Annotated in this window: 61 protein-coding genes (2 of these 61 cut by a window edge); 36 read left to right on the top strand and 25 right to left on the bottom strand. The window is 54.9% G+C overall.

Annotated elements, in window-relative coordinates:
• On the bottom strand, positions 1–1,038 hold the 5' end (the start) of the coding sequence (locus ACUVOF_RS02470; protein ID WP_447042856.1) for an efflux RND transporter permease subunit. Its footprint begins 2,016 nt before the window's first position; the window shows 1,038 of its 3,054 coding nt (coding positions 1–1,038); it begins with the start codon at positions 1,036–1,038; the stop codon falls past the left edge of the window.
• Positions 1,035–2,189, bottom strand: coding sequence for an efflux RND transporter periplasmic adaptor subunit (locus tag ACUVOF_RS02475; protein WP_447042857.1), 1,155 nt, complete (start codon positions 2,187–2,189; stop codon positions 1,035–1,037). The genes ACUVOF_RS02470 and ACUVOF_RS02475 overlap by 4 nt, the downstream gene beginning before the upstream one ends.
• Before the next feature lie 212 nt (positions 2,190–2,401).
• Here ACUVOF_RS02475 and ACUVOF_RS02480 point away from each other — a divergent pair, with 212 nt between their 5' ends.
• The 7 genes from ACUVOF_RS02480 (at position 2,402) to ACUVOF_RS02510 (ending at position 7,924) form a co-directional block, all read left to right on the top strand.
• A complete protein-coding gene (locus tag ACUVOF_RS02480) occupies positions 2,402–3,217 on the top strand; it encodes a MipA/OmpV family protein (protein WP_447042858.1) in 816 nt (271 codons plus the stop codon).
• Complete coding sequence (locus ACUVOF_RS02485) at positions 3,217–3,903, top strand: response regulator transcription factor (protein ID WP_447042859.1); 687 nt, start codon at positions 3,217–3,219, stop codon at positions 3,901–3,903. The genes ACUVOF_RS02480 and ACUVOF_RS02485 overlap by 1 nt, the downstream gene beginning before the upstream one ends.
• Positions 3,872–5,320 carry an ATP-binding protein gene (locus ACUVOF_RS02490; protein WP_447042860.1) on the top strand — a complete coding sequence of 483 codons (1,449 nt, stop codon included), beginning with the start codon at positions 3,872–3,874 and terminating at the stop codon, positions 5,318–5,320. The genes ACUVOF_RS02485 and ACUVOF_RS02490 overlap by 32 nt, the downstream gene beginning before the upstream one ends.
• 12 nt (positions 5,321–5,332) lie before the next feature.
• Positions 5,333–5,467 carry a hypothetical protein gene (locus ACUVOF_RS02495; protein ID WP_447042861.1) on the top strand — a complete coding sequence of 45 codons (135 nt, stop codon included), beginning with the start codon at positions 5,333–5,335 and terminating at the stop codon, positions 5,465–5,467.
• A gap of 324 nt (positions 5,468–5,791) precedes the next feature.
• Entirely contained in the window at positions 5,792–6,217 is a 426-nt protein-coding gene (locus tag ACUVOF_RS02500; RefSeq protein WP_447042862.1) for a Rid family hydrolase, read from the top strand.
• A 130-nt stretch (positions 6,218–6,347) separates the two neighbouring features.
• Positions 6,348–7,499 carry an alpha/beta hydrolase gene (locus ACUVOF_RS02505; RefSeq protein ID WP_447042863.1) on the top strand — a complete coding sequence of 384 codons (1,152 nt, stop codon included), beginning with the start codon at positions 6,348–6,350 and terminating at the stop codon, positions 7,497–7,499.
• A 44-nt stretch (positions 7,500–7,543) separates the two neighbouring features.
• A complete protein-coding gene (locus ACUVOF_RS02510) occupies positions 7,544–7,924 on the top strand; it encodes a hypothetical protein (protein WP_447042864.1) in 381 nt (126 codons plus the stop codon).
• Between the two features lie 519 nt (positions 7,925–8,443).
• On the opposite strand, the gene ACUVOF_RS02515 is transcribed toward ACUVOF_RS02510, so the two are convergent.
• Positions 8,444–8,803, bottom strand: coding sequence for a winged helix-turn-helix transcriptional regulator (locus ACUVOF_RS02515; protein ID WP_447042865.1), 360 nt, complete (start codon positions 8,801–8,803; stop codon positions 8,444–8,446).
• Positions 8,804–9,017: 214 nt separating this feature from the next.
• Between ACUVOF_RS02515 and ACUVOF_RS02520 the strand changes: the two genes are divergently transcribed.
• Together ACUVOF_RS02520 and ACUVOF_RS02525 are read left to right on the top strand one after the other, a co-directional pair.
• The gene (locus ACUVOF_RS02520) at positions 9,018–9,647 is read left to right on the top strand and encodes an NADPH-dependent F420 reductase (RefSeq protein WP_447042866.1); all 630 of its coding nucleotides are present in this window, start codon (positions 9,018–9,020) and stop codon (positions 9,645–9,647) included.
• A gap of 37 nt (positions 9,648–9,684) precedes the next feature.
• A complete protein-coding gene (locus ACUVOF_RS02525; RefSeq protein ID WP_447042867.1) occupies positions 9,685–10,785 on the top strand; it encodes an alkene reductase in 1,101 nt (366 codons plus the stop codon).
• Positions 10,786–11,054: 269 nt separating this feature from the next.
• Here the strand turns inward: ACUVOF_RS02525 and ACUVOF_RS02530 are convergent, their stop codons facing one another.
• The 3 genes from ACUVOF_RS02530 to pip all read right to left on the bottom strand — a co-directional run bounded on the left by ACUVOF_RS02530 (position 11,055) and on the right by pip (position 12,946).
• Positions 11,055–11,231: a hypothetical protein gene (locus tag ACUVOF_RS02530; RefSeq protein WP_447042868.1), complete on the bottom strand. Its 177-nt coding sequence runs from the start codon at positions 11,229–11,231 to the stop codon at positions 11,055–11,057.
• Positions 11,232–11,382: 151 nt separating this feature from the next.
• The gene (locus ACUVOF_RS02535; protein ID WP_447042869.1) at positions 11,383–11,559 is read right to left on the bottom strand and encodes a hypothetical protein; all 177 of its coding nucleotides are present in this window, start codon (positions 11,557–11,559) and stop codon (positions 11,383–11,385) included.
• A 409-nt stretch (positions 11,560–11,968) separates the two neighbouring features.
• Positions 11,969–12,946 carry a prolyl aminopeptidase gene (gene pip, locus ACUVOF_RS02540; RefSeq protein ID WP_447042870.1) on the bottom strand — a complete coding sequence of 326 codons (978 nt, stop codon included), beginning with the start codon at positions 12,944–12,946 and terminating at the stop codon, positions 11,969–11,971.
• Between the two features lie 19 nt (positions 12,947–12,965).
• Between pip and ACUVOF_RS02545 the strand changes: the two genes are divergently transcribed.
• The gene (locus tag ACUVOF_RS02545; RefSeq protein WP_447042871.1) at positions 12,966–14,231 is read left to right on the top strand and encodes an AAA family ATPase; all 1,266 of its coding nucleotides are present in this window, start codon (positions 12,966–12,968) and stop codon (positions 14,229–14,231) included.
• 40 nt (positions 14,232–14,271) lie between these two features.
• Here the strand turns inward: ACUVOF_RS02545 and ACUVOF_RS02550 are convergent, their stop codons facing one another.
• Genes ACUVOF_RS02550 through ACUVOF_RS02565 form a run of 4 tightly spaced genes read right to left on the bottom strand, consistent with a single transcriptional unit; the run spans position 14,272 to position 18,276 of the window.
• Positions 14,272–15,447, bottom strand: a complete 1,176-nt coding sequence (locus ACUVOF_RS02550; RefSeq protein ID WP_447042872.1) for a mandelate racemase/muconate lactonizing enzyme family protein — start codon at positions 15,445–15,447, stop codon at positions 14,272–14,274.
• A 17-nt stretch (positions 15,448–15,464) separates the two neighbouring features.
• Positions 15,465–16,736: a TRAP transporter large permease gene (locus ACUVOF_RS02555; RefSeq protein WP_447042873.1), complete on the bottom strand. Its 1,272-nt coding sequence runs from the start codon at positions 16,734–16,736 to the stop codon at positions 15,465–15,467.
• Positions 16,733–17,311 carry a TRAP transporter small permease gene (locus tag ACUVOF_RS02560; RefSeq protein ID WP_447042874.1) on the bottom strand — a complete coding sequence of 193 codons (579 nt, stop codon included), beginning with the start codon at positions 17,309–17,311 and terminating at the stop codon, positions 16,733–16,735. The genes ACUVOF_RS02555 and ACUVOF_RS02560 overlap by 4 nt, the downstream gene beginning before the upstream one ends.
• Entirely contained in the window at positions 17,311–18,276 is a 966-nt protein-coding gene (locus ACUVOF_RS02565) for a sialic acid TRAP transporter substrate-binding protein SiaP (protein WP_447042875.1), read from the bottom strand. Before ACUVOF_RS02565 ends, ACUVOF_RS02560 begins: the two co-directional genes overlap by 1 nt.
• A gap of 145 nt (positions 18,277–18,421) precedes the next feature.
• Here ACUVOF_RS02565 and ACUVOF_RS02570 point away from each other — a divergent pair, with 145 nt between their 5' ends.
• The 9 genes from ACUVOF_RS02570 to ACUVOF_RS02610 all read left to right on the top strand — a co-directional run bounded on the left by ACUVOF_RS02570 (position 18,422) and on the right by ACUVOF_RS02610 (position 28,206).
• Complete coding sequence (locus ACUVOF_RS02570) at positions 18,422–19,117, top strand: FadR/GntR family transcriptional regulator (RefSeq protein ID WP_447042876.1); 696 nt, start codon at positions 18,422–18,424, stop codon at positions 19,115–19,117.
• Between the two features lie 283 nt (positions 19,118–19,400).
• On the top strand, positions 19,401–19,829 hold the full coding sequence (locus tag ACUVOF_RS02575; protein ID WP_447042877.1) for a DUF2231 domain-containing protein: 429 nt from the start codon (positions 19,401–19,403) through the stop codon (positions 19,827–19,829).
• Positions 19,826–21,118: a PQQ-dependent sugar dehydrogenase gene (locus ACUVOF_RS02580; protein ID WP_447042878.1), complete on the top strand. Its 1,293-nt coding sequence runs from the start codon at positions 19,826–19,828 to the stop codon at positions 21,116–21,118. The genes ACUVOF_RS02575 and ACUVOF_RS02580 overlap by 4 nt, the downstream gene beginning before the upstream one ends.
• A gap of 79 nt (positions 21,119–21,197) precedes the next feature.
• A complete protein-coding gene (locus ACUVOF_RS02585) occupies positions 21,198–21,743 on the top strand; it encodes a hypothetical protein (protein ID WP_447042879.1) in 546 nt (181 codons plus the stop codon).
• A 336-nt stretch (positions 21,744–22,079) separates the two neighbouring features.
• A complete protein-coding gene (gene fhuE, locus ACUVOF_RS02590; RefSeq protein WP_447042880.1) occupies positions 22,080–24,251 on the top strand; it encodes a ferric-rhodotorulic acid/ferric-coprogen receptor FhuE in 2,172 nt (723 codons plus the stop codon).
• Between the two features lie 86 nt (positions 24,252–24,337).
• Positions 24,338–25,324 (top strand): iron-siderophore ABC transporter substrate-binding protein, encoded by a 987-nt coding sequence (locus ACUVOF_RS02595; RefSeq protein ID WP_447042881.1) that lies wholly within the window; start codon positions 24,338–24,340, stop codon positions 25,322–25,324.
• Positions 25,284–26,360 (top strand): FecCD family ABC transporter permease, encoded by a 1,077-nt coding sequence (locus ACUVOF_RS02600; RefSeq protein ID WP_447042882.1) that lies wholly within the window; start codon positions 25,284–25,286, stop codon positions 26,358–26,360. The genes ACUVOF_RS02595 and ACUVOF_RS02600 overlap by 41 nt, the downstream gene beginning before the upstream one ends.
• The gene (locus ACUVOF_RS02605) at positions 26,357–27,400 is read left to right on the top strand and encodes a FecCD family ABC transporter permease (protein ID WP_447042883.1); all 1,044 of its coding nucleotides are present in this window, start codon (positions 26,357–26,359) and stop codon (positions 27,398–27,400) included. Before ACUVOF_RS02600 ends, ACUVOF_RS02605 begins: the two co-directional genes overlap by 4 nt.
• Complete coding sequence (locus ACUVOF_RS02610) at positions 27,397–28,206, top strand: ABC transporter ATP-binding protein (protein ID WP_447042884.1); 810 nt, start codon at positions 27,397–27,399, stop codon at positions 28,204–28,206. The genes ACUVOF_RS02605 and ACUVOF_RS02610 overlap by 4 nt, the downstream gene beginning before the upstream one ends.
• 4 nt (positions 28,207–28,210) lie before the next feature.
• On the opposite strand, the gene ACUVOF_RS02615 is transcribed toward ACUVOF_RS02610, so the two are convergent.
• A complete protein-coding gene (locus tag ACUVOF_RS02615; protein WP_447042885.1) occupies positions 28,211–29,407 on the bottom strand; it encodes a Bcr/CflA family efflux MFS transporter in 1,197 nt (398 codons plus the stop codon).
• Positions 29,408–29,653: 246 nt separating this feature from the next.
• On the opposite strand from ACUVOF_RS02615, the gene ACUVOF_RS02620 reads away from it, so the two are divergent.
• The 6 genes from ACUVOF_RS02620 to ACUVOF_RS02645 all read left to right on the top strand — a co-directional run bounded on the left by ACUVOF_RS02620 (position 29,654) and on the right by ACUVOF_RS02645 (position 33,599).
• Entirely contained in the window at positions 29,654–30,163 is a 510-nt protein-coding gene (locus tag ACUVOF_RS02620) for a cupin domain-containing protein (RefSeq protein WP_447042886.1), read from the top strand.
• 145 nt (positions 30,164–30,308) lie between these two features.
• Positions 30,309–30,740 carry a TetR family transcriptional regulator C-terminal domain-containing protein gene (locus ACUVOF_RS02625; protein WP_447042887.1) on the top strand — a complete coding sequence of 144 codons (432 nt, stop codon included), beginning with the start codon at positions 30,309–30,311 and terminating at the stop codon, positions 30,738–30,740.
• Entirely contained in the window at positions 30,737–31,414 is a 678-nt protein-coding gene (locus ACUVOF_RS02630; RefSeq protein WP_447042888.1) for a type 1 glutamine amidotransferase domain-containing protein, read from the top strand. The genes ACUVOF_RS02625 and ACUVOF_RS02630 overlap by 4 nt, the downstream gene beginning before the upstream one ends.
• A 21-nt stretch (positions 31,415–31,435) precedes the next feature.
• Positions 31,436–31,732, top strand: coding sequence for a DUF1330 domain-containing protein (locus ACUVOF_RS02635; RefSeq protein WP_113268730.1), 297 nt, complete (start codon positions 31,436–31,438; stop codon positions 31,730–31,732).
• A gap of 336 nt (positions 31,733–32,068) precedes the next feature.
• The gene (locus ACUVOF_RS02640) at positions 32,069–32,332 is read left to right on the top strand and encodes a helix-turn-helix transcriptional regulator (RefSeq protein WP_447042889.1); all 264 of its coding nucleotides are present in this window, start codon (positions 32,069–32,071) and stop codon (positions 32,330–32,332) included.
• Complete coding sequence (locus tag ACUVOF_RS02645; RefSeq protein WP_447042890.1) at positions 32,322–33,599, top strand: HipA domain-containing protein; 1,278 nt, start codon at positions 32,322–32,324, stop codon at positions 33,597–33,599. Before ACUVOF_RS02640 ends, ACUVOF_RS02645 begins: the two co-directional genes overlap by 11 nt.
• Positions 33,600–33,652: 53 nt before the next feature.
• Here ACUVOF_RS02645 and rhuM read toward each other — a convergent pair whose 3' ends face one another.
• The 3 genes from rhuM to ACUVOF_RS02660 all read right to left on the bottom strand — a co-directional run bounded on the left by rhuM (position 33,653) and on the right by ACUVOF_RS02660 (position 37,095).
• A complete protein-coding gene (rhuM, locus tag ACUVOF_RS02650) occupies positions 33,653–34,651 on the bottom strand; it encodes a RhuM family protein (RefSeq protein ID WP_447042891.1) in 999 nt (332 codons plus the stop codon).
• 534 nt (positions 34,652–35,185) lie between these two features.
• On the bottom strand, positions 35,186–36,109 hold the full coding sequence (locus ACUVOF_RS02655) for a bifunctional helix-turn-helix transcriptional regulator/GNAT family N-acetyltransferase (protein WP_447042892.1): 924 nt from the start codon (positions 36,107–36,109) through the stop codon (positions 35,186–35,188).
• Between the two features lie 176 nt (positions 36,110–36,285).
• Positions 36,286–37,095: a sulfite exporter TauE/SafE family protein gene (locus tag ACUVOF_RS02660; RefSeq protein WP_447042893.1), complete on the bottom strand. Its 810-nt coding sequence runs from the start codon at positions 37,093–37,095 to the stop codon at positions 36,286–36,288.
• 107 nt (positions 37,096–37,202) lie between these two features.
• Between ACUVOF_RS02660 and ACUVOF_RS02665 the strand changes: the two genes are divergently transcribed.
• A complete protein-coding gene (locus tag ACUVOF_RS02665) occupies positions 37,203–37,985 on the top strand; it encodes an AraC family transcriptional regulator (RefSeq protein WP_447042894.1) in 783 nt (260 codons plus the stop codon).
• A gap of 146 nt (positions 37,986–38,131) precedes the next feature.
• On the opposite strand, the gene ACUVOF_RS02670 is transcribed toward ACUVOF_RS02665, so the two are convergent.
• Entirely contained in the window at positions 38,132–38,329 is a 198-nt protein-coding gene (locus ACUVOF_RS02670; RefSeq protein ID WP_447042895.1) for a hypothetical protein, read from the bottom strand.
• A gap of 429 nt (positions 38,330–38,758) precedes the next feature.
• Between ACUVOF_RS02670 and ACUVOF_RS02675 the strand changes: the two genes are divergently transcribed.
• From ACUVOF_RS02675 to ACUVOF_RS02685, 3 genes are all read left to right on the top strand, one after another.
• Positions 38,759–39,889, top strand: coding sequence for an endonuclease/exonuclease/phosphatase family protein (locus ACUVOF_RS02675; protein WP_447042896.1), 1,131 nt, complete (start codon positions 38,759–38,761; stop codon positions 39,887–39,889).
• A 303-nt stretch (positions 39,890–40,192) separates the two neighbouring features.
• Positions 40,193–40,510 (top strand): helix-turn-helix domain-containing protein, encoded by a 318-nt coding sequence (locus ACUVOF_RS02680; RefSeq protein ID WP_447042897.1) that lies wholly within the window; start codon positions 40,193–40,195, stop codon positions 40,508–40,510.
• Positions 40,503–41,762, top strand: coding sequence for a type II toxin-antitoxin system HipA family toxin (locus ACUVOF_RS02685; protein ID WP_447042898.1), 1,260 nt, complete (start codon positions 40,503–40,505; stop codon positions 41,760–41,762). Before ACUVOF_RS02680 ends, ACUVOF_RS02685 begins: the two co-directional genes overlap by 8 nt.
• A 95-nt stretch (positions 41,763–41,857) precedes the next feature.
• On the opposite strand, the gene ACUVOF_RS02690 is transcribed toward ACUVOF_RS02685, so the two are convergent.
• From ACUVOF_RS02690 to ACUVOF_RS02700, 3 genes are all read right to left on the bottom strand, one after another.
• Positions 41,858–44,086: a pyrroloquinoline quinone-dependent dehydrogenase gene (locus ACUVOF_RS02690; RefSeq protein WP_447042899.1), complete on the bottom strand. Its 2,229-nt coding sequence runs from the start codon at positions 44,084–44,086 to the stop codon at positions 41,858–41,860.
• Positions 43,990–44,352 carry a glucose dehydrogenase gene (locus tag ACUVOF_RS02695; protein WP_447042900.1) on the bottom strand — a complete coding sequence of 121 codons (363 nt, stop codon included), beginning with the start codon at positions 44,350–44,352 and terminating at the stop codon, positions 43,990–43,992. Before ACUVOF_RS02695 ends, ACUVOF_RS02690 begins: the two co-directional genes overlap by 97 nt.
• Positions 44,353–44,578: 226 nt before the next feature.
• Positions 44,579–44,767 carry a type IV toxin-antitoxin system AbiEi family antitoxin domain-containing protein gene (locus ACUVOF_RS02700; RefSeq protein WP_447043223.1) on the bottom strand — a complete coding sequence of 63 codons (189 nt, stop codon included), beginning with the start codon at positions 44,765–44,767 and terminating at the stop codon, positions 44,579–44,581.
• A gap of 95 nt (positions 44,768–44,862) precedes the next feature.
• Between ACUVOF_RS02700 and ACUVOF_RS02705 the strand changes: the two genes are divergently transcribed.
• Positions 44,863–45,237, top strand: coding sequence for a GFA family protein (locus tag ACUVOF_RS02705; protein WP_447042901.1), 375 nt, complete (start codon positions 44,863–44,865; stop codon positions 45,235–45,237).
• Between the two features lie 159 nt (positions 45,238–45,396).
• Here the strand turns inward: ACUVOF_RS02705 and ACUVOF_RS02710 are convergent, their stop codons facing one another.
• The 3 genes from ACUVOF_RS02710 to ACUVOF_RS02720 all read right to left on the bottom strand — a co-directional run bounded on the left by ACUVOF_RS02710 (position 45,397) and on the right by ACUVOF_RS02720 (position 47,544).
• Complete coding sequence (locus tag ACUVOF_RS02710) at positions 45,397–45,813, bottom strand: PIN domain-containing protein (RefSeq protein WP_447042902.1); 417 nt, start codon at positions 45,811–45,813, stop codon at positions 45,397–45,399.
• Positions 45,810–46,064, bottom strand: coding sequence for a FitA-like ribbon-helix-helix domain-containing protein (locus ACUVOF_RS02715; RefSeq protein ID WP_447042903.1), 255 nt, complete (start codon positions 46,062–46,064; stop codon positions 45,810–45,812). The genes ACUVOF_RS02710 and ACUVOF_RS02715 overlap by 4 nt, the downstream gene beginning before the upstream one ends.
• Positions 46,065–46,638: 574 nt before the next feature.
• Positions 46,639–47,544 (bottom strand): LysR family transcriptional regulator, encoded by a 906-nt coding sequence (locus ACUVOF_RS02720; protein ID WP_447042904.1) that lies wholly within the window; start codon positions 47,542–47,544, stop codon positions 46,639–46,641.
• A 111-nt stretch (positions 47,545–47,655) separates the two neighbouring features.
• Here ACUVOF_RS02720 and ACUVOF_RS02725 point away from each other — a divergent pair, with 111 nt between their 5' ends.
• From ACUVOF_RS02725 to ACUVOF_RS02740, 4 genes are all read left to right on the top strand, one after another.
• The gene (locus ACUVOF_RS02725) at positions 47,656–48,252 is read left to right on the top strand and encodes a flavodoxin family protein (RefSeq protein ID WP_447042905.1); all 597 of its coding nucleotides are present in this window, start codon (positions 47,656–47,658) and stop codon (positions 48,250–48,252) included.
• Positions 48,253–48,325: 73 nt separating this feature from the next.
• Positions 48,326–48,856, top strand: a complete 531-nt coding sequence (locus ACUVOF_RS02730) for an aldo/keto reductase (protein ID WP_447042906.1) — start codon at positions 48,326–48,328, stop codon at positions 48,854–48,856.
• Positions 48,817–49,392: an aldo/keto reductase gene (locus tag ACUVOF_RS02735; protein ID WP_447042907.1), complete on the top strand. Its 576-nt coding sequence runs from the start codon at positions 48,817–48,819 to the stop codon at positions 49,390–49,392. The genes ACUVOF_RS02730 and ACUVOF_RS02735 overlap by 40 nt, the downstream gene beginning before the upstream one ends.
• Before the next feature lie 83 nt (positions 49,393–49,475).
• Complete coding sequence (locus ACUVOF_RS02740; RefSeq protein ID WP_447042908.1) at positions 49,476–49,763, top strand: DUF1330 domain-containing protein; 288 nt, start codon at positions 49,476–49,478, stop codon at positions 49,761–49,763.
• Between the two features lie 484 nt (positions 49,764–50,247).
• Here the strand turns inward: ACUVOF_RS02740 and ACUVOF_RS02745 are convergent, their stop codons facing one another.
• Together ACUVOF_RS02745 and ACUVOF_RS02750 are read right to left on the bottom strand one after the other, a co-directional pair.
• Entirely contained in the window at positions 50,248–51,165 is a 918-nt protein-coding gene (locus ACUVOF_RS02745; RefSeq protein WP_447042909.1) for a nucleotidyl transferase AbiEii/AbiGii toxin family protein, read from the bottom strand.
• Positions 51,155–51,976 carry a type IV toxin-antitoxin system AbiEi family antitoxin domain-containing protein gene (locus ACUVOF_RS02750; protein ID WP_447042910.1) on the bottom strand — a complete coding sequence of 274 codons (822 nt, stop codon included), beginning with the start codon at positions 51,974–51,976 and terminating at the stop codon, positions 51,155–51,157. The genes ACUVOF_RS02745 and ACUVOF_RS02750 overlap by 11 nt, the downstream gene beginning before the upstream one ends.
• Positions 51,977–52,281: 305 nt before the next feature.
• On the opposite strand from ACUVOF_RS02750, the gene ACUVOF_RS02755 reads away from it, so the two are divergent.
• Entirely contained in the window at positions 52,282–52,656 is a 375-nt protein-coding gene (locus ACUVOF_RS02755; RefSeq protein ID WP_447042911.1) for a GFA family protein, read from the top strand.
• Between the two features lie 40 nt (positions 52,657–52,696).
• Here ACUVOF_RS02755 and ACUVOF_RS02760 read toward each other — a convergent pair whose 3' ends face one another.
• Positions 52,697–52,837 (bottom strand): hypothetical protein, encoded by a 141-nt coding sequence (locus tag ACUVOF_RS02760; protein ID WP_447042912.1) that lies wholly within the window; start codon positions 52,835–52,837, stop codon positions 52,697–52,699.
• Positions 52,838–52,874: 37 nt separating this feature from the next.
• The gene (locus tag ACUVOF_RS02765) at positions 52,875–53,813 is read right to left on the bottom strand and encodes an aromatic alcohol reductase (protein ID WP_447042913.1); all 939 of its coding nucleotides are present in this window, start codon (positions 53,811–53,813) and stop codon (positions 52,875–52,877) included.
• Between the two features lie 359 nt (positions 53,814–54,172).
• Here ACUVOF_RS02765 and ACUVOF_RS02770 point away from each other — a divergent pair, with 359 nt between their 5' ends.
• Positions 54,173–54,709, top strand: the 5' portion of a protein-coding gene (locus ACUVOF_RS02770) for an aldo/keto reductase (RefSeq protein ID WP_447042914.1). 312 nt of this gene lie beyond the right edge of the window; only the first 537 of its 849 coding nucleotides appear in the window; it begins with the start codon at positions 54,173–54,175; the stop codon falls past the right edge of the window.

Raw genomic sequence — 54,709 nt, forward strand, 5'->3', positions numbered from 1 at the left:
CACCGCCAGCGCCATGCCCTCGAATAACATATGCATGGAGCCCTGGTAGTTCTCCAGCACCGGCCCGACGAAATTAAAGGCTTCTTCGACCTCTATATGAGGATATTGCGCCTGCAATTCTGCGAGCGCAGACTGCACGCCCTCGGCCACATCCACCTCGCCGTATCCCTCGGCACGGGTCATCTCGAAGCCGACGACGGGCACGCCATCCAAGAGTGCAATTGAGCGCCGCTCGGCCACGGTATCGGTAACCGTCGCCACCTCATCAAGGCGAATACGGCGGCCATCGCTGAGTGCCAGCTCCATCCTCGCCAGCTCGGCTGCGGATTCAGCGTTGGCGATGATGCGCACGGCCTGTTCGGCTCCGCCGACATCCACGCGGCCACCGGGGGCCTCCAACTGCGCCTGACGCAACTGGCGGGAGATATCCAACGCTGTCGTGTTCATCGCCAGCAGGCGATCCGGATCCAATGCCACGCGGACTTCGCGATCGACCCCGCCGATGCGCCGAACCGAACCAACACCGGGCACCGCCAAGACGGCCTTTGTCATTTTGTCATCGACGAACCAGGAGAGTGCCTCATCGTCTAGATCGGAGGAGGTCACCGTGTAACGTACAATCGGCTCACTGGAAAACTCACCCTTCCGAATCACTGGATCACGCAGGTCGGCGGGTAGATCCGAGCGGATGCGAGCAACCGCGTCGCGCACGTCCTCAATAGCCTCTTGCACGGGCTTTTCCAGCCTGAATTCGATAGCAATCTCGGCATTGCCATCCGTCAGCGTTGTAGTGATGTTTTTGACGCCGGAGACGGTAGCGATGGAGTCCTCAATCTTGCGGGCAACCTCGTTCTCCATTAAGGCGGGGGCCGCCCCCGGCAACGAGGCGGAGACCTCCACGAGGGGCAGTTGCACATCCGGCAAGTCCTGAATAAATAAGCCTCGGAAGGAGATGAGCCCCCAGAAGGTCAATAGGATGAAGAGCAGAACAACCGGAATAGGATTGCGAATCGCCCAGGATGAGGTATTAAGCGTCATACCCCCTCCTCGACGTCGGTATCGTCCGTGTGGGGTGAATGCCCCGGCTCTCCATCAATCACCTGCACCTGATCACCATTGCCGAGAAAAGCACCGCCAGAGGCGACCACTCGGGCATCGGGTTCAAGCCCGGCGAGAATTTCGATGCGATCCTCCGTGTGCTGGCCCAGTGCAACTTTCTGCTCCGTTATTTGGCCATCATCGCTGACGCGATGGACGTAGCCGAAGCCATCGCGAAGCTGCACCGCGGCGCGGGGTAGCGTCATCACTTGGCGGCTGCCCAGTTCAAATTCGCCCCGCGCAAACATTCCCGCCCGAGCGACGTCGCTTACGGGAAGATCGACGTAGACCAGGCCATTGCGGGTAGCGGGATCCACGCGCGGCGCGATCGTGCGCAAACGCCCGTCGAGTTCGTAGCCGCCTGACAGAGAGACCCTGGCAGCCTGGCCGGGTTGCAGCTTATTCAGCTCAGAGGCGGCGACCTCGGCCCGCCACTCCAGCCGACCGTGGCGCGTCAGTCGGAACAGTTCCTGATCAGCACCGGTGATAGCGCCAACAGTGGCCGTGCGGGAGGTAATCAAACCGTCGTCCGGGGCGACCACCTGCGTCTGAGCCAAGCGTAGCGCTTGGGCTTCATTCTGCGCTTGCGCAACGCCTAGCCGCGCCCTGGCGGTGAGTTCGGCGGTTTCGTATTGCTGAATCTGCTGCTCTGAAAGCGATCCCGTGGTTTGCAAACTTCGGGCACGCTGGGCGTTGGCATTCGCTTCCGCAAGCGTTGCCTCGGCTTCCGCCACGGCAGCGCGGCTCCTCGCCAGCTCTGCGCGCACCGTCGTGTCGTTATAAACGGCCAGCACCTGCCCTTCCGTGACCTCATCACCCACGTCTACCTTGACGTCTACCAACCGCAGGCCACCGATTTCGGTACCGATAATGATCTCCTGCCACGCAGCGATATCCCCATTGGCCGCAATCGTCGTCGGAAGCGTCTGAGGTTCTAATGTCGTCACGTTGACGGAAAGTGAGGGCTGCGCCGTCAGTTCGGCGACGGCATCGCTTTCCGACGACACCGCCTGCATACATGCCAGCGCGGCAGCGCTAGCGATCACGACAATCATAATGCCGAGATACATCTTTCTGGTCGGAGATGGCATAATTCAGGCCTGTTTCAAATTGTTCAGTTCGTTGATGAAAAACGACATCAAGCATTTCTGTTGAACAACTATCGGCCTGCCTTCCTTTCTCATTTCTTACTGAGGTAACGTTTTAAATAAATCCGGCACCAGTAAGAAACGCGTAAGATAGCGCTCCTGATGATGGCACTTTCGTACCGCTCTCACTTACATACCCTGCTAGGAGTGCAACCATGAGTTCTCATCAGTCACTATTGCTGAACGACCGCCTCACCACTATAAGATTGGCGACAGCCGCATTTATCGGTGGTCTTGTTATTGCTTCTCCGTTGGCGTTCGCCGACGAAGAGAGCTCAGACGAAACCACTTGGGGATTGGGCGTAGGCGCCATAAGCGAACAGGATCCCTATGCCGGTATCGACAGGGAAAACACCCCATTTCCCTTGCTCCTGATCGAGAACCGGTACATTAGTGTCTTCGGTCCGGAAATCGAATTCAAACTGCCGAGTCTTGTCATCAGCGACTCTCAACAGCTCAATTTCGGTATCGTCGCCCAGTACGATGGTGGCGGCTACGAGCAAGGCGACGCCCCGATTCTCAACGGCATGAGTGAGCGCGAGGGCGGCTTCTGGGCGGGGGCCAACGTGGAGTGGGAAAACGAGCTGTTCGAGGTCAGCGCCGAATGGCTCACCGACGTCTCCGGCAACAGCGACGGGCAGCGCTTCGATCTTGGCCTGGAGAGAACGTGGGAATTCGGCGAACATGTAATGCTAACCCCACACGTGGGGGCGTCCTGGCAGGACGACAAGAACGTCGATTACTACTTCGGCGTTCGCGATAGTGAGGTTCGCTTCGATCGCCCTGCCTATTCAGGGGAATCGGCTGTCAATATCGAGGCGGGGGTGCGCGGCGTGTACCAGTTTGACCAGCATCACTCTGTGCTGATAGGTGTTGAGGTCACGAGCCTGGCGGACGAAATCAAAGATAGCCCGCTGGTGGATCGTTCGACCCAAAACGCCGTGTTAGTTGGCTATCTTTATACATTCTGATGAGCCGAATACTGCTGATCGAGGACCACGACCGGCTAGCGCATTTAATGTGCAAAGGGTTGGTGGCCGCTGGTATCGCCGTTGATGTAGTCGACCGCATTGATTCGGCTTGGGCTGCCGTTCAGCAGATGCCCTACCAGGCACTGGTACTCGATCGTGGCTTACCGGATGGTGATGGGCTGCTATTGCTCAAGAAGTTGCGCAACGCGGGCCTTAGCGTGCCCTGCCTGGTGTTAACGGCTCGCGATGCGCTGCATGACCGGCTAGAAGGCCTCGAAGCAGGTGCCGACGACTACCTTCCCAAGCCGTTTGCCATGGATGAGATGGTGGCACGTGTTCGTGCCTTGCTACGCCGCCCTGCGGAATTCCATTCAATCGACCCCATTCACGGCGACCTGAGACTGCATACGGAAAGCGGCGTTCTGTTCAGCGGGAACGAGAGTATTACCCTTGCCCCGGCGGAGCTGCACATTATGCAGTTGCTGTTATACAAGCATGATGAGGTCGTACGCCGCAGCGCGCTGGAAGCGGCGGCCTGGGGCCTAAGCGAGGCGGTAACACCGAACGCCCTGGATGTTGCCCTGCACCGTTTACGCCGTAAGCTGCTTGCCATCGGTTCGCGCCAGCGGATCGCCAACGTCAGGGGGATGGGGTATGCGCTTCGTCAAGCGGATGACGCTAAATAGCCTGAGGCTGAAGATACTGCTGGCCTATGTGGCGGGCATGGTGCTGAGTATCACACTGCTGTTAATTGCCGCAGCAGTGGTGCTTCAGAGCGATCTACTGGCTCGTATGGATATGGCCGACGCGGCCGATGGGCTGGTGGACAATATCGAGTTCGACAGTCGTGGCCGGCCCGTCGGTTTCGACGCCAGCATGAACGACCGCGCTTGGCTATACGAAGGCCCACAACGCGAGGCGGCGTATCGGATTCTGGATGATGCCGGGAACGTGGCGGTGGTATCGAGTGCCGGAGAAGCTTTCTGGCTGGCCGACGACGAGCTTCAGCGTTTGGCGCGTGGCAACTTCACCTTCGAGCACGAGGGACAGACCTATTACGGCGCCACGCAACCCCTCGAGCATGCAGGCCGAACGTGGTACCTACAGTTCGCAGCCAGCGCCCGGTTTGTGGATGTCCTGTATCTCGTTGCCTTCCCACAAGTGGTCGCTGGCGTGCTGGTGTTCGGCTTTGTCTTGTTTATCGCTTTTGGCCTATGTGCCTTCGTCACCCTGCGCTACACCCTCAAGCCGTTGCGAGACGTATCGGAGTCCGCGGCGGCCATTTCGCCGCGCTCCATCAACGCCCGGCTAAGTACGGAAGCGGTGCCCGTGGAGATTGCGCCACTAGTGGATAGCTTCAATCACGCCCTGGAACGCCTTGAGCGGGGTTATCGCCTACAGCAGGAGTTTCTCGGCCATGCAGCACACGAGTTAAAAACACCACTGGCATTGATTCGTGCACAGATTGAATTGATCGCAGATGGTAAGAATGATCGCGAGGCGCTATTGAGCGATGTCGAGTACATGACGCGCCAAGTGCAACAACTGCTACTTCTGGCCGAAGCAAGCGAGGCACACAACTACCAGTTTACCATGGTTCAGATGCAGGACATCGCCCACGAAACTTCCACCTACTTGCAGCGTATGGCGGAGTCCGCCGACGTGCATTTAACGGTGCTTGCCGCGGATCAAGGGGTGACATGGAAGGCTGATCGCGGGGCATGCTTCACCCTGCTCAAGAATTTGCTGGAGAACGCTATCCAGCATGCCCCCGAGCAGACTCTCGTCAGCATGGAGATCCAGGGCAATACGATAACCGTGCGTGACCGGGGGCCAGGCGTCGAGCCAGAACAGCTGTCTCAGTTGTTCTCTCGCTTCTGGCGAGGTGCACATCGGCGCGACCATGGCGCTGGTTTGGGGCTGGCCATCTGCCAGGAAATCGCCATGGCGCACGGCTGGACGCTGTCGGCCCGTAATGCTCATCCCGGATTAATCATAACTTTATGCAGAGAAAACGAGGCCAGTGAAAGCGATTCCCGAGAAAATACTACTAGCGAACGAGTGTACCACCGTCAAGATGAACGCCCACTCAAGATCATTTGAAAGGGCAGTGGCATGGGTGGGCCCCGTCTCGGTGATCGCCATGCCACACCAGAAATAGCCAACCAGGACTACATCTCCAGGCTGGTTATCAATAGCGCGGGTGGCTTTGCCTATCTGCTGGGCGACGAAATCACCACACGCACTTGAGATTCTGCGCCACATCAGCCCAAGCGCTGAAGGCTCCATGTCGAGAGCATTTTCCGAAAACTCAACTGTGCCACTCGTGCTGCGGCCACACTCAAGGCGCTCACGGCAGGCCTGCTTTAAGTGGAATGGCTTGCGCATTCTTCGTTAGAGACCGATTTGATGCAAACGTACTTTCAGTAAGAAACGCTTTCAGTAAGAAACGAGAAAGTAAAGTAGGCCGATATTGTCAGCTAGCGGTAATGGCTAACCCACCAGAGCATCACGCACGATTGACCGAACAATAATTCTTGCAAGCGACCCTATGAACTTAGGAAGGAGGTTGTAATGCAGATTTTAAGACGTAAACCCCTAAATCCGCCCAACCTGCCCGATACCTTGATCGAAGGTCATAGCCAAGCCGTATTAGTACAGGGAGGCGCCCGGGTGCTGATGTCTAGTCAAGTAGGGGTTGATACTGAGGGCCATTTAGCGGGCCCCGAACTTCCCGAGCAGACCAAGGCGGCGCTGGACAATGTCGAACGGTTGCTATCAAGCCTTGGCGGTGATCTCTCGCGGGTAGTGATGCTGAGAATCTACCTGGCCGAATCGGCTCGCTACGATCAAGAAGCGGTGATGGAGACGTTGAAGCATCGCTTCCCTATCGCACCGCCAGCTGCCACTTGGTTGATTGTGTACGGCCTTGCCGAACCGGAATGGTTAATCGCTATCGAGGCCGAGGCAGTGCTGCCGGGGTTTGCCTTAAACAGCTAAATGACCGCAACAGTCGAAATAATAACGCTGCTCGTTAAACACCGCACAGCCCGCCTGCCCGGTCATTCTAAGTAAGGGGGAGCACATTTGTGACTCTCTGTCAGAGGCAAGCACCTACAGAGAGGGTTCCATGATTAGCCGCCTTAGCGTTCTACTTTTCACGCTTTTCTTGCTGACTTCCTGCGCCTTGCCACCGGATTCGCCGGGTTTTCAATCTTCAGAAAACCTGCCTCGCTATGACCAGGAGAGTTTCGATCAATATGTGCGCGAAACACGTGAATGGATTGCGGATAACCGCACTTTCATCAGTGAAGACCGTGACCTTGAAATACAGCTCAATACACCGTTTGAACTCCGCCCTGATCAACCGACGAAACGCGGCATCCTGTTAGTACATGGACTAGGCGCAAGCCCGTGGTATTTCATTGATATCGCCACCGCTATGGCGAATGACGGCTGGCTGGTTCGCTCCATTCTGCTGCCTGGTCACGGCACTCGTCCCGCCGATCTGATGCTGCCTGATAATGATGATTGGGAAAAAATCATTGCCCATCATGCCAAACTGCTGGCAGCCGAGGTCGATGAACTTTGGCTGGGTGGTTTCTCAACGGGCGGTAATCTGGTCACCTCTCATGCGTTCAGCGATGACAATGTCGATGGTCTGCTGCTATTTTCTCCTGGATTTTACCCCGATACCCACTATCTATTCCTCGCCCCGGCCATTGCCTATTTATGGGACTGGCTCGACATCGATGATGAAGACAATATTGCCACTTATCGGTCACTTCCTGCCCGCGGGGCATCTCTCTATTATCGCTCGGTCAATGCCGTGCAAAAAAATCTCAAAACCAAACGCTTTGATAAACCTGTACTAATAACGATGAGCCAGCATGATAGCGTCCTTGACCCCAACGCGACGCTCAATGCCTTTCAAACCCGCTTCTCCCACCCGAAATCGCGCTTCGTGTGGTACGGCGATACCCAACCGCACATTGACGATCTAAGTGTCACCATACTTACCAGCCGCCTGCCTGAACGACGCATCAGCAACTTTTCCCATATGAATGTGCTATTTGCGCCCGAGAATACTTATTACGGTGAAGAAGGTAGCTACCTCATGCTGGAAAACGGCCAGGACGGCCTCGTGCCACCCGATGACCCGGACACTCTGTGGTTTGGAGCATGGGGCCAGAGCGAAGCTGAAAAATACCACGCCCGCCTGACTTGGAACCCCTATTTTCTCGAACTTCTCGCCAATATCCGCGAGGTTACAGATGGCTAATCAGCGAAAACAACTGACTGATTGAGCATAAAGAGGGTAACGACATGCTTGTAACTAAGCCTTCACGGCCAAAGTGCTTTTTACTATCGTTTTGCGTGGAAGGGAAAACATTATTCTCAGACATTTGGCTGCCGGAAGCTCCTGGAAAGTTAAGCTATTTACAGTACTTTACTTTACACATAATAATTTCCTTAATTGCTTTTCTGGCCTTATGTCTAATTTTAATTAATAATGGATCAGTTGAAACCATTATTGCCATATTCAGCGTTGAAGCTAGCACTACAGCCTTCCTCTTTTCAAAAATTAAAACCAAAGGCACTACAGCTTGGCTGCTGAGTTATATTGAGGATGAAATAATAGACTCCACCAATACAATAGGAATGGCAGGCGCAGGGACTCTTTTAGTTATATTTTTATTGGCCTAATCCATTACTTAATTGCTGTGCTGAATATCAAATGACGAACTAACCATTAATAACGACTCGGCCTCAGAATCTCAGAAAAGCAGTCCCCCCGATAATACTTGCTGGCAGAAATAAGTAGCGCGTATATGGATTCCTCCTCGTCTACAAACACAAAAGGTCATAGCGGCACAGTTGACTGCTAGCGTATATCCGGTCTCGTAAAGGATGCCTAGCGTGTAGGCATCAGACCTTAATGGGCTATTCGCACGTCGGTGCTACCGCTTTCCGCGCTGACCGACCTGAACGAGTCCGTCGACACGGACAGCATTCGTCAGTTGGACGGGCGCCGTACGGTGACGTTGAATATCGTGCCGCCATGAGCGGGCAACAGCGTATTGCCGGGTGGGTATCATTGCGTAGGGCTCAGCGCCCACAACAAGGAAAGGCGTCTTGCCAATAGAAACTGAGTAATTGTGAGAAAATTACAAGCTTCGAATGAAGAACGATATGTTAGGCAACATGCCATTTTTTGATCTGAAATCAGGCTTCTCCACGCTTGGCAAGCGCTGAAGCGATCATGTCCGAATTCTCTGTTCCCCATTCGCACAGCGGAACCAAAGCTCGTGAGAGGCTCCGACCGCTTGACGTCAGAGCATAGTCCACGCGCGGCGGGATCTCCTTGTGATCAGTTCTTGATACAACACCATCGGATTCCAGCTCTTTGAGCTGCTGGATGAGCATCTTGTCGCTAACCCCTCGAACACAGCGCTTCAGCTCGCCATAACGCTTCGATCCATCATGCAGGAAAAAGAGGATCAACGGCTTCCACTTACCTCCTATTACGCGAAGCGTGGCGTCCAGACCACATGTAAACGGAGGAATAATATTGGCTGTTTTCATTGCGATCTCCCTACTTACCAAAAGGTGCATACTTGTCTTAAGTATATTGCTCGATCTACAGTGCTGACGTCAACATGAACGACAGCGGCCACTTCATCACTGAAGAACACCCGACGAGACCATCCAGCTTCTGTTCGGGTTCTTCAGCTCGGTGGCTCGTCGTTCGGCACATCAAAACCGCATTGACGGATCTAACCATGAGAGAGTGGGAAACATGAACATCGGCATCATTGGCGCGGGTCAGGTGGCTCAGGCGTTCGCCCGCAAGGCGATCGGAGCCGGGCACGCCGTCGTCCTCAGCAATCGTCGCGGCCCAGATAGCCTGGCCGCTCTGGTAGAAGGTCTCGGGCCGTTGGCGAATGCGGCCACGCCTGAGGAGGCGGTCGAGAATCCGGTAGTACTGCTTGCGGTGCCCTGGCCTGAAGTCGATGCGGCTCTCGGATCGCTGCCCACATGGCATGGACAGATACTGATCGATGCCACCAATGGTTTCGAGGATGGCGGGCTCGTCGACTTCGGTGACGGAAGCTCCAGCGAGACGGTCGCTTCACTCACGCCTGGGGCGCGTGTCGTCAAGGCGATGAACTCGCTCTTCATGACGAACTTCGAACTGGATCCCAGCTCTGGCGACTTTCGTCGGGTGGTATTCGTCTCGGGCGATGACAGCGCGGCGAAGACTGAAGTCGCGGATCTCTTCGAGAGCTTCGGTTTTGCCCCAATCGACCTGGGAGCCCTGCGCAAAGGCGGACGCATGCAAGCGGTGGGCGCGCCGCTTGCTGGCCATGACTTTTTCCTGCCTTGGCCTGCACCGCGTTCCTTTCCCGCCTTCAATGGCCAACGGTAGCTGGGGAATGATATGGACACACAAAAAGGAAAATCTAATGAATAACCACGACAGCATACTGTTCAAGCCGGTCACACTCGGCGAGGTCGAACTGCGCAACCGCATCATCATGGCTTCCATGTCACGGGCGCGAACCAGCAATCCCGAACTGATCCCGATCCCGCTGCAGATCGAGTATTACAAGCAGCGGGCGTCAGCCGGGCTGATTCTCAGCGAAGGAACGTGGCCGAGCCGCGAGGCAGTCGGTGCAGTCGATGTGCCCGGCCTTTTCACCGATAAACAGATGGAGGGCTGGAAGCCGGTAACCGAGGCGGCTCATGAGGCCGGTGGCCGGATCTTCGTGCAACTTGGGCATTGCGGCGCGGCCTCGCATCCAGACTTGCTTGGCGGTGCGTTACCTCTGGCGCCTTCAGCGGTTAACCTGAATCACCAGGTGTTTGCTGGCGGCTTTCAGCAAACGACCACGCCAAGAGCGATGACGCTCGAGGACATCGAACGTACGATTGAGGATTATGCTCGCGCGACCCGTCTCGCTCAGCAGGCAGGGTTCGATGGTGTCGAACTGCATGGCAGCGTCGGATTCCTGATTCCTCAGTTCCTGAGTGACAGGTTCAACCTCCGCGAGGATCACTACGGTGGCAGCGTCGAGAATCGGATCCGTTTTCCATTGGAGATCCTGAAGGCCATGATCTCCGAATGGCAACGGGGAAGGGTCGGTTTGAAGTTGAGTCCCGCCGTTGGCTTAGGAGATCTGCAGCCCACGTCTGCCACGTTGCCGACGTATGAACGCCTCATTACCCGGGTCGCCGAATTGAAGATCGCCTACCTCCAACTCCAGGATTCGCCCACAGATATGACTGGAACGCCTGTCGAGGCGTTGAACGAAGGAACCGCCAGATATTTTCGCCAGTTCTTCGATGGTCTCATCATTGCCAATGGCGGGCTGGACAAGGCTAGGGCGGAGGAGGTAATTGCGTCAGGTGCCGCGGATGCAGCAGCGTTTGGGAGTCTCTATCTATCCAACCCCGACCTTGTCGAGCGACTACAGCGTAGTGTCCCACTCGCGCCCGTGCCCTCACGAGAAACCTGGTATGGAGGCGGCGCGGCCGGATATGTGGATTACCCACGTGAAACGTGATGGTCGATTATGCGATGGATTGGACGCGGCAAGCCCAAGCGTTGGCCGCCATAAAATACACAACCGAGAAAGATAGCGATAAGCATAATTCATGGCAACATTTCATCTAATGGGGTAAATGTTGTGCTTGGCTATTGAGACCGCAGCCCTAGAAGATAGCTTAAAATTTCATTCTTACTGAATCAAATGGAAGTCTGAAAATAAACGGGCGGGACTAAAATTACTAGGCCCGCCCGGCATTGCTATCTATTCATAATCAGTAGCTTCGTTTAAGGATTTATAACCAACATTTCAGACGGTGAAAAACTTCGTGCACCGCCATCTTGCTTCGAAGGCGCTGATTCAGGATAAACAATCTTGTTGTCTTCACTCGAACCTCTCTCAGCGAGTGCTACGCCTGAGATAAGTGTTAATGTAACGACTAAGGCTGCATTTAAAATTCTCATCATTCACTCCTTATGTTTAAACAGTTATTTAGCTCTCGGCAAAATACTGGCGATTTTTATTTAAATGTAAACGTTACAAGCTGCCGAGTAGTTTCAATGACTTTAGATCCTTCTAGAATGTACTGGCTATAACCGCCCCATTTAGCGCCTTCTAAGGGTTATTAACAAGCGCTTCAGAGGGCGGAAGGTTTCGTGTACCACTGTCTAACTCTGTTGATGTCGATTCAGGATGAATAATCCTATTGTCTTCACCCGAGCCTCTCTCAGCGAGTGCTGCGCCAGAGGAAAGCACTAATGCAATAATTAAGGCCGCATTTAAAAGTTTCATGATTCACTCCTTACGTTTAACTAGTTACTCAACCTACTCAGCTGAAAAAGAAACTTATGGATCGCCTCCTCTCTAACTTCCTACATATTAGTTAATTAGCTCTTTTAGAGAAGAATGCTTGGTTTACTAGTCGCTTAATCAGTACATGAATGATAGATTCAAAATGAACGGATCAGAATGCCAAATACTCTTCTTTTCTTGCCTGATCCAGTCTTTCGGTATATTCCCGAGATTCTTTTAATATTGAGAAGAAGTAATGCCCGCATGGCACTCTCATCAGACAGCTCGTACAGAATAAAGGCAACTGCCGAACAAAACCCTCGCCGAAATCGCGGATATAAGCATCCCGCTCCTCAATAGGCACAATAGTAAGGAGAAAACTGACTCGCAGAAGGCATGAAATCAGGCGTCACTGTTCATAGGAATGGATATTAGTTGTGGACGCAAAATGATCTGTCGCTCGTATCAACTGGTCGCGAATGCCGGGCTCGCTCCACGCGTGCCCTGCGCCTTCGATCAAATGGAATTCGGAATCTGGCCACGCTTGGTGAAGCGCCAGCGCATTTCGAACGGGGCATGGCATATCGTAACGCCCATGGACAATAACGCCTGGGATACCCTTCAAACGATAGGCGTTAGCGAGGAGTTGCCCTTCTTCCAGCCAAGCACGATGGGTAAAGTAGTGGTTCTCCAAGCGCGCAAACGCCAATGCATAATGACCATCACTGTACGGTTCTGATAAAGCAGGATCAGGCAGGAGCGTGATGGTTTCACCCTCCCATATTGTCCACGCCTTAGCCGCTATGAGCTGAACATCAGGGTCATCTCCCACCAGGCGTCGCCGATAAGCGGCAACCATATCGTGTCGCTCTTCTGCCGGTATGGGCGCTTGAAACGCCGCCCACTTGTCGGGAAACATCTCGGATACACCAAACTGATAGTACCAGTCGATCTCAGCCTGGGTGAGCGTATAGACGCCCCGCAAAATCAACTCACTCACGCGGTCTGGATGCGTCTGGGTGTAGGTAAGGCCCAAGGTAGAACCCCAGGAGCCGCCAAATACCATCCACTTTTCAACCCCTATATGCTCCCGCAACAGCTCAATATCGTTGACGAGATGCCAAGTGGTATTGGCTTCGATACTGGCATGGGGCTCTGAACGGCCACAGCCGCGCTGATCAAAGAGCAGAATATCGTAGCGCTCCGGGTCGAAAAGACGGCGATGGTCAGGCGAAATTCCACCTCCGGGCCCACCATGCAGAAACACCACCGGCTTACCACCTGGTTTGCCCACCCGCTCGAAGTAGAGTGTATGCCGATCACCCACATCAAGCATGCCTGTTAGGTAAGGTTCGATCGGCGGATAGAGTTTACGCAATTCAGCCATTTAAAATCTCCAGCTATCGATGTCTTCTAGTGAGGGGGCACTTGGGGCTAAACTGGTATTTTCACGCTGCTCAGAACAGCCAGCCCCCAACGCCCCTGACACTATGATTAACACCTTTGCCGTATCCAACTACCGCAGCCTGAAAAAAATTGTCTCTCCCCTGTCGAGTCTCAATGTAGTGACTGGGCCCAACGGTTGCGGCAAGTCCAATTTATACAAAGCGCTGCGATTATTGGCAGAAACAGCCAAAGGCAATCTTATCTCATCGATTGCTCAAGAAGGCGGGCTTGATTACACCTTCTGGGCTGGCCCGGAAAAACTCACCAAAGACATGCGAGAGGGCTCCGCTGCCATTGAGGGCTCTGCTAAGAAAAACAGCCCCCGGCTTAGGCTGGGTTTTGTGGGTGAAGATTTCGGCTACGCCATTTCACTAGGGATGCCCGCCTCACAGGGCTTTGCGGGCTACCAAGATCCGTCCATGTTCCAGTTCGACCCCGAGATCAAACGGGAATGCATTTGGGCAGGCGATGTTTGCCGTCCCAGTAGCTGCTTGATCGACCGAGTTGGGTCTGTGGTTAAAGTGCGTGCAGGTCGTAAATGGCAGGTTTACGATGCCCACCTTAATAGCTACGAAAGCATTCTGAACGAAATCAGTGACCCGGTCGCCGTGCCTGAAGTCTATGCTGTACGGCAAGCCATTCGTCATTGGCGCTTCTACGATCAGTTCCGAACCGATCCAAATTCCCTCATCCGCACACCGCAAATCGGCACCCGCACCACGGTGCTGGATCACGATGGCCTCAGTCTAGTAGCCGCATTGCGAACTATCCACGAGATCGGCGACCGCGAGGCGTTGTACGAGGCGATTGAAGATGCCTTTCCCGGCGCCACTATTAATTTTGAAGCCGACGCTGGTAATCGCTTTCTACTGCAGTTTCTACAAAAGGGGCTGTTGCGCCCCTTAAACCAGTCCGAACTATCAGACGGCACGCTTCGCTATTTGCTACTGGTGGCGGCGCTGCTCACACCCAGGCCGCCTTCCTTGCTAGTGTTGAATGAGCCAGAAACCAGCCTACATCCGGATTTGCTTCCCGCCTTGGGCCGCCTGATTATCCGTGCATCGCGGGAAACCCAGGTATGGGTGGTTTCCCACGCGCCGCGCTTAGTGGCGACACTGGAACAAGATCAGGCCTGTAACTCTATCGCGCTGGATAAAGAGTTTGGCGAGACCGTTATCCTAGGCCAGGGGTGGCTAGACGAGCCCCCCTGGCAGTGGGCGGATTAAACACCCTGGTGTATCGGCTCACAGGCGCGCATTTATACAGTTAAATTTCAATCTTGAGCGCTTTGAGCCGCTCATCGTCGATTTCAATACCCAGCCCCGGCGCATTGGGCAGTGCAAGGCGCCCATGGTTAAGGCTTAACGGCGACGTTAAAAGCGCTTCACGCAGGGGATTATTGGCCGACACGTCGTACTCGACCCAGGTAGGCGTATGGTTGCGGTCGGGATGTGGATGCGGCGGCAGCGCGGCGGCGAAGTGAGCGGCTGCCATAATACCCACCGCGCTACCCCATACATGTGGCGAGATTCTCAGGCCATTGAGATGCGCCATATCCGCGATGCGCAGCGCCTCCACATAGCCGCCACACAGGTTGAGATCCGGCATTAGCACATCGACACCGCCTGTGGCGGCCAGCTCGCGAAACTCGACAGCGTTGACCGAAGCCTCGCCCGCGGCAATACGCCCCTCTCGGCGCGAGGCAAGGCGGCGGAAACCCGGAAGATCTTCTGGTGCCACCGGCTCCTCGATCCAGTAAGGGCGCAGCGGCGCCAAAGCGGCCATGGACTCCAGCGCTATATCCGCCGTGTAGGCCCCGTTGATATCGGCCATAATGGCAACGTCATCGCCAAGAATCCGCCGCGCGCTCTGCATTCGCTTAAGGTCGCTTTTGACGCCGTGGCCAATTTTGATCTTGTAACCACCAAACTGCCCCGCCACGCGTTCAAGCTGCGCTTCCAGTGGCAGCGCCGCCGGCTCATGAAAATAGCCGCCGGAGGCATAGACCTGTACTGACGCCTGCTCTTCCCCACCCAGCAGCCGATAAATCGGTAGGCCCAGTAATTTGCCAAGCCCATCGTGAAGCGCAATATCCAGCCCACTCACTGCCGCGGCGAGCTGGCTCTGGGCGCGCACGTGATAGAGCACATTGCCCATGCGTCGCCAAATCACCCGATGATCGAAGGCACTTTCACCCACGTAAGCTTCACGCAGGATGTCCAAATAGGCCAGCGTGGTCTTGGGCGGGCCATAGCACTCACCAATACCGACAATACCCGCCGACAAGCGTACGAAGACAAGCGTTGCCATCCGTGCATGGCCAATTTCCCGCGCGCTCCCATAGCCGCCGTCCGCCGGTAAATAGCTGCCAATGGGCACCATATCGATGGCCTCGATAATCGCATCACGGGCCACAGAAGGATTACTATGCAGATGATTCATGCAACTGAGTCTCCAAACTAGATCAGGCTAGGCAGCCATAGCGTCAAAGCGGGGATAAAGGTGATTAGCAAAAGCGACACTAACAGTGCCGCGATAAAGGGCAGCGTGGCCTTAACCGCACGGGGGAAAGAGATATCGGCAATCCGCGCCAGAATAAACAGCACCAGCCCCACCGGCGGTGTCAAAAGCCCGATCATCAGGTTGAGCACCATGATGATGCCGAACTGAACAGGATCGACCCCTGCCTGTACGGCCAGCGGCAGCAGCACGGGCGTCAGGATGGTGATCGCCGCCACGGTTTCCATAAAGCAGCCAACGACCAATAGAATCAGATTGATGAGCAGAAGAATGACAATCGGATTATCGGCCACCGCCATGACCGCTCCGGCGAAGGCCGTAGGGACGCCTTCACGAGTGAGTATCCACGCAAAGATCGAAGAAGCCGCCACGATCAAGAGCACCACAGAGGTCATTTCGATGGTTTCACGAAACACCGTAATGATCTGGCGCCAGCCAGCGCTGCGGTATACCACCGTTGCCAGTACCAGCACATAGGCCACGGCTGCAATCGCACTCTCGGTGGGCGTAAAGATGCCCAGCACAATGCCTCCCACAATGATCACCGGAATCATGAGCGAAAGCGACGCATGCATGAACGAAGAGAGCAGGCGCGCCACCGAAAAGCGCTCACCCACCGGATAACCGCGCCGGTGCGAGATAACCGCGACCATCAGCATCAACATGGCGGCAATAAGCAGACCAGGCACAATGCCCGCAATGAACAGCTGACCAATCGAGGCAGAGGCCACCACCCCGTAAACCACCAGCGGAAGGGACGGTGGAATGATAGGCCCAACGGTCGACGAAGCCCCGGTAATCCCCACGGCGAAATCAACATCGTAGCCTTTGTCACGCATCGCCTTAATCTCAACGGCACCCAGGCCGCCAGCATCGGCAATTGCCGCGCCCGACATACCTGCAAATATCACCGAGGCGCCAACGTTGACGTGGCCCAGGCCACCGCGCATCCATCCGACAATCGAATCGGCAAAGCGAAAGATGCGCTCAGTCACGCCGCACACATTCATTAGGTTGCCTGCAAGAATAAAGAACGGCACCGCCAGTAGCGGGAAGCTATCCACCCCGCCTACCATGCGCTGAATTAGGATAATGTCCGGAATCTTGCCGGAAGCGAGCAGGTACACCAGTGACGACCCGGCCAGCGCGACCGCGACGGGAGCGCCAATCAAGAGTAGACATGCCAGCGCCACAAACAGCAGAATGATCATTTCCCCTCCTTGCCACGCCAGCAGGCGATGCCTTGGCGGGCCATACGCAATGCCATTGCCGCACAGGCAGCCGCGATCACTGTATAAAGCCAACCTTTAGAGATCGGCAGTGTACTCATGCTGGAATTCCACACCCGCTGCCCGACCTGCCAGGCAAGCCAGGCTACATAGCCGAAGAACACGCCGCTGAGGAGGTTATTGAACCCGCGCAGCCAGCGCTTGGCCCTTGCGGGCACCATCAGTTCAAGAATCTCGACATTGATATGCGTGCCGCGCGAGGCAGCACCCGCCGCACCGATAAACACCAGCAGCACCAGCAGCATGCGGGCGCCCTCTTCAGTCCAGCCGATCGAGTGATTGAACACGTAGCGCGACAGGAACTGCGCAAAGACCACGCTTCCCAGCAGGATCATGACCCCAAGCGCTACATGGTCTTCGAAGACCCATTTCAGCGGTGGGGTAGCTGCCGTAGTATTGTGCGATAACCCAGATTCACCTCCGGCCGCACTTTCGCGGCCGGGCTCTACCGACATCACCGTCACCTCACTATGACGAGTGTCTTTATCCCCTTGCATCACTCAATCGCCTCCAAGCGCTGGTATTGGTCAGCCGTCCAACCTACGTCCTCACCCATCAGGCTCGGCCTTACCGCTTCGGCAAACGCTTCACGATCTACCTCGTGTACCTGAGTTCCTTGCTCCTGGAACCAGGGCACCAGATCCTGTTCCTGCTGTTGGATATCCAAGCTCCCCTGTTCAGCAGCCTCCTGAAAGACGTCCCGGAAAAGTGCCTGATCGTCGGCGGAAAGCTGCGTCCAAGCATTGCCACTCATAATGATCGGCTGGCTGTCATAGATATGGCCGGTCAGCGAGATGTCAGACTGCACTTCTTCAAATTTCATTGCCCGAATGATCGGCAGCGGATTTTCCTGGCCATCCACTACGCCCTGCTGAAGCGCCAGATAGACCTCAGAGAAGGCAATCGGTGTAGGGTTGGCGCCAACGGCTCTTGGGAACATCAGCAGAAGCGGCGCATCCGGCACACGAATTTTCATGCCCTGCATGTCTTCCGGAGTAAGCACCGGTTTGTTGGCAGTCACATGGCGCTGGCCAAAATAGATCAAACCAAGCGGCACATGGCCTGTCGTTTCTTCATAACCTTGGGTGAGTTCCTGAAAGAGGCCGCTTTTTGAATAGGCGATCCAGTGGTCAAAGTCACGGAAAACAAACGGCGCACTACCCAGCGCAATCGGCGGATAGGCGTTTCCGGCAAATGCATTACCGGTATAAATAATATCCACTGTCCCCAGACCGAGACCTTCATTGAGTTCAACCTCGTTCCCCAATTGTGAGGAGGGAAAAACCTCAATGCTATGCCTGCCTTCGCTACGTTTTTCGATTTCCTCAGCCGCCCATAGCGCCCATTTATGGTGGCTATGACTCGCCTCATAGATATGACCAAACACGAAGTTATCCGCCTGAGCGAAGGGCGTTATTGATAATGCTAAAAGCAACGTTATGAGTTGATGGCGTGCGCGCATTGTTGTCTCCTTATTAGGGCTTTAATCACCAACCTCAGTACACTCTGGCCAAACAAATTTATCAATTTGTTTATAACTAACTTTAAAAAAAACAGTTAACCGATTGTTTTTAAATAAAAACAGTCAGAGAAAGGAATTTTACAACGTGACAACAAAGACAAAAGTCGAAAAGACTAAAGACTTGCATGAAGATATGCGTAACTGGATTCTTCGCGGCCAATATCTTCGCGGCTCGCGCTTGCCAACCGAGGCCGAACTGGCAAGCCGTTACGAATTAAGCCGTAGCGCCATACGCCAAGTCATTGCTCAATTAAAAGCCGAAGGTCTGGTCGCCTCCCGTCAAGGATCAGGACTTTTTGTGGTAGCCAGGCCAACAACTGCGCTGGATGCGCCCAACTTCGTCAACAACTTAAGCGACCTGATCGCACTGTTTGATTTCAGGCTGCTAATTGAAACTGAATCAGTAGCTCTTGCCGCCTTAAAACGCAGCGATAGTGATATTGAACGCATTGAAGAAAAGAGCCGCATCTTAAGAAAAATCAATCAAAACGGCGGACAGGGCACCCAAGAAGATTTCGATTTTCACGTTCAAATCGCTAAAACGTCCGGTAATAAATTTTTACTTAGTTCCGTGCTGGCTTTACAAACGGGGGTCATCTTCTCCGTCAAACTAGGGCAGCAAACTTCAGATCTGCCGAGAATATTGCAATCCAGGCAAGTCACCGAAGAACATAACAACATCATAGAAGCGATTCGCGAAGCAGATGAAACAAAGGCGAGAGCAGCGATGAAACGCCATATAGAGTCCTCACTCTCACGCATTCTGCATGGCCAGCCGTGAGGAAGCTTAACTGACAAGGGTTGAGCGTTCGCTTACTCTTTCGAAGCCATTTAGGCGCCACGGCGGGAACGCGCCAAACGTCCCTTTCGCTATGACCTAGCGATAGCGACTCGCCCCCCTGTCAAAGAGAACGCCTCTCTACCCGCTTGCTTCGCTTTGGGCAAGCTTCTGTTCGTCAACTACACTTCCCTAACGAAAATGACGTCGTCGCCTAGGATGGCTTCGCGCTTGCAAACGCCAGCCTAGGTAAATCAATCAGCTTGATCAGCATAAGGAGTTTGCCGTGACAGCCTCTAGTACACACACTTATCGCAGCGGATTGCATCCGATCCATGCCGTACTACTTGGAGGAACCTTCCCTCTCTTTCTTGGCGCCATGCTTTGCGATTACGCCTACTCAACGACCTACCACATTCAGTGGGCGACCTTCGCTTCCTGGCTAAATGTGGGTGGGCTTATCTTTACGGGATTCGCATTTTTATGTGCGATTATTGGCTTCTTTCGCTCCTCTCATCGCAACATGGTTCGGCTGGTTTACCCTGCACTACTACTGCTTACCTTGATACTAGGCTTTATTAATGCGCTGGCGCATGCGCGGGATGCCTGGGCCATGATGCCTGCCGGTTTTGCTCTTTCGATCGTGGTTGTTTTGCTCGCGGGCACAGCGACTTGGGTCGGTTTTTCCCGCCTTGGTAACGGAGGTAAGCCATGAAGCTCACTAGCCTCTTCGCCGCGCCTCTCTCTGTTCTTCTCGTTGCAGGTGGCGCTAGCGCTCAAAGCGAACAGGATTATGGCCCCAATCCTGACCTTCCCGAACCGCAGCGCGGACTCCTGCCGGACATGACAGTGCCTGAGCCCGCTGACTGGGGCGACCAGCTCCCCACTGTGCCTGATGGGTACACCATTACGGCCATTGCGACTGATCTACAGATACCGCGCCAAACGTTGGTGCTGCCCAACGGCGATATTCTGGTGGCCGAAGGGAGCGGCGGCAACGCACCGCAGTTGAAGCCAAAGGATTTTATTGCTGGGTATATAAAAAGCCAGGGCACCACCAAAGTTGAGAGCGGCAACCGATTATCCCTTCTGCGCGATGAAAATGGCGATGGCGATTACGAGCAATCGGTATTTGCCGACGATCTCAATGCGCCTTACGGGTTGGCGTTGATTGATAATAACCTCTACGTCGCCAACCAAGATGCGGTCGTACGCTTTGATTACGAGGAAGGTCAAACCGAGGCCAGCGGGCCGCCGGAAGAGGTCACGCAGCTACCCTCCGAGATCAATCACCACTGGACCAAAGCGATGACCGCGAGCGCGGATGGTCGTTTCCTTTTTGTAGGCATCGGCTCTAACAGCAATATCACCGAGCGCGGCATGGCAGCGGAAGTCAACCGCGCCGAAGTGTGGCAGATTGATCCAGGATCCGGTGCGCACAGGCCCTATGCCACCGGCTTACGCAACCCTACGGCGTTGGCGATTCAGCCTGAGACGGATCAACTGTGGGCGGTGGTTAACGAGCGGGACGAACTCGGGCCCAACTTGGTTCCTGACTACCTCACCACCGTGCAACAAGGGGGTTTTTATGGCTGGCCCTACAGTTATTGGGGGCAACATGTTGATCCACGTGTACGCCCGCAAAAACCCGATAAAGTGGAGTCGGCCATTGTGCCTGATTACAGCCTGGGTTCGCATGTAGCGCCGCTTGGCCTTGCCTTCTCCACGCCTGAAATGGGCGATGACTTCGCCGAAGGTGTCTTTATCGGTGAACATGGTAGCTGGAATCGCAATGACCCCGTTGGCTATAAAGTCGTGTTTGTGCCCTTCAGTAACGGCGAACCCGATGGCGACCCGATTGACTTCGTTACCGGGTTTCTCAATGGCGACGATCAAACGCGCGGTCGACCGGTGGGGGTCACTATTGACCCCGACGGCGCCCTCATCATCGCTGACGACCTGACGAACGCCGTTTGGCGCGTGACGTATGAAGGTGATGAGTAAGATGCATCACTAACAGCGTAATGAAGGCGGCAGTCGCAAAGGCTGCCGCCTTTCCTATTTGATCTAGATAAGGTTGTATATGATCCAGTCAATCGAAGAGCTCGAAGCCATCCGAAAGGCATGCCAATCGATGGTCACGAGGAGTTCAAGCCTTTCCGCAGGCACCGCCGTCATTCCCATACCGGGGCTCGATATAGGTTCTGACGTGGCTATATTGATGCGACTAATCCCCAAAATTAACGAAAAATTTGGGTTGTCGCCTGAGCAAATTGACAGCCTGGACATTGAGTCCAAACTTTTTGTGATGACTGCCATTTCAAATACCGGCAGCAAAATGGCTGGCAAATACATCACCAGAAAACTGATCGTGCTGCTACTTAATAAGATGGCAGGCAAGGTAGCCGCAAAGAATGTTTCTAAGTTCGTGCCCTTCGTCGGCAGCGCCGTAGCCGGCAGCATTAGCTTTACTGCCATGAAGTACATGGGGAATAGTCATATCGATGACTGCTTTGAAATCGCCTTAGCAGCTCTGGAAAACGAGAAGTTTGAAACAGCCGTCGTGATTGAGTCAGCGCTAGAATCAGATTACCAGGAGCCTAATCAAGATAGCTCGCGCCCCTATTAGTACTGTCTAGCGTAACGTTGTTTAACGAGCGCCATTTCTCCCTCTCGTGCACTACCGAGAAAACCTCGGTAGTTGCTAATGGCGCTAACGCCCCTTCCCGCCTTGCCTTGCTGCCTTCGGTAGAAAGTAGTGACATTAGTTGCTCTTCATGGTTTTTTCCCTTCCAGCAATCCCTGCTGCGACAATTAAGCACCATTCACAAATACTAAACATTCTCACGCGCATTTACATTTGGGAACCGTTTTTATATGATCACTTCGTTATTTAATTACCTAAAATTATTAAGCAAGTGGCGCAAGGGATCCTATGAAAACGTCTTCACTTCATGTTTTGACTATGAAGCGGCTTCGAGCACCCAAAGACTCGTTGGCAGTTTCCTCCTCCCTTCGGGGTATCTCGCTTACCGCATTTATCGCTGTCGCCCTGTTCATGTCGAACGGCGCGCTGGCCCAATCCAACGATGCCGAAGCATTAGGCACCCTGACCGTCACCGGCACCAATCTCTATGAGAACGTCGGCTACACGCGACGTAGCACTAACGCTGGCACCGGCTTGACGCTTAGCCAGAAAGAACTGCCTCAGGCGATCAGTATCGTCACTGAACAGCGCATACGAGATCAGAACCTAAACTCCATCGAAGAAGTGCTGAGCAACACCACTGGCATTTCAACGCGCAACATAGATAGTGATCGCGTCAGCTTTTCATCGCGCGGCTTCCGAATCAACAGCTTTCAGTACGACGGTATTCCGACCCTTAACACCGATAACCGCTGGTACTTCGGCGAAGGCCGCCTCAATACAGCGATCTATGATCGAGTCGAGGTAATACGTGGTGCCAATGGGCTGGTCAGCGGCTCGGGTAATCCGGGGGCGTCAGTCAACTTCGTGCGCAAGCACGCCGACAGCCGCGAACTTACCGGCTCCATCTCCGGGACGCTGGGCAGTTGGGATAAACGTGGCAGCACCCTCGATGTGACCACGCCGCTGACGGCCTCTGGCGATGTGCGCGCGCGCTTTATCGGCGGTTATGAAGAAGGCGGCGCGCACCTTGATCGTCAGGACAAACGCCGCACCTTCGGCTACGGCGTTATCGATGCTGATGTAACGGAGTCCACCACACTCTCGATTGGCTTCGACTATCAAGACAGCCACACTTCTTCCCCCACCTGGGGCGGCTTACCGCTTTGGTATAGCGATGGCAGCGAGACGGACTACTCGCGTTCGTTCAGCGTAGCGCCAGACTGGTCTTACTACGATTTCGAGTCCGAGAAAGTATTCGCTGAAATCAGCCACCGGTTCGACAATGACTGGCAGGTTCGTGTAGTGGGTACTCATGAAGAAACCGATATGGACGGCAAGCTGGCCTATCCCTATGTGGAAGGGACACTGCCGGATCGAGCCGATGGCAGCGGCGTCAGCTTTTTCACAGGATGGAACCGTGGGCACCGGGAAGTCGACTCTGTTGACGCCCAGGCCAGCGGGCCATTTACCCTGTTAGGCCGCGAACATGAGATGGTCATCGGCGGCAGCTACAGCGACCAAACCAACGATTACGAAAACACCTTCATTAGCGGTTTCAGCGTTGATGACTTCAATAACTGGGATGGCAGCGCGCCCAACGAGGGTTGGCCCGCATTTGTGCCATCCGAGGCCTCCAGTACACGTCAGAAAGCTGTTTATACCGCATCACGCTTTTCGCTAGCGGACCCACTGACGTTGATTATGGGGGCGCGCTATACCGAGTGGGACGGAATGACGCTATTCCGCAGCCTGGATAGCCAAAGCAAGTACGAAGTCACGCCTTATGGCGGTGTAGTGTTTGATTTCAATGATACCTATTCGGCCTTTGCCAGCTACACCGAGATTTTCGAGCCGCAGAATTACCGCGATGCCAGCGGCAGCTATCTGGACCCGGTGATCGGCAAAAACTACGAGACCGGACTTAAAGCCGCCTGGTTTGATGGGCTGCTGAACGGCTCCTTCTCGGTATTCCGCATCGAGCAGGACAACGTCGCCGCGGCCCTGCCGATGAGCCCTGGCCAAACCGAGACGTTCTACTCCGCCGCCGACGGCGTGGTGAGCGAAGGATTTGAGGTGGAGCTGAGCGGTTCTGTGACTGACGATCTTGATATGACGGTCGGCTACTCCCATTTCACCGCAAAGGCCGATGATGACTCGTTCAACATTAACCAGCCGCGTTCACTGTTTAACCTGTTTGCCAGCTACAACGTGCCGCAAAAACGAGAGCTAACCGTGGGCGGCGGGGTTAACTGGCAGAGCAGCCTCTTTGCTGGCGACCTTAGCACTCCGGCCGGCATACCCAGCGAATTCGAGCAGGATAGCTACGCCCTGGTCAATCTTTTCGGCCGCTATCAGTTCACACCGGACTTGTCGCTTCAGGTCAACGTCAAGAACCTGTTCGACGAGAAATACTACAGCAATTTCGCAGGCTACGGCGTTTACGGTGAACCGGCCAGCATCTCTTCGACGCTGCGCTACGCGTTCTAACCCAGCCGCCCTTCACGCTTATATCGAGCAACGACCTCCACCCGGTATACCGGATGGAGGTCGTATCGCTTGCAGGAGATTGGACAATGACATGGCTTCATGACAGCAAGGCTCTCTGCGTCGCACTACTAGCATCGGTCAGTGTTGGTACAGCAAGTGCCCAATCCTACCCCTTGGAAATCGAGCACGCCCTGGGCACCACGGTGCTTTCCGAGAAGCCCGAGCGGGTAGCGACCGTGGCTTGGGCCAATCACGAAGTACCGCTGGCGCTTGGCGTGGTGCCGGTCGGCTTTGCCGCCGCCAACTTTGGCGATGAAAACGGCAACGGTCTACTGCCCTGGGTGGTCACTCGGCTTGAAGAGCTGGGCGCAACGCCCCCCGCCCTGTTCGATGAAGGCGACGGCATCGATTTTGAAGCCGTGGCCAAAAGCCAGCCCGATGTGATTCTGGCCGCCTACTCGGGGCTTAGCCAGGCGGATTACACCACCTTGAGCCAGATTGCCCCGGTAGTAGCCTACCCCGAAGGCCCTTGGGCGACCGACTGGCGCGACATGATCCGCCTAAACAGCACCGGCATGGGCATGGCGGAGGAAGGCCAGGCGCTCGTTGAAGAACTCGAGGCGCAGATTGCCACCACCGCTGATAACCACCCCGAACTGGCAGGCAAGACGGCCATGTTCGTGACCCACCTCGACCCCACCAACCTGGGCCGCATTTCGTTCTACACCGATAACGACGCGCGGGTGCGGTTTTTCCACGACCTAGGACTGGAATCCCCCAAGGTGGTCAAGCAGAACTCCACGCCTGGCAAATTCGCTGGCGAAATCAGTTCTGAATTGATCGACGAGCTTAATGACGTGGATATTCTCGTCACTTACGGCGGCCAGCCGCTGATTGACCAGCTCAACGCCCACCCGCTCACCTCCCGGCTGCCGGTGGTAGAAAACGGCGCTGTTGTCCTGCTCGGCAATACTCCGCTGGGCACGGCGGCTAACCCCAACCCAATGTCAATTTCATGGTTGCTGGATGATTATGCAGATCTGCTCTCAGAAGCCGCACGCAAGTCAGACTAACCGCGCTACGGTAACTGGCCCTGGCGTCGCCCAGCAGCGCAGCAAACTGAACACACGTGTTGCCGGCGGCCTCTTGCTGCTGGCTTTGCTTATGCTGGGGTTAATGCTTTCCGTTGCTTTGGGCGCCCGGGAAGTGGGTTGGCAGGAAATCGCCGCCGCGCTGAGCGGCCAAGTGGAAACCATTGGCGATGCCGCCGTGGCCAGCCGCCTGCCGCGCACCCTGCTGGCCATGCTGGCCGGGGCTGCGCTGGGGGTTTCCGGCGGAGTCATGCAAGGCCTGACCCGCAACCCACTAGCGGACCCCGGCCTTCTGGGTGTTAACGCCGGGGCGGCGCTGGCGGTAGTGATCGGTATCGCCTGGTTCGGCATCGACGAGACAACAAGCTACATTTGGACCGCCATTACCGGTGCCGCGGTCGCCGCCTGCGCGGTTTACGCGATTGCCAGTCTTGGCCGAGGCGGCGCCACGCCGCTTAGATTGGCGCTGGCCGGCGCCGCCATTACCGCGGCACTTAGCTCGCTGGCCACCGCCGTGGTGCTGCCGCGTGGCGATATCGGCGGGTTGGTGCAATCCTGGCTGGTGGGTGGCGTGGGCGGCGCGACATATGACCAACTGCTACCGGTACTCCCCTTTCTACTCACCGGGTTTGTCATCACCCTGCTCGCCGCGCGTAAACTCAATATGCTGGCGCTGGGTGATGACACCGCCGCCGGGCTGGGCGAAAAGGTGGCAGTGGCCCGAGCCATGTCGGCTATCGGCGCGGTATTGCTGTGCGGGCCGATTACCGCCGTATGTGGGCCGATTGGCTTTGTCGGTTTAGTCGTACCCCACGCCTGCCGCCTGCTAGTAGGTGGCGACTACCGCTGGCTGCTGCCCTTCTCTGCCCTGGGCGGCGCGGTACTATTGATATTTTCAGATGTCGCCGGGAGGCTAGTGGCTCATCCATCAGAGCTGGATGTGGGCATCGTCACCGCCTTTATCGGCGCGCCGGTATTTATCTGGATTGTTCGCAATCGCAAAGTAGGCGCGTTATGAACCAGACGCCCCTCAATGCGATCAGCCACTTCCGACATATTCGCCGGGCAAACGCTAAGCACCGCGTTCGCATTTTGGCGGTGCTTTCCGCCTGTCTTCTAGCAGGCGTGCTGTTAACCCTGATGCTCGGGCAATCCTTCACGCCGCTTTCCACGGTGTTGCGCGTGCTGGGCGGTGCTGACGTGCCGGGGGCAAGCTTTACTGTTCGCGAGCTGCGCCTGCCAAGAGCCGTGGTATCCGTGCTGGTAGGCGCTTGTTTTGGCCTGGGCGGCATCGCCTTTCAGACCATGCTGCGCAACCCGCTGGCCAGCCCCGACATCATCGGCATCAGTACCGGCGCGAGCACCGGCGCCGTGTTTGCCATTGTGGTGCTCTCGCTAAGCGGCCCGGCGGTTTCGCTGGTGGCGATTGCCGTAGGACTGGGCGTGGCGCTGTTGATCTATACGCTCTCCTGGCGCCAGGGCGTGACCGGCGGACGGCTGATTCTGATTGGTATTGGTCTTGCCGCCATGCTGCAAAGTATCACCGCTTACCTACTGATGCGCGCCCCAAGCTGGACATTGCAAGAAGCTCTGCGCTGGATCACCGGCAGTGTCAACGGCGCGCAGTTGGACCAGGCGCTGCCGCTTTTTATTGCCCTGCTGCTATTTGGCGGGCTGCTGCTAAGCCGTCGACGCGACCTGGAAACCCTGCGCATGGGCGATGACTTGGCCGCCGGGCTGGGCGTTCGCCTGGTCGTCACGCGTGCTGTCGTGGTCATTACCGCCGTTGCGCTGGTGGCGTTTGCCACCGCGGTATCGGGGCCGGTGGCCTTCGTGGCGTTTCTTTCCGGTCCCATTGCAGCACGACTGATGGGCCGCAACGGCTCCCTGCTGGTGCCTTCCGCGTTAGTAGGTGCCCTACTGGTGCTGCTGGGCGATTACGCGGGCCAGTTTCTGCTCCCCGCCCGCTATCCGGTCGGCATCGTGACCGGTGTGCTGGGCGCGCCTTATCTTTTGTATCTCATCGTTCGCGACAACAAAACTCGAGGCACCCTATGAGCGCTTGTTCACTACTCGCCCAGGGCCTGGTGGCAGGCTATGGGGAACGCACCATTCTCGATGGCGTTAGCTTGACTGTGCCTGCCGGTCAGACAACCGCCATTGTGGGCGCCAACGCCTGCGGAAAATCGACCCTTTTGCGTGTGCTTTCAAGGCTACTGACGCCCGCCCAGGGCAGTGTGCTGCTGCAGGGCGACGCCATTCATCAAATGCCCACCCGCCGCTTAGCGCAGCAACTTGGGTTTCTGCCGCAATCACCCATCGCTCCGGAAGGCATCAGCGTGCTTGAACTGGTCAGCCGTGGCCGCCACCCGCACCAGGGGCTTTTCAAGCGTTGGAGCGTGGCGGACGAAGCCGCCGTGGCCGAAGCGTTGGCCGCCACCCAAATGACAGCCCTGGCCGAACGCCACGTAGACGAGCTTTCCGGCGGTCAGCGCCAGCGGGTGTGGATCGCCATGGCGCTGGCCCAGCAAACCAAGGTATTGCTACTCGATGAGCCCACTACCTTTCTGGATATCAACCACCAGATCGAAGTGCTTGATCTGCTCACCGATCTCAACCGCGAGCGCGGCACGACTATTGTGATGGTGCTCCACGAGCTGAACCTGGCTGCCCGTTATGCCGACCAGCTGGTCGCCATGGCCAACGGCGATGTTTATGCAGTAGGCCCGCCGGAGGAGATCCTAACCGAGCAGATGGTGCGGGAGGTATTTGGCCTGGAAAGCCGAGTGATAGAAGACCCGGTGACCGGCAAACCGATGATGATACCGCTGGGGCGGCATGGCAAGGAAGTCAACAGGGCCTGATGCATTACGCCTCGACGGCGGCACGCCCTTTGATGATCGAGCGGGCCAGCATCAGATACGCCACCAAACCACAGGCGGCCATGGCCAGGATGATCGATTCAAGCGTATGCGGCAGCATGGCGGATAGCGCGCTCAAGATCCCGGCGATACCGAACTGGGCCGCACCCAGAAGCGCTGCGGCCGTTCCACCGCTGGTGGGAAAGAACTCCAAAAAGCAGGCCTGAATATTCGGCGAGATCGCCCCCACCGCGCCGATGGTCAGCATCATAGCGGGCAGGAAAGCGTACAGCGGCCACTCCATGAAGGCGGCCATCACCAGCAACAGCATGCCAACCGCCTGACTGCCCGTCGCTAATTGCAGGATGCGCAGCGACGGCAGCCTGGAAAGTAGCACACGATTGAAAATATTGAAGATAAGCATCGCGATAATGTTAGCCGCAAACAGCATCGAAAAGCTCGAGGGCGACTGGCCGAAGTGTCCCTGATAGATAAAAGAGGCGTAGGTGATGAACATAATCAGGGTGGAAAAAGAGCCCGCCTGCCAAACGATGAATGGCAGCGCAGGCTTTGTCGTTAGCACCAGTTTGTAACGCGCCAACAAGCTCATTTTAGGGCTTTTCGCTCGCGACACCTTGCCCTTGCCGGTAAAAAGCACCCGCACCAGTAACGGCACCAGCAGCAGCGCGTACGCCGCCAAGGCGAAGAAAATATAGTGCCAGGAGCCCACCGTCAGAATCGCGCTGCCTACGCTAGGCGCAATACCCGGCGCCAGCACCATGATAAAGCCCATCATCGAGAACAATTTCGCGGCGTCGCGGCCCGCCACCCGATCGCGCACCAGCGCCGGTACCGATACCAGGGTCAAACCGGCGCCAATGGCCTGAACGGCCCGCCCACTGAGCAGGGTGTTCAAGGAATCCGCCATACCGATGACAATGCTTGAGAGCGCAAAAATCACCAGCCCGCTCATCAGAACACGTTGTCGTCCGAAGCGGTCCGAAAGTGCACCACCGATTAACTGACCCAACGCCATCGCGAATATATACACCGATACGCTTAGCGATACCGCCTGCTGTGATACCCCCAGCGATTCACCAATAACCGGAAAGGCCGGCAGGTACGTATCCATGGAAAACGGGCCCAGCATCATGGTCAGAGCCAGGCTCAGCACCACAATGAAGGGCGTTTTTGATTGGCTCATAGCAGCTCGCGGTAAAGTGGCGTAATGATGAACAACATCATCGCTATGATACCGATTGACGCCCTCAAGGCAATCGAACAGAAAATGAGGGGTACGCTGCTTGGCGGTGATCCACCGAATAATCGGTCAGTCTCTTATCGGATAGCTCGACCATGTTAAAGACTATGTTAAGGACTATGTTAAGGACTATGTTAAGGACTACTCTTTAAAGACGATGCTGAAAGAACACCCAATGAGGAGGCCAAGATGTCTATTCCGCAGCCCGAATTACTCCATTTTGATAGCGATGACACGACCGGCTATCCCAACTCCCCACTGCCGGTGCTGGTTTACCGCCAAGTTCTCGACACCAGCGATGCAGATGAACTGGCTGACGCGTTTGAAAGCATGTTTAAGCGCCACGGCTGGCCGCCAGCGTGGCGCTATCACCTCTATGATTTTGACCACTTTCACTCCACCGCCCACGAGGCATTGGGCATCTTCCGTGGACAAGCCCGGGCACGGCTGGGTGGCCCTAACGGCCGCGAGACGGTGCTAAGCGCGGGCGATGTGCTGGTGCTTCCAGCCGGGGTTGGGCATGCCAGCATAGAGTCAGACGATGATTTCTGTATGGTAGGCGCTTACCCACCGGGGCAAGACCCGGAGATAGAGCGCGGCGACCCAGCACAGCTTGAGGCAGCCCAAGCGCGAGTAGCTTCCGTCACCTTACCCGAGAACACCCCGGTAGGCGGGCCACTCAAATCGCTGTGGGAGTAGACGTGCTAGCCATCTAGACGACTGGTCTAATCAGGCGTAAGCTGTCTTTTATGAACACGACACCAGCGACCGGCGATGTGAGGCTTTTGGCGAAGCGCTGCTGGAAGACTACTTCACTGGCTACCTCATCCAGCTGGAAGAGTGCTTGAGCCAGCCAGGGGCTTCCAACGCCGAACGCCTGGCGAGCTACTGGACAAACTGGCGGAACACCCAGCACCACGGCAACCCGAGCGGCAAATGCCTGGCGGTCAAACTCGCGGCGGAAGTCAGCGATCTTTCCGAGCGTATGCGCCAAGTACTGCAGCGCGGCACCGAGGTCATCATCGCCCGCCTAGCCCTGGCGATTGAGGCAGCGATAGATGATGGCTCGCTGCCCGGCTTGACCGGTACGCAAGGCAATGCGGCCGAGCTGGCCACCACGCTTTATCAACTGTGGCTGGGCGCCAGCCTGCGCGCCAAGATCACCCGCGACCGGGTACCGCTGGATGCCGCCTTAAAAGCCACCTACGCCCTGTTAAATCTCACTCCCACCCTAAATCACACTCCCTATCACACCCAGGAAAGGACTCAATCATGAAAATTCTCGTCGTCGTTACCTCACACGATAAGCTTGGCGATACCGGCAACAAAACCGGCTTCTGGCTAGAAGAGTTGGCCGCACCCTACTACACCTTTATGGATGCAGGCGCCGAGCTGACCCTGGCCTCCCCCGAAGGCGGCCAGCCACCGCTGGACCCCAGCAGCAATGCGCCGGACGCCCAAACCGAGGCCACCAACCGCTTTCAAGCAGACCTCGACGCACAGGCCGCGCTGGCCAACACCCGAAAGCTTGATGATATCGATATCGCCGAGTTCGACGCGGTCTTCTACCCCGGCGGCCACGGTCCGCTGTGGGACCTGGCCGAAAGCGCCACCTCCGTGCGCCTGATCGAGGCTGCCCTGGCAGCCAACAAGCCAGTGGCCACGGTATGTCACGCCCCCGGCGTGCTGCGCCATGTGAAAGGCAGCGACGGCAAGCCATTGGTGGCTGGCCGTAAAGTGACCGGCTTCAGCAACAGTGAAGAAAAGGCCGTTGGCTTAACTAACGTGGTGCCGTTTCTGGTCGAAGACATGCTCAAAGAACAGGGCGGCCAGTACAGCAAAGGCGATGACTGGAGTTCTTACGTACTTGTCGACGGCCTGCTGATCACCGGCCAGAACCCCGGCTCATCTGAAGCGACCGCCCAAGCGCTTTTAAACAAGCTTTCCTGATAATTACCCAAGGAGAATGGAATGCCGGCTTATGTTGTATTGACGCGTGAACGCACTCACGACGCAAAGGAAATGGAGCAATACGCCACCAAGGCGAAAGCCGCCCGCGAAGGCCACGACCCGCAACCGCTCGCCTTCTACGGTGATTTTGAAGTGCTGGAAGGCAGCGATATGGAAGGCGCGGTCATCCTGCGCTTCCCCGACATGGCTGCCGCCCGCGCCTGGTACCAAAGCGACGCCTACCAGGAAGCCCGCAAGCACCGCTTCCAGGGCGCCGACTACCGCGTGTTTATCGTGGATGGGATGGAAGAAGCGTAACAAGCGCTCTCTATGCAGCGCTTAGTAATACAAAAGGGCCGTTCGGTGATTTACGAACGGCCCCTTTTCTATTTTGCTAATTCATATGTCCGCGCTAATGGCTTCGCCTTGGGTAGAAACCAAGCTTTGCTTGATCCGTCGCCAAACCTGCCGTTTGCCCTCTTGGCGAACTAATAAAGACTCTTTATTCGTCGCCCGCCCTTCTAGTTACCGCCCGGTAATTTACAATAAGATATGAGGCTTTTTAATATAATAATTACCGTTCGGTAATTATTATATTGTGAGAAACAAGCATCAGCCCTATAATTACCGAACGGTAATCAAAAGCAGGTACCTATGCCAATCACTAACTCCCCCTTCTCCATAACTACTACCATTCACCAAAGCGAAGACCTCGGCAAACTGGTGCGCCAACTACGTGCCGAGCAGGGCCTATTACAGGCTGATCTGGCAGGCCTTGCTGGCACCGGCAATCGCTTTATCGTCGATCTGGAACGGGGCAAGCCGACCCTACAGCTGCAAAAAGTGTTAGACGTATTGGACTTGATGGGGCTTGAGGTAGTTGTGAGGCGCAAAGGAAGCAACCGCCATGGTGAGTGACGGTACCTTAACGGTTTATCACGACGAAAGGCATGTTGGGTGGCTGTACGATACTCAACCACTCCGCTTCGAATACGCGCCTGAATGGCTGGAGCACTCTAAAGCAGTGGGTCTCTCACCCTCACTCCCCCTCACGCAGCAGGTTCACGCAGGCGATGGCGTGTTGGCCTATTTTGAGAACCTGCTGCCGGAGGGCGACCTCCGGCATCACTTGGAACTTCGCCATCACACCACGACTGTTTTTGGGCTGCTGAAAGCCATTGGTGGCGATACGGCCAGCGGCTTCACCCTGCTTTCACCGGGCGAGTCACCGGCTCCGCCGCACTACCGGCCTATTCATTGGGAAACTGTGGCTGAACACTTGCAACATCGAGAACGGGGCCCGCTGTTTTCGCAACCGTTTTCGCAACAAGGTGAAGAAGCGCGAATCTCACTCGCCGGTGCTCAAAACAAATTACTGTTGATGGTACAGCCAGATGGAAGCCCCGCCATACCAGAGGGTTCGGCGCCTTCCAGCCATATTCTCAAGCCAGATATTCAAGGCCTGAAAGGTGTCCGGACCACCGCCCTCAACGAAACCTTTTGCATGCAGCTGGCCGCTGAACTCGGGCTCGACGTCGCCGAGGCTAGCTACCAACCCGAAACCCGTGCCTGCCTAGTGCGTCGATACGATCGCATCTCCGACGCACAAGGTAAATTGCGGCGCCTACACCAACTCGATTTCTGCCAGTTGGCCAGCACCCCATCGCTGATCAAATACGAAAGCGACGGCGGCCCAGGCCTGGTTCGTTGTCGTGAACTACTGCAGCAAACAGGCGCACCGGCTAAAGACTTGCAGCGCCTGATCGGCTGGCTCTTTTTCAATCTGTTGATTGGCAACAACGACAGCCACGCCAAAAACCTCGCCATCCTTTATACCGATGAAGGCCCCCGCTTGGCGCCGTTTTACGACCTGATGAGCACGGCGCTTTATAGTGGCCTATCGCGCCGCTTTGCACTGCACATCGCCGGCGAGGATCACCCCGGTAGTACCGAGCGCTCACACCTTGAGACGCTGGCCCGCTCGCTGCGATTCCAACCACGTTACTTTCTACGCCAAGGACTAGAACTCGCTGAACACATGCCCGCAGCCATTGACAGCACCCTAGCCACGCTGAGCCCTATGGCGGATCAAGGTACCGAACAGACACTGCTACTGCTAGAGAGGTTGCAGCAACGGCTTTTAAGTAACTGTCGAAAGCTGCCGGCGCGATGGTCGGCAGATTAATACAAACGCGTGGCATGGCGTTATATCTCAGCGCTACCTCAGTATCGATAGCTTCATTTTTCTTTCAGCAGTATGAAGTGCTCAATCAGCCGAATCATCAGCGTTTTTTGATCGGGTAGGCTCTCAGCCACCAACAGGGCTAACGCCACCAGCGTGTTATCGTTGATCAATTGCTCGACTGGCCGGGCCAGCAAGGCTGCGTTGCGGCGTAAGTACCATAGAAACAGAAACGAACCACAGCGCTTATTTCCATCGGCCAATGGGTGGTTTTTAATTACAAAATAGAGCAAATGCGCAGCGCGGGTGGCTACATTGGGGTAAAACAGCTCATCGCCAAAGCCTTGCTCAATGGTGGCCAAAGCCGATGTCAAACCGTCGCCCCGCACCTGTCCAAATAGTTCGGTTGCCTCACCTTTGGCGATTAAGGTTTGCTTTAACTCACCAATGGCTTTCAAGGCTTCTTCCAACCCCAGTGAGTGCATACCGGGCTGCTTAACGTTTAGCTCGGTTAATTGCTGCTCGTCGTAGCCCTGCAACAAACTCCAGGAGCGAGCGTAATCACTAATCACACGGGCAACCGCTTCGCCTTCTGTAGAAACTAGGCCTTGATTGGTCAACGTACGACTGAGCAGACTCACCGCCTGCTCAAACTCTATGCCACGCTCGGTTAGGCGTCGTTGGTTCAGGGTGTAGCCTTTTACTAAATGATCTTTTAATACTTGAGTTGCCCACTTGCGAAATTGCACACCACGCTGAGATTTCACTCGATAGCCGACTGAGATAATGGCATCTAAGTTATAATGGTCTATTTCCCGCTGAACTTGGCGTTTACCCTCTTGGCGAACTATCCGGAATTTCCGGATAGTTCCCTCTTTCTCTAGTTCAGCTTCTGCATACACATTACCAATATGTTCATTCACGGTACGCACATCTTTGCCAAACAGTTCTGCCATCTGCGCCTGGCTTAGCCAAACAGTCTCTTGCTCCAGCGTCACCTCAAGGTGTGCTTGTCCATCTTCGCTGGTGAATATCTGTATTTGCTGATCATTCATGATCGCTTCCTTTAGGTTCACAAACGTTATGCATTTCTAAAGCAAGCTCACTTCAATGCAGCATATACCCTACTGCCGCAGCAAACACCTAAACCAGCCTGCTTTTAAGCTAAGCAAACCTTAACATAATACTGTTTATATATACATAAAAAGCCCCACCTACCAAGAAGCCCGCAAGCACCGCTTCCAGGGCGTCGTTCGGTGATTTACGAGCGGCCCTTTTTATATCTTTACTAATTCAAATGTCCCGCTAACGGCTTCGCTTTGTGTAGACACCAAGCCTTGCTTGATCCGGCGGCGAACCTGCCGCTTTTCCTCCTGGCGAACCACTAAGGAATCTTTATTCGTCGCCTGCCCTCCTAGTTACCGCACGCTAAAGATGCATTTTTTGTATTACTGATCCCCCTAGAGTCTTCTGCAAAAGTCTTGTGATCGCGGACTGGTGTCGAATACGGGTGTAAAGCAGCACATTGGAACCTTCCGCAATGGTTAACACTCAAGCACGTGAAGTAATAGTGCCTCACGACTTGGGAACTACAGTTCGCGCCTCCAGATCTGGCCGACAAGATCCTTACCGAAGCTGTAATGGGGCGTTTCCTCCACCAGTTCGAAACCCGCCTTTTCATAAATCTTTCGCGCACCGATAAGAACGCTGTTGGTCCACAAGATGATTTTTTTATAGCCAGCTTGGCGGGCGAATCTTAGGCATTCATCGACGAGGCGGCTACCTATTCCAAGACCTCGGGCGGAGGGATCGACATAGAGTAACCGCAGCTTTGCGGTCGTCTCGCCTTCCTTAACGATGAACACGGAGCCAACGACGCTTCCCTGCTTCTCGACGATCCAGCACCGCTCCCAATGTGGGTCAAAATTACGCAGATACTTGGCGACGATGTCTGCTGTCAGTGCTTCATACTCACTGTTCCAGCCGTACTCCTGGGCATACAGAACCGCCTGCCGATGAACGATCCATCCCATGTCGCCCGGCTGCGGGTCGCGCAGCACGTAGCTCGAATCCGTACCGCCGAGCAGGCTCTCGATTTGATGCATCGCCTCGATCAACTGGTGTTGCTCAGGCTCCGAAAGCCGCTTGAGCATGGCAACAACTTCACGCTGCGACGCATCATTCAACGGCAGGTAAGTTTCCCGCCCATGATCGGTCAATTGAAGCTGCGCGGCCCGGCGATCAGAGGGCAAGGGAATCCTGGTGATGAGCCCCTTCCTCTCGAAGCCTTTTAGCACCCGGCTCACGTAACCGGCATTGAGCCCCAGCTCCCGGCAAATATCCGAGCTGGTAAGCATCGGCCGATGCGCCAGCTCATAGAGAATGCGAACCTCCGTTAGCGAAAATGGGCTTTCCAGCAGATGCTCGTGCAGCACACCGATCTGACGCGTGTAGAAACGGTTGAAGCTTCGCACCGTTCCGGCCCGCTCATGCAAGCGTTGTTCTGCGGCCATAAAGAGGCCTCCAATTAGTTGCCTTAGGCACATAAATAATTGCTTTTGGCAACCATGTCAACATGGATCTCATAAGAAACTACTGACAAAAGAAATGAAGCTCACTCGCCTGCACGATGACCTGAATGCCAAGCGCCACACATCTCCCAAACAGGCATCTTCCCAGCAAGCAACACTCAACGCACAAAAACCATCACCACCAGCACCACTGCCAGCAGTAGCAGGTACACCCTGGCATGAATACGATCAGGAATGCGCCCTATCCATATCGACGCCAGGCGGATTCCGAGCCATGAGCCCACCGCGAGTACCAATAAGGCGCGCAGATCCACATAACCGGCATACCAAGCCCCCAACGCTGGATGATTTGCCGACAGCAATATATACGTCGCAGTGCCACTGACTGCCATGGGCAACGACAACGGATTGGCCATAGCAGTGGCTACCGTCATGCTCACGCCTCTACGGCGCATAAGCGGTACGGTCATCACGCTGCCACCCACGCCCAGCAAGGCGGCTACCGCACCAATCAATGTACCCGTCATCGCCGTTACCCCACGCCCCATCGGACGCACATCACTCCCCGCTTGATGCAGAAAACCGGGTCGTAAAACGGCATCTGCAATCGTGATGCCCAAATAGCCGATAAACGCCCAGCGCACCCACTCCCCGCTTAACGACACGGCCGCCGCCGCGCCCAGCACAGCGCCCACGGCGATATAGCCCACCAGCGGACGCACCAGATGCCATTGCACGGTCTGCCGTTGGTGGTGGCGCCATGTGGACAGGGAAGCAGCAAACACCATCAACGCCGTCGAGGTGGCCACCGCAATATGCATGGCCGCCTGACCGATACCACTATCCGGCCCATGGACGGCAATCAGCAGGGTATACAGCAAGGGAACCACCACGAATCCACCCCCGAAACCGAACAACACGGTGGTCACTCCCGCCAACCCGCCACAGAGTAGCAATACGCTATACACCGGCACTCTCCTGATGAAACCAAACAGCAGGCACTATATGCTGGCGAGGGTTGGCCGACATTCGTCGTTCGGACAACCATCAACGCGTTTCAGCCAGGGTAACGCTAATGCTCAATACGCCTCTTTCAGATGTGGATCATGTAGCACGGCCCGTGGTGGCCATCGGCACTGACTACCGCCCCGGCACACTGCTTGATTTTCATACCCATCGCCGTGCCCAGTTTCTTTATGGGATGACAGGACTTATGGAAGTCGACACGGATGACGGTACCTGGATGGTGCCGCCCTACAGCGGCGTCTGGCTGCCAGCAGGCAAACGCCACCAAGTGCGCATGAACGGGGTGAGCACCCGAAGCCTGTATATCGAGCCCCACGTTGCGCCACGCATATCGCGCAACTGTGAGGTGCTGGTCGTGACGCCTCTTTTGCATCATTTGCTGCTGGCTTCCGCCCACATCCCCGCGCTTTATGATGAAAGCGGCCGCGACGGTGCCTTAGCTCAACTACTTCTATTTGAACTGGAACAGGCTCAGGTCCTGCCACTATTTGCACCCCTGCCCCATGACCTTCCACTCGCCAGCCTGTGCAGAGAGTTTCTCGGCCAGCCAAACATTCATAGTCTTCCCGAGGAGTGGGCTAGGCAGTTGCACCGCAGTCAGCGCACCTTCAATCGTCTGTTCCGTCAGCAGACAGGACTCTCCTTTGGCGTATGGCGCCAGCAGGCCTGCCTGATGGCGGCTCTCCCCAGACTGCTGTCTGGCAGCTCCGTTACCCGAACCGCGCTGGAGCTCGGCTACGACAGCCCGACCGCATTCTCCAGCATGTTTCGCAAGGTACTCGGCCAATCCCCCAGCGCTTTTGTTCGGGCGGCTAATCGTCAGCAGGAATAACTACCTCAACAGACCTAGGAAGGCCTACAAGGCGCCGACGACCACGCCGTTATTGTTAATGCCGTTCACGAAGCCTAAAAAGCAAAAACCTCCGCCTTTTAAATTCACTTCCTACGAAGGGGTAACCCAGCGCAGGTGAGCCCGCTTCAGTAGGCACATAAAAGGCCGTTGCAGACAGGTTGTTTATAAATATTACTTAAGTGTTTGGTGATTGCAGGGCGCTTGGTATTAAACAGTTCTGCCATCTGCGCCTGGCTTAACCAAACAGTCTCTTGCTCCAGCGTCACTTCAAGGCGGACTTGCCCACCTTCGCTGGTGAATATATGTATTTGCTGATCATTCATAATCGCTTAATTTACATCGTGACCATTGTGCTGGGATTCCCACCGCCTTGAGCGTTTTTTCTGGTGGGTAGGTTTTTATGGTTATAACAGTTCAATCTAATAGAGGGTTGATCATTAAACTGTCATCTATTATTGTAAATATGTCGGCGGCAGGAAGCCGCTTTTGAAATGGAATTCCCGCTCAGGATGAGCGGCCGCGACCAGGAAGGTACAAGTCTAAAGCGCTCCCATCGTGGGGCGCTTTTTTTGTGTCCACGGTAAGCCAGCTCGCACAAAAACTCAGGGCAATCGCTTTCATAAACTCGGAAAGCCCACTGCAAATGCAGTAACGGTGATCTTGACTCCCCCTTTCTGCCGACTTCAAATAACCCTACTAAGTCATTCTGGCAGTATTTATTTCTTCCGCCGTTACCGCGTTTAAGAGGCTCCATGTTCTTAAAATTAATGCTATGGACTATTCGTGTACTGATATTCCTATTGATAGTGGTGAGCATACTTCCTGAGTTGCCCAGCGGTCAGTGGTGGGTCAGGCTCTGGGAATTCCCTCGGCTGCAGTTGACCTTCGTTTTGGCTGTGTTGTTGCTGCTACTGGGCTTCCATGCGTGGCTGAAACGGGCAAAGAAAGAACATGCGGTGTTATTAGTGTTGATCCTCGCATTAGGCGGGTGGCAACTGTTACATATCGTGCCGTTTACGCCGATCTGGCCAAACGAAGTGCCAGCCGCCGATGCTCAAGCATTCGAGGAGCAGTCAACGTTTAAAGTCCTGACCGCTAATGTTTCCTATACGAATGACAGCTACTCCGAAGTAGTCGAGTTGATCCAGCGCGAGGACCCTGACTTATTACTGTTAATCGAAATAGATAGTGAATGGGAAGAAGGCTTAGCGCCGCTGAATGCACACTACGAGTATCGAGTAGGTGAGGTGCGTGGGGAGGGGCTAGGAATCGTGCTTTGGTCACGGTTCCCATTCCTTGAGCAGGAAGTGAGGCACCTCGTTTCCGAACGCCGACCATCTGTCTTTGTGACTCTGGATATTCCCGGCATAGGCCCCGTACGCTATGTAGGTACTCACCCAGTCCCACCGGGGTTGCAAGATCGCATCACTCATAATGATGAAACCACTGAACGCCGAGACAGCCGGGTTCGCGACGCTGAACTGATGCTCGTTGCCCGCCATGTTCAGCAAGATGCAGACAACCGTTGGATAGTGACTGGTGATTTCAATGACGTCGCCTGGTCCGATACTACCAAGCTATTCGCCGACCTGAGCGATCTTAAAGATCCACGACGAGGAAGGCGGCTGCTGAGCACTTACCACGCTGAGCGTCCATTGTGGCGCTATCCGATCGATCATCTATTTGTCTCTGACGGCTTTCATCTCATCGACCTGGACCGAGTAAGGGTTAAGGGTTCAGACCACTTCGCTATTACGACAACGCTGGCTGCCGCGAGAAAGGATCAAGCGAAACCAGAGGCTTCTGAGGAGGAACACCAAACGGCTCAGGAGCTAGTCGAGGAAGGTACTGAAGATGCTAGTGAGCATGATGTTAGCGATTAAAAGAGGCAGCCCCATAGGGCTGATCCAACAGATTAATCCGTAGAGACTCATTGCCCAGCGCTGATATACGCGCTTGGGTACGGCAAAAAAACCACCTGATTTCGGCCATTTCGATCATTGCTCAACGTGCTGGAAAAGCCAGCGACAGTTTTTGCTGGTGCGCATATAAATCCAATATTTAAGAAATAATTGGTTAAAATAGGTTTTAAGAAACACAATATTGGAATTAGCTATATTGTATAAATTTCAAATTAACTCCATAATTTTCTATGTTAACTCCCACAAACAGCGATTACTCATCTTATGCTGGATTTAAGCCTCAGCAAACCCAATGAAGTCGTCAAGCGGCTTTGTGAACGCCTACGCAAGGAACGTCTGGCACAGCAGATGACGCAAGCAGACGTAGCCGGGCGCGCCGGTATCGGCACCAATACCGTCTCCAATCTGGAAGCCGGGCGTAATGTCGGCTTCGAGAATCTCGTTCGCGTTGCCATGGTGCTTGGCCGAACCCAGGAACTTGAGGCGCTGTTTTTACCCAAACTGGAAAGCATTGACGATATTCGCCGCTACGAGGAAGGTACCCGCCGTCAGCGCATCAGAAGGAAACGCCGCGATGCTTGAGCAAGTCGATGTGTTCTTTGAGGGCTGGGGCGAGCACTGGTTATGGGGCTCGCTAGTGTCGACGACCACCCTCACCGGCCGCCCTCAGATCCTGTTTGAGTACAGCGATGAAGCCAAACAACGCGGCCTGGAACTTGCCTCTTACACACTGCCGCTTGATGGTCCCAAGCTGCGTAAAGATTTTCCGCCACATCAGTGGGGTTTGCCTGGACCTATTTACGACGCGCTACCCGATGGATGGGGCATGCTGCTGATGGATCGGTTATTCAGGCGTCGGGGGCTCATCACGGCACGTATCGGAGCATTGGAGCGGCTAGCTTATATTGGCAACAATGCTATGGGCGCGATGTCGTTCGAACCTGTAGCGGCCGAGGGAATGGCGTCAAAAGACCACATCTCACTCGATCAACTGGCCGCCGATATACAGGAAGTGTTTCAGGGTGACGATGGGGAATTTCTGCAGCGGTTGCTGCAAGTGGGCGGCTCGCCGCAAGGCGCTAGGCCCAAGGCGCTGATCTATCGCGATTGGCAAACCGGCACCTTTACGACCGCTGCCACCCCGGGCTTTGAGGCCTGGTTGGTGAAGTTCCCGGCCAAGGAGGAGCACGCCGAGGTATGCGCGATCGAAACGGTTTATGCCGAATGCCTACGACAGTGTGGCATTCCAACCCCCGATACGGAGTATTTCACCCTTCCCAATGGTCAAGCAGCCTTTGCCAGTAAACGCTTTGACCGCCATAACGACATGCGTGTGCCCATGCAGAGTCTCGCCGCTTTCACAGGTGCTGATTACCAATCACCGGGCGTATTGGACTACGTTAATTTCCTTCGGGCGACCCAGCTGTGTACCAATGACGTGCGGGAAAAGGCCTTCGCCTTTGAACGCGCCGTCTTCAATGTCATCTTCAATAACCGGGACGATCATCCCAAGAACTTCGCCTACCTGATGTCGCCTACGGGTCAGTGGCGGCTGGCACCGGCGTATGACGTGACCTTCTGCGAAGGCCCAAACGGCTATCACCAGATGGATGTGATGGGAGAAGCACTCGCGATCAATCGCGCAGCGCTGTTGCGTCTTGCCGAAGAGGCCGAAGTTTCAACGCAACATGCCAATCACCTCATCGACACCATCAGCGAGGTCGCCAGCCAGTTTTCAGCTATCGCCGATGGACTATTACCGCAGGCCATCACTCGCCCCACGCTGCACATGATCCAAGGCCGTATCGACGAGAATCTGTCACTGCTGAGCTAGTAATAAACGACCGCTAAAGTTGTCCGTTAGAACAATAACTCCCATTGACCGCACTGGAGAGCCAGTCGAGTACTGGCTCAGCCAAGACAGCGGTCTTAATTCCCGTCTTCCGGTAGCGCGTAGGCGATCACATAATCGCCTATCGGTGTTTCCATGAAGTGATGCCCGCCGGCCCCGATGACTACGTATTGGCGACCATTCGCCTCATAGGTTATGGGGTTGGCCTGCCCACCGGCCGGCAGCACATCGTTCCAAAGCACCTCACCGGTTTCCGTATCGATGGCGCGAATCAGATCGTCGGTGGCGGCAGCGATGAATATCAGTCCGCTGGCTGTGACTAATGGACCGCCATTGTTGGGCGTGCCGATCTTGAACGGCATGTGCGACGGGATGCCGAAGGGGCCATTCTTACGTGCCGTACCCAATGGCTCGTCCCAGAGCGTTTCACCGCTCGCGAGATCGATGGCGCGAATGCCGCCATAAGGAGGCGCGGTACAGGGCATGCCGGTAATCGGCGCTCGCCAGCCGGCATTGACATCGATCGCATAAGGCGCACCTACTTGTGGATCGCCGGCCCCTTCGGCGGGCCCATCCGTGTCGCTATCGGTGTTGTCACCACCTGCATAGATGGGTCGAAGATTACGTTCCTCGGCTTCTTCACGGGGGATTAGACGGTTGTAGTTGGGAATATCATTGTAATTGGCAATGATGATGCCGCGCTCGGCGTCCACCGCTGCACTGCCCCAGTCGTTACCGCCATTGTATCCGGGGTACTGAATGAAACGCTGACCCACGGTCGGCGGCGTGTACATGCCTTTATAGGAGGCTTGGCGGAATTGAATACGACACCATAACTGGTCGATGGGCGTCATCCCCCACATGTCCTTCTCTTCTAGGTTCGGAAAAGCGAGGGAGTGATAGCCTGAACTAGGCTGTGTGGGCGAGAGATTATCTGGCTCAACACCGCCAGTGGGCGCCTCAACCTCTTCCACGGGAAATAGCGATTCGCCGGTTTCACGGTTGAGAACGTAAATGTCGCCCTGCTTGGAGGGCAGAATGATCGCCGGCACCGTGCTGCCGTCATCTCGTGGAAAATCGACCAGGGTCGGTTGCGAACCGAGATCATAGTCCCAGACATCGTAATGGACGGTCTGGAAGTGCCAGGCCGGTTCGCCGGTGTTGACGTCGATGGCGACGAGCGAGGTCGAGAATTCGTTTTCTTCCTCGCTGCGGTTCCCGCCCCAGTAGTCGACCGATGAGTTGCCCATCGGCAGGTAGACGTAACCCAACGCCTCATCGGAGGAAGCAGTGGTCCACATGTTGGGCGTGCCTCGGGTATAGGTCTCGCCCTCGGGTGGCAGCCCGTCAAGATTAGGCTTGCCCATGTCCCAGGCCCACTCCAGCTCGCCGGTAACGGCATCGTAGCCGCGAATCACACCGGATGGTGCATCCTCCGCTTGCCCGTCCTTGACCTGAGCGCCGGTCACCAGGACGTCCTGGACGACGACCGGTGGCGAGGTGACGGAGTACCAACCGGGAACCTTCTCGCCGATGCCTGCCCATAAATCTACCGTACCGCCGTCACCAAACGCCTGGCACAGCTCGCCCGTTTGCGCATCGACGGCAATCAATCGGGCATCCAACGTCCCCTCAATGATGCGGGTTGCGCAGAGCTGGTCATCGGCGGCATCCGGAACTTCGTAATAGGTCACCCCGCGGCAGCTGGCGCTATAGGGAATGGCACCTGGATCGACCTGGGGATCATGGCGCCACTGCTCCTCGCCGGTCCGTGCATCGAGGGAGACCATGACGTTCATGGCCGAGCAGAGATACAGGTTGTCGCCAACCTTGAGCGGTGTCGTTTCGGGCGCGTATTTACCCTGCCCCTCTTCCGGCATATCCCCTGTGCGATAAGTCCAGGCAACCTCCAACTGGCTGACATTGTCGGGCGTGATTTCATCCAGCGGCGAATGACGTGAGGCGCCGCTCTCTCTTCCCCAGGCGGGCCAATCGCCGGGCGCTGGGTCATCACTGGGCTGCGGCGACGCCGAGAAGGTCGGTGTCTGAACCGCCTGACTATCGCCGACATCAATCTGGGCCTCGCTTGAGGTGGGCCCCCCTGGGACCTCGGTTTCACCCTCGGTATTCTGGGCAACGGCATGCGTCGCCAGTGACAGGCTGACGACATAAGTCAGCACTCGCTGAGACGTGAACATGGCAGCGCTCCTCATATAGTGGCTTGGCGGCGTTTGAGAGTGGGCAGGAGCGCCAAGACGATGACACCCAGGATGATGTAACCGAATACCCGGGGCAGCAGCTCCCATGGCGACAGGCCAACCTCCCAGAAGGCCCAAATCAGCGTGCCTAACAGAACCAAGAAATAGACCCAGACTCCCGTGAGCGAATCCCTGGCCATTAAGCCACCCGAAATGATCAGCCCCAGCCCGGCAATGAGGTAATACCAGGAGCCTCCCAGCGTCACCAGCCAGATCCCGCCGGCTGCAAGAATCAGGCCGAGGATGACCAGAATGATGGCGAACACGAGCAGAAACCAACCGCCCACCCCCCGAGATGCTTTATCGGTAGCCAAACCAAGTACCTCCGTTGATCGTGGTTATTGCTATCAAGAGCGCTTGGCAAATCCACTAGCGATGCCTTTATAAAATGCCTTTATAAAATGAAGCGCCGTCTTACTTAAGCAAAGTAGACTTTATCGATCCTGTAAAGGATCGGTTGATTAACTTATGTGTTGAATCCTGTCATTCTCTTCGTCCCCATTCTCGCCCGTTTTCACCCGCCGCTTAATTCTGCTCTTCTTACAACTTACAACACTGCAGCAGCGCTAGTAGTTTCGGGCGCAGCGTTGTCAGGCTCTCAAATAGCATATCGAGGTTGTGAAAACTCTCATGGTCGGGCAGCTCGTCTATAGCTTCCATGATCGCCCTTTCGAGTGCTGACGTCTTAAGCGTCCAGTCCCATGGCAGCGTGCCTTCGTCGTTATTTATGGCAGTTTGCGGCCATCAGATACAAAAGCGACGGTGCCAAGACAAAACCGGAAGTGCCACCTATTTTGAATGTATAAATCTTTCGGAGATTAGCAATGGGTCAACTAACGGGTGGCTGTCTGTGCGGTAAAGTTCGAATCGTGGCCAGTGGCGAGCCACTTCGGGTAGGTATTTGCCACTGCATGGATTGCCGCAAGCACCACGGTGCGCTTTTCTACGCGGCTGCCGATTACCCCAAACAAGCTGTCATTATCGAAGGCGGACCGCACAGTTATCAGGGGCGCTACTTTTGCCCGGTATGTGGCTCTTCGGTTTTTTCAGTTAGCGAGGAAGAAATCGAAATTCACCTTGGCGCCCTTGATTCACCCAATCAACTGAAACCGACGTATGAGCTTTGGAACATCTGCCGTGAACATTGGCTACCGCCCTTTCCTGACGTAGAGCGCTATGACCGGGATCGGGAAGTTTGAGCGTGTTTAACGCTGCTATACATGAGCCGATTGGCCCGCCTATTCAGGTCATATTATGAGCCGATTATGATTTATATTCGGCTCATGGGCTAGTCGGAGGGTATGGTGGGGTAAAGAAGAGTGGGATAAGCAATTAAAGTGCTCGGTAGACCACATCAGTTAGGCTTCAAAAGGGTTAATGACGTCCACGTTGGCCGCCTCAAACGGAGCCATATCTCGGGAGGCGACTTGATAGCCTTGTGATACAGCAATAGCAGCAATGTAGCCATCCGGCACAGGAAAGCCACGCCCGGCGGTCCTGGCTGTCACGGCTAGCTCTGCATACTTACGAGCAGCGTCAACGTCAAAAGGCAAAATCCTCCCTCTGAACAGCTCCACAAGACCATCCAAGGTCTCGCTCAACATGTCCTTGCGCTTCCCGTTTGGCAGCGCCGCAATACCGTATAACAACTCTGCAAGTGTGGCACTAGACAGGTATAACGTTTCAGCCGACTGCTCATTAAGCCAAGCTCTGACGGCAGGATCAGGTTCGGGTTTCATCGCCTCGGAAACGATATTGGTATCCAGAACGATCATTCAAACCTCATCGGTTCAGCCGGCGTTTTGTCACGCACCTTTTCAAAGACCGCAACGTCTTCATTGGTCAACCCGACCTTGCGCCCCAAATCAGCCAGGGCATCGCCCATTTTTATACGACTTTCTGGCCGTGTGACCTCTTCCAGGATGGCCCGCACCTCAGCCTCGGCGCTGCGGTGGTTCCGCTTGGCGCGCGCTTTTAGTGCATTGTGTACTTCGTCTGGAATGCTCCTGATGGTCATCATGCCCATAGCTTAATCTCCTACTGCGTATAGTAAGCGCTAACCACGCTCTATCTGCATTCACTATAGTATAATGAATGCACAAGGCAAGCATGGGAAAGCGGTTATAGCAGAAGACAAGCGCGCAGAGGAGGCAGGTGTCACCAAACGTTGCAGGTGCCCTGGGTTCAGGGGAAAGGTTAATCGAGGGCAGCAGTAAACAAGGGTGCCACTTTAGCTTACCTACCCTAGCGATACTTCCAGCGCATAACGTTGTTCAGCGGGCACGCAGCTACTTTTTGCGTTGCACAGCAGGCGCTCCCGAACCTCGACAAGCTGATCAAGGTTAGCCGTTTGGAGCACAACCGCGGCCAGATCGAAACGGCATGGTGCGATCCACCGAGGATTGGAACTCCAAAAAGATGTACAGGTAAACCTCAACAGTATGCGCTTGCCCAAGGGTGCACATCCCATACCTTTGCCGGGTTTAAGAAACCGGAAACTCCCTCACCATGAGTGAGCATTTTTCGATTAACGGGAGGTGAAATCCAGCGAGATAACTGAACAGTTCTCTGTTGCCCCTTTGAGCCACTATACCTAGCGGTTAATCAAAATAGGGTTCCAATATACTCTCAATCCAAGTCATGAAGGCCCGGACGCGTTGGGACAGGTTACGCCGATGCGCGACTACGAGCGATGCAGCCAGCGGTTCGGGTCGTAGATCGGGCAGAATCTCCACTAGATCGCCGCTTTTAATATGGTGCGCAAGGGTCAAATAACCTGCCTGGATCAGTCCAACCCCCGCCAAGCCCGCAGCATGATAGGCCTGTACGTTATTCACTTGCATCGCCCCTGGCAGTGCAAGTGATGCATAGCCATCACCCTCCGGATATTCCCATCCAGCAAGTCGGGCGCCGAGTGTTGGCGTGTAGTGAACCATCTGGTGACCCTGAATGAGGAGGTCGTCGAGTGTTTGCGGTATCCCGTGCTTTGCCAGATAGCTTGGGCTCGCCGCGTTCATCATTCGCAACTTGCCCAGCGAGCGGGCGATCAGCCTGTCGTCAATGATTGGCCCGATACGGATGACGCAATCAAACCCTTCCTGGACGAGATCGACCCGGCGATCTGTGCTGGACAGTTCAAGCGCCAACTCAGGGTTCGCATCTAGCAGTTGGGGCAAAGCCGGAATCACGACGGTCTTTGCCAACTCAGTCGGCATATCTACGCGCAATCTCCCCCTCAGAGGAGCGCCTTTGTTCGCGAACATGGACTGCACGTCCTGAGCTTCGGCCAGCAGATCACGTGCGCGTTCATAGAAAGCACGTCCGTCTTCGGTCAATTGCACGCTGCGTGTCGTTCTGTGCAGGAGGGCCGCACCCATCTCTCGCTCGAGCCCACGAATCACTGTCGACACCCGTCCCTTCTGGATTCCTAGGCTTTCAGCCGCACGCGTGAAACTCAACATTTCCGCAACGCGGGCAAAAATCAAAAGTGCCTGAAGATTTGGCATTGTTCACCAGATAGATAACAGAGTGTTCAGATTGGGATAGTTTATAGCGTGTTTTGTACTCAGTAGAGTATCCCATGTAGTCCATCACTCCACCACATGTAGGGAACTCTCATGAACTCAGAAACCACCCCTGTCCGAACGGTCATCGTTTATCACTCAGGCTTCGGCCACACCACGCGCATGGCGGCGGCAGTCGCTGAAGGCGCAGGCACCGGTGCTGTATTAATAGCAATCGACTCCGAGGGCAATATTTCCGACGCTGCCTGGCAATCCCTCGCTGACGCAGATGCGATCGTCTTCGGCTCGCCTACTTACATGGGTGGCCCTAGCTGGCAGTTTAAGAAATTCGCGGATGCCTCCTCCAAGCCCTGGTTCGAAGGCACATGGCAAAACAAGATCTTCGGCGGCTTCACCAACAGCGCGAGCATGAACGGCGACAAACTCAACACGCTTGAGTATTTCTTCCTGCTTTCTGGTCAACACGCCGGGATATGGGTTGGTTTGGATATCAAACCGGCGAACGTCAAGGCGTCGAGACGCGACGACCCAAATCGTATGGGTTCCTATATCGCGCCCATGGCGCAAACGCCTGCCGATGCGTCTCCGGAAGAGATGTCCCCAGGTGATCTGGAGACGGCACGCCTGTATGGCGCGCGCGTCGCATTGATTGCCGGGCAGTTCCGATCTGGGAAATCTCGAACCATCTGAAATTCACCCTTGCCGATGATGTTGGCCCGCTGCTGTGCATGATGTTCATGCATCGAATCTCGAAGGAGGAGTCATGAAATACAACCGACTTGGCCGTACGGGCCTGTATGTGTCCGAGCTTTGCCTGGGCACGATGACACTGGGAGGGAATGCTGACGCGGGCATGTGGGCTGCAATTGGGGCGGTAGATCAGGCTGAAGCCAACAGTTTGATCGCCCATGCTCTGGCACAAGGAATCAACTTTATCGACACCGCCGATATTTACTCTTTCGGTCAGTCAGAGCGCATCCTGGGCCAGGCATTGAGAGACATCGGCGTGCCGCGCAGCGACGTTGTGCTGGCTACCAAGACTGCCGGTGTCATGGGGCCCAAACCCAACGACCAAGGTGCCTCGCGCGGTCATATCATGGATTCTGTGCAGCGAAGCCTGGAACGCCTTCAGGTCGACCATATTGACCTTTATCAGATTCACGCTAGCGACCCTGTGACCCCTATCGAAGAAACACTGCGGGCGCTGGATGATCTGACGCGCCAAGGGTTAGTCCGCTATGTCGGCGTATCAAATTGGCACGCGGGCAAGATCGGCAAAAAGCGCTGGGGCTGAGCGCAGCACTTAATGCCACGCGCTTTGAGACGCTCCAGGCCTATTACTCGATTGCAGGACGTGATGTAGAGCGCGAATTGTTGCCACTGGCTATCGAAGAAGAGATGGGACTGCTGGTCTGGTCGCCCCTTGCAGGAGGATTACTCTCGGGGAAGTTCGGCCCTGGAGCATCAACCGAGGAGGGCGCGCGGCGCAGTACTTTCGACTTTCCACCCGTCGATCTGGATCAGGCTTGGCCATGCGTTGCAGAAATGCGCGCCATCGGCGACGCCCGCGGTATTTCCGTCGCAAGGGTAGCGCTCGCTTGGTTACTCGCCAAACCGCATGTCACGAGTGTCATCATCGGCGCTAAAAGGATTGACCAGCTCGAAGATAACCTGGGTGCCGTCAATGTCGTTCTTACCGAGGAGGAGCTGGTGCGCCTGGAGGCCGTGAGTGCTTTGCCGCCTTACTACCCCGGCTGGATGATCGATCACCAGGATGCCAGCAGGCGCCCTGCACCTTTCACGCCGTTGGGGTCGAAGCAGCGCCAGTGACCATAACCCAATACCGGTGACGCAGGTGGCTGTAATAACCGCCCAGCGTTGAATTGAATGTAACCACTGAAGAAGAGACAGACATGCCAAAAGGATACTTGATCGGGCACGTGAGCATTTCAGATACCACCGCTTACGCCGCCTATGCCAAAGCCGCAGGTGACGCAATGCGACCTTTCAATCCGAAGGTAATAGCGGGAGGAAAGTATGAAAACCTGGAGGGTGAAGCCCATGAGCGACATGTGATATTCGAATTCGACTCGTTCTCCGACGCCAAGCGGTTCTATGAGAGTCCCGAATACCAAGCGGCCAAGGCCCTGCGCGTGGGTGTTGCGACGGGTACGTTCGTCATTCTCGAAGGGACTTCATAACGCTGACCGCAAAGCGCTCGAACACTAGCCCCCCGCTTTGATCTGGTGCCAACCATTTCACGAGTCGCGACCGCTCCTATTTAGGGACGACGCAGTTTACGGAAGCGAGTACTCAATTTCCTAGTTATGTATGAAGCTCAGCCGGGTCATGATCCAACTTAGGACGAAAAACAGGTTCGTCCCAGGCCAGTGTCGCTGTTCCCAGACATACACGAGCCGATCGCCCCGCCTATTCAGCTCATATTGTGAGCCGATTATGGCTTCTATTCGGCTCGCGGGCTCATCAGCGGACTTGTGGGTAAAGAAGAGTGGGTTAAACAGTAGAAATGTTCAGTAGACCGCACCAGTTAGGCCTCTTGCCTTTTTTGTCAGCCCTACCCATATTCTTATTTATTACTTTTGAATACGGGAAACATTCCATGGCATCAACAAGTCTTAGCCTGGAAGAACGCAAAAACAACACAATGGCACCACTTTAGCCTCCCTACCCTAGCAATACTTCCAGCTCATGACGTTGTTCAGCATGTTTGGCGGCATTTTCGTTTTTCAGTTTTTCCAGATTGATAAGCTTCCAGCGTACGGCAGGCAGATCCGCCGCCTGTGGGCGATCAATGGCATCAAAATCGGGCGTACCTTCATGCAGGCTCATTAGGAATCGCTTGGTGTTCTCATCGAAGCGGGAATGAATATCTGCAATCAAACGTTTACGTGTGTGCAAGAGTTCTTCGAGGCTGACGGGAGCTCTAGTCATGCCCTCGAACTCTTGGGTATAAGGCTGATCAAGGTCGATTAGATTTGGATTCAGCAGCTCATGCGCGGGGCGTGACGAACTCGCAATATAGATCAGAAAGGTTCGGAATAGATCGTCCGTTAGACCCTCGTTAGCATAGAGTAGCTTCACATCGTAAAGGTCGCGCGGATGCTGGCGGTCAAGGGCTGCGTGCAACTTGCCGCCAAATAGATCTTCGAAGGAGACGATCTGCATGTCTGCATAACCGAACTCATCCTCAACAGCTTCGGAAACAGTCAGCGTTTCAGGATCATGAACAACGCCGCGTGTGACCGGCGAGGTTTCGATCTTGATCTCGACGCCGTTCATGCGAGCAAGAAGACGAGTAGCGCCACCACCGCCACCCTTTATGCGCTGTGTTTTGGCACCATCGATACCGCTTTCAATGGCCACTGCAATGCGATCCATCGTGTCGTTGATTTCGGAAAGGCTGTTATTCCTATCTTTCACCGGAAGGTAGGTCAGGTCGATATCGACCGACAGACGCGGAAGGTCACGATAGAACAGATTTATCGCTGTGCCTCCCTTCAGCGCGAATACATCTTCCTTAGCCACATGCGGAAGAATGCGCACAAGGAGTGCGACCTGCGCTTCATAGGTTTCACGCGCCATCGTTGGTCTCCGCCTTTACAAACGCTTCCGGCACCATAATCCGATAGCGCGGATGTATCTTGCCACCTCTGATCAGTGCACGGTCGCCACTACCAAGATTGAACTCTGCTGGGTCAAGGCGCTTGCGCCAAGGGTGATGGTGGCGATCCGCAAAGACAAAGAACAGCCGCTTGACCTTGATCTTCTTGCAACTATGCAGCAACGCTGAAAGTATTTTCGGCCGCAGTGTAGTCAAACTCTCGAATACCATATCAAGGTTATGAAAACTCTCATGATCGGGCAATTCGTCCATGGCTTCCATGATCGCCCGTTCAGGTGCCGACATTTTGAGCGTCCAGTCCCATGGCAGCGTGTCTTCGTCGTTGATGTTGTTTCTGGCAAGCCCAAGTGACGGGTCAGCGAACAGTGAGGTGTTGCGGGTCACGATGGGTGCGTTTAGTGGCAGCTTGCTGAGCCAGTTGGGTGTGGCGTTGCCATATACCCAGACAGGCGCACTGCTACCCAGCCGCAGATAGTGATCATAGCCCTGTTGGGCAAGTGCCGTTGTACCGCCCACGTGGATGTCATAGCGCATAATATGCTGCATGGAGAGCAGGCAGGTTTTCCAATCGATTGTGGCCGACGTTGTTGCATTCGGCGCGGGGCGCCGGAAGACGCCGCGGTTAACGCGCTCCAGCCAGCCGTTATCGACGTATTTGCGAGCAAGGAAACGGCTGACACCGTGGCATTCAAGCCATGCGGTGTCGACCATGAATCCTGAAGGCATAGCTTCAAGAACTTTCTTTAGCTTTTCTTCTTTAAGTGTACTCATAGTTCACAAATTAGCACTTAACTAAATAATCTTCCATGAGACTCTTTAATAATATTAAATTTTGTGTACTTTTAGCTCACAAAGCATCTATCTTTTAAAGAACCAGGGGAAGGCGATTTACCAGCTTAAGGCCCGCGCCTGCTTGTAGTCGCGATACGACTGGATTCCGGGAGCACAGGGAAAATCCGACTCCTGCAACAGCTCGATTTATGTCAGTTTGCTGGCACAAATACATACGATACGGCAGCAAGACAAAACCAAAAGTGCCACCTACTTTGAATGTATGATTCTTCTGGAGATTGCCAATGGAACAACTCAAAGGTGGCTGTCTATGCGGTAAGATCCGAATCGTGGCCAATGGCGAGCCGCTTCGAGTAGGTATTTGCCACTGCATGGATTGCCGCAAGCATCACGGGGCGCTTTTCTATGCAGCGGCGGATTACCCCAAGCAAGCTGTAACTATCAAAGGCGAACCGCACAGTTATCAGGGGCGCTACTTCTGCCCGGTATGTGGCTCTTCGGTTTTTTCAGTTAGCGAGGAAGAAATCGAACTACACCTTGGCGCTCTTGATGCTCCGAATCAACTGAAACCGACGTATGAGCTTTGGAACATCCGCCGTGAACATTGGCTGCCGTCATTTCCTGACGTAGAGCGCTATGATCGGGATCGGGAAGTTTGAGCAGGTTCAAGGGCTGCTGTTTAGGTCAGAAGGCAATCGATCAGCACTTAACTTCAAGACGCAGCTTAGCCACTTCATCTAACGCCAAGCCTGTCGCTTCAGCAATCTGCTCATCACTAAGCACTCCCAGCTTGAGCAGAATACGGGCTGTTTTCTCAATGTATAGATTTTGGTAATACATTGGGGATCGCCAATATTAAATTAGCGAGGTAAGGAAGTTATGAGTGTGTACCGTCTAAGTGACGACGTAGCCATGCCTTTACATTAACGGTCTCGATGCCCTTTTTATGATTATAAGTTTCCGATTTTTCCCACCACATGCCGGAGCCAAGGGCGAATGCGGCACGGTAACGTAGCATGACATCATCCGGGGAAAGAGTGAGTTGGCGATTAAGCTCATCAAGGGATAACTCGATACGCTTCACAGGCTTGCCTGTTTCCTCCTCGACAATGGCGGCCAGTTGGCCGTAAGAAAGCGTATCGCCTGCGACAAAGACCACTTCGTTGGTGATGCGAGGTTCCTCAAGATATATCTCGGTCGTCAGGCGACCAATATCCTTGGGTGTCGTGACCGTCACACGCGTATCCCAGCTTCCGAGTGCTCGTACGGTATTGGTCTCAAGGTCGACCACCCCAAAAGCAGGCTCGAACAAAAAGCTCGTAAACATCCCTGTTGAGACAATCACCCATTCCGTTTTTTGCTGTGAGCGTAGTAGCTTTCTAACTTCATATTGCTCGTCGAATACAGGCTGGCCGCTACCTTTTCCAACGATGTCGTAATCGACCCCGAACTGCCATGGGAAGTATCGTGAGACACCTGCCTTTAGGACTGCGTGCGTAATTCTTGTCTGAGTGCCAGACCCCGCCACGAACCCCGTACAGCAGATAACCGTATGAAATTCAGAAAACAATGCGGCCAAGTTAGCTTCAGTTCCATCAGACAAGTCGAAGGGAATGATCTCGACACCAAGCATCTCAAGCTCATCAGTGCTGTTCTTTTTGTACACATCCGAGGATGTGGTGAAACCAGGTTCAACCAAGACGCAGACAGCATCAGAGCTAACCCTGGAGACCATATTTCTGATTACTTGCATACCAAGCTGGCCAGCGCCAAGAATAAGCACTTTTCCAACATCGCGATTTTCAGTAACGGGCATGTGTATCACCTAGACATTATTCAATTGAGGTATCGTTGTCATTCAAGGTTCAGCAACGTTTATGCATGGATCCAACGTTTGGCGGTAGATGTCGGCTAACTACAAAGCTAGAAAGCAAACCATCGGTTGATTGCTGCCTGAAACAACGCTTATTCAGGCTAGATGCGGAGGGATGAATTGTTAATGGCTATCGTTGGAAAAGATAATTCTAAATATTCAAATAGTGTGTTCGTTAAACTTATTGGCATTTTTCGAAAAGCTTTTTGCTTTTAATGGAATTAAAAGCAGTTAAGTGAACGTCTACTATGTGGTTAATGTTTTATTGATAATTTTTTATTGCTTAGAGTAGCCCCATACCCATGACTTATTCTCCAACAGCACAAGTAGACTCACGAATCCCGGCCTTGGGCTATGGCTTGTGGCAGGTACCGGCGGAAACGAGCGCCGAACTGGTCAGCCGAGCCCTGCAGACCGGCTACCGACTGATTGATACAGCAGAGGCTTATTACAATGAAGAAGAGGTTGGCGAAGGGATTCGCGCCAGCGGGGTAGCGCGCGAAGAGCTCTTTGTGAACACTAAAGTATGGAATACGCATCACGGCTACACTCAAACCCTCCAAGCCTTTGATGCCAGCCAGCGACAACTCGACCTTGATAGGATCGACATGTATCTAATGCATTGGCCTTCACGAATTCGTGATACCTATGTGGAAACATGGCAGGCAATGATCCGCCTGCGTGAAGAGGGGCGAGTCGGCGCCATCGGCGTTTGTAACTTCTCGATTGGGCAACTACAGCGCCTGCTGAGGGAAACGGGAGTGAAGCCGGTGCTCAATCAGGTTGAATTGCATCCTCACTTCCAGCAGAAGGAACTGAGAGAATTTCACCGCGAACAA

The sequence above is a fragment of the Vreelandella sp. H-I2 genome, from assembly GCF_052959335.1.

What these genes read in the sequence shown, in the direction of transcription:
- pip (WP_447042870.1), bottom strand. Translation starts at nt 12,946, where the DNA reads ATGGCTGAATTGCGTAAACTCTATCCGCCGATCGAACCTTACCTAACA.
- ACUVOF_RS02485 (WP_447042859.1), top strand. Translation starts at nt 3,217, where the DNA reads ATGAGCCGAATACTGCTGATCGAGGACCACGACCGGCTAGCGCATTTA.
- ACUVOF_RS02765 (WP_447042913.1), bottom strand. Translation starts at nt 53,813, where the DNA reads ATGCCCGTTACTGAAAATCGCGATGTTGGAAAAGTGCTTATTCTTGGC.
- ACUVOF_RS02530 (WP_447042868.1), bottom strand. Translation starts at nt 11,231, where the DNA reads ATGAGAATTTTAAATGCAGCCTTAGTCGTTACATTAACACTTATCTCA.
- ACUVOF_RS02560 (WP_447042874.1), bottom strand. Translation starts at nt 17,311, where the DNA reads ATGCAAGGGGATAAAGACACTCGTCATAGTGAGGTGACGGTGATGTCG.
- ACUVOF_RS02680 (WP_447042897.1), top strand. Translation starts at nt 40,193, where the DNA reads ATGCTGGATTTAAGCCTCAGCAAACCCAATGAAGTCGTCAAGCGGCTT.
- ACUVOF_RS02620 (WP_447042886.1), top strand. Translation starts at nt 29,654, where the DNA reads ATGTCTATTCCGCAGCCCGAATTACTCCATTTTGATAGCGATGACACG.
- ACUVOF_RS02525 (WP_447042867.1), top strand. Translation starts at nt 9,685, where the DNA reads ATGAATAACCACGACAGCATACTGTTCAAGCCGGTCACACTCGGCGAG.
- ACUVOF_RS02600 (WP_447042882.1), top strand. Translation starts at nt 25,284, where the DNA reads ATGCAGATCTGCTCTCAGAAGCCGCACGCAAGTCAGACTAACCGCGCT.
- fhuE (WP_447042880.1), top strand. Translation starts at nt 22,080, where the DNA reads ATGAAGCGGCTTCGAGCACCCAAAGACTCGTTGGCAGTTTCCTCCTCC.
- ACUVOF_RS02725 (WP_447042905.1), top strand. Translation starts at nt 47,656, where the DNA reads ATGAACTCAGAAACCACCCCTGTCCGAACGGTCATCGTTTATCACTCA.
- ACUVOF_RS02545 (WP_447042871.1), top strand. Translation starts at nt 12,966, where the DNA reads ATGTCTTCTAGTGAGGGGGCACTTGGGGCTAAACTGGTATTTTCACGC.
- ACUVOF_RS02710 (WP_447042902.1), bottom strand. Translation starts at nt 45,813, where the DNA reads ATGATCGTTCTGGATACCAATATCGTTTCCGAGGCGATGAAACCCGAA.
- ACUVOF_RS02665 (WP_447042894.1), top strand. Translation starts at nt 37,203, where the DNA reads ATGCTCAATACGCCTCTTTCAGATGTGGATCATGTAGCACGGCCCGTG.
- ACUVOF_RS02490 (WP_447042860.1), top strand. Translation starts at nt 3,872, where the DNA reads ATGCGCTTCGTCAAGCGGATGACGCTAAATAGCCTGAGGCTGAAGATA.
- ACUVOF_RS02595 (WP_447042881.1), top strand. Translation starts at nt 24,338, where the DNA reads ATGACATGGCTTCATGACAGCAAGGCTCTCTGCGTCGCACTACTAGCA.
- ACUVOF_RS02630 (WP_447042888.1), top strand. Translation starts at nt 30,737, where the DNA reads ATGAAAATTCTCGTCGTCGTTACCTCACACGATAAGCTTGGCGATACC.
- ACUVOF_RS02745 (WP_447042909.1), bottom strand. Translation starts at nt 51,165, where the DNA reads ATGGCGCGTGAAACCTATGAAGCGCAGGTCGCACTCCTTGTGCGCATT.
- ACUVOF_RS02690 (WP_447042899.1), bottom strand. Translation starts at nt 44,086, where the DNA reads ATGGGAGCTGCTGCCCCGGGTATTCGGTTACATCATCCTGGGTGTCAT.
- ACUVOF_RS02640 (WP_447042889.1), top strand. Translation starts at nt 32,069, where the DNA reads ATGCCAATCACTAACTCCCCCTTCTCCATAACTACTACCATTCACCAA.
- ACUVOF_RS02615 (WP_447042885.1), bottom strand. Translation starts at nt 29,407, where the DNA reads ATGAGCCAATCAAAAACGCCCTTCATTGTGGTGCTGAGCCTGGCTCTG.
- ACUVOF_RS02730 (WP_447042906.1), top strand. Translation starts at nt 48,326, where the DNA reads ATGAAATACAACCGACTTGGCCGTACGGGCCTGTATGTGTCCGAGCTT.
- ACUVOF_RS02645 (WP_447042890.1), top strand. Translation starts at nt 32,322, where the DNA reads ATGGTGAGTGACGGTACCTTAACGGTTTATCACGACGAAAGGCATGTT.
- ACUVOF_RS02740 (WP_447042908.1), top strand. Translation starts at nt 49,476, where the DNA reads ATGCCAAAAGGATACTTGATCGGGCACGTGAGCATTTCAGATACCACC.
- ACUVOF_RS02475 (WP_447042857.1), bottom strand. Translation starts at nt 2,189, where the DNA reads ATGCCATCTCCGACCAGAAAGATGTATCTCGGCATTATGATTGTCGTG.
- ACUVOF_RS02520 (WP_447042866.1), top strand. Translation starts at nt 9,018, where the DNA reads ATGAACATCGGCATCATTGGCGCGGGTCAGGTGGCTCAGGCGTTCGCC.
- ACUVOF_RS02515 (WP_447042865.1), bottom strand. Translation starts at nt 8,803, where the DNA reads ATGAAAACAGCCAATATTATTCCTCCGTTTACATGTGGTCTGGACGCC.
- ACUVOF_RS02480 (WP_447042858.1), top strand. Translation starts at nt 2,402, where the DNA reads ATGAGTTCTCATCAGTCACTATTGCTGAACGACCGCCTCACCACTATA.
- ACUVOF_RS02750 (WP_447042910.1), bottom strand. Translation starts at nt 51,976, where the DNA reads ATGAGTACACTTAAAGAAGAAAAGCTAAAGAAAGTTCTTGAAGCTATG.
- ACUVOF_RS02555 (WP_447042873.1), bottom strand. Translation starts at nt 16,736, where the DNA reads ATGATCATTCTGCTGTTTGTGGCGCTGGCATGTCTACTCTTGATTGGC.
- ACUVOF_RS02715 (WP_447042903.1), bottom strand. Translation starts at nt 46,064, where the DNA reads ATGGGCATGATGACCATCAGGAGCATTCCAGACGAAGTACACAATGCA.
- ACUVOF_RS02510 (WP_447042864.1), top strand. Translation starts at nt 7,544, where the DNA reads ATGCTTGTAACTAAGCCTTCACGGCCAAAGTGCTTTTTACTATCGTTT.
- ACUVOF_RS02705 (WP_447042901.1), top strand. Translation starts at nt 44,863, where the DNA reads ATGGGTCAACTAACGGGTGGCTGTCTGTGCGGTAAAGTTCGAATCGTG.
- ACUVOF_RS02655 (WP_447042892.1), bottom strand. Translation starts at nt 36,109, where the DNA reads ATGGCCGCAGAACAACGCTTGCATGAGCGGGCCGGAACGGTGCGAAGC.
- ACUVOF_RS02495 (WP_447042861.1), top strand. Translation starts at nt 5,333, where the DNA reads ATGGGTGGGCCCCGTCTCGGTGATCGCCATGCCACACCAGAAATAGCC.
- ACUVOF_RS02610 (WP_447042884.1), top strand. Translation starts at nt 27,397, where the DNA reads ATGAGCGCTTGTTCACTACTCGCCCAGGGCCTGGTGGCAGGCTATGGG.
- ACUVOF_RS02500 (WP_447042862.1), top strand. Translation starts at nt 5,792, where the DNA reads ATGCAGATTTTAAGACGTAAACCCCTAAATCCGCCCAACCTGCCCGAT.
- ACUVOF_RS02550 (WP_447042872.1), bottom strand. Translation starts at nt 15,447, where the DNA reads ATGAATCATCTGCATAGTAATCCTTCTGTGGCCCGTGATGCGATTATC.
- rhuM (WP_447042891.1), bottom strand. Translation starts at nt 34,651, where the DNA reads ATGAATGATCAGCAAATACAGATATTCACCAGCGAAGATGGACAAGCA.
- ACUVOF_RS02755 (WP_447042911.1), top strand. Translation starts at nt 52,282, where the DNA reads ATGGAACAACTCAAAGGTGGCTGTCTATGCGGTAAGATCCGAATCGTG.
- ACUVOF_RS02585 (WP_447042879.1), top strand. Translation starts at nt 21,198, where the DNA reads ATGATCCAGTCAATCGAAGAGCTCGAAGCCATCCGAAAGGCATGCCAA.
- ACUVOF_RS02605 (WP_447042883.1), top strand. Translation starts at nt 26,357, where the DNA reads ATGAACCAGACGCCCCTCAATGCGATCAGCCACTTCCGACATATTCGC.
- ACUVOF_RS02670 (WP_447042895.1), bottom strand. Translation starts at nt 38,329, where the DNA reads ATGAATGATCAGCAAATACATATATTCACCAGCGAAGGTGGGCAAGTC.
- ACUVOF_RS02760 (WP_447042912.1), bottom strand. Translation starts at nt 52,837, where the DNA reads ATGTATTACCAAAATCTATACATTGAGAAAACAGCCCGTATTCTGCTC.
- ACUVOF_RS02675 (WP_447042896.1), top strand. Translation starts at nt 38,759, where the DNA reads ATGTTCTTAAAATTAATGCTATGGACTATTCGTGTACTGATATTCCTA.
- ACUVOF_RS02685 (WP_447042898.1), top strand. Translation starts at nt 40,503, where the DNA reads ATGCTTGAGCAAGTCGATGTGTTCTTTGAGGGCTGGGGCGAGCACTGG.
- ACUVOF_RS02720 (WP_447042904.1), bottom strand. Translation starts at nt 47,544, where the DNA reads ATGCCAAATCTTCAGGCACTTTTGATTTTTGCCCGCGTTGCGGAAATG.
- ACUVOF_RS02505 (WP_447042863.1), top strand. Translation starts at nt 6,348, where the DNA reads ATGATTAGCCGCCTTAGCGTTCTACTTTTCACGCTTTTCTTGCTGACT.
- ACUVOF_RS02580 (WP_447042878.1), top strand. Translation starts at nt 19,826, where the DNA reads ATGAAGCTCACTAGCCTCTTCGCCGCGCCTCTCTCTGTTCTTCTCGTT.
- ACUVOF_RS02565 (WP_447042875.1), bottom strand. Translation starts at nt 18,276, where the DNA reads ATGCGCGCACGCCATCAACTCATAACGTTGCTTTTAGCATTATCAATA.
- ACUVOF_RS02635 (WP_113268730.1), top strand. Translation starts at nt 31,436, where the DNA reads ATGCCGGCTTATGTTGTATTGACGCGTGAACGCACTCACGACGCAAAG.
- ACUVOF_RS02535 (WP_447042869.1), bottom strand. Translation starts at nt 11,559, where the DNA reads ATGAAACTTTTAAATGCGGCCTTAATTATTGCATTAGTGCTTTCCTCT.